Raw genomic sequence first — 57,671 nt, 5'->3', positions numbered from 1 at the left:
GCTGATGTCTACCGCCGCGCTGACGGCCCTGTGCATCTCGCTGGCCCACGAAGGTTTCCACATGGCGTTTCGCGACGAGCTGACCGGCCTGCCGGGCCGGCGCGCGCTGAACGAGCGTCTGCAGCGCATGGGGCGCGTCTATACGCTGGCGATGGCCGACGTCGACAACTTCAAGGCTTTCAACGACACCCACGGGCATGACGTAGGCGACCAGGTCCTGCGCATGGTGGCGGCGCAGTTGCGGCGCGTGCCGGGCGGCGGCCGGGCCTACCGCTACGGCGGCGAGGAATTCACGCTGGTGTTCCCGGGCAAGACCGCGGCGGAAAGCATGCCGCACCTGGAAAGCGTCAGGCGCTCCATCGAGGCCTACCAGATGCGCCTGCGCGACAAGCCGGTGCGCCCCAAGGCCGACCAGATCGGCCTGCGCCGCCGCGGCGGGCGCGACGCGCGTAATGCGCGGCCGCTGCGGGTGACAGTCAGCATAGGCGTAGCCGAACGCAGCGACGCCCTGCGCGCGCCCGACGCGGTGATCAAGGCGGCGGATCAGGCGCTCTACAAAGCCAAGGACGAAGGCCGCAATCTGGTGCGGGCGTTCAGCACGCGGCGCCGGACTGGCGCGGCCTGATGCCGCGCCGCTACTTGCCGGCCAGCGGCAGCGCCATCAGCGCTTCGTCGTAGAGTTCGCCGTTCACGCATAGCGCTTCGCGCTCGCGCCCGTATTCGGCAAAGCCCAGGCTTAGATACAGCGCGGTGGCGGCCTGATTGTTGGCGGTCACGCTCAGCTGCACCTGGCGGATGCCGCGCATGCCCGAGGCATGGGCGATCGCCGCCTGCATCAGTTGCCGGGCCAGGCCCTGACCGCGGTGCGCCGGCGCCACGTACATGCTCCAGATGTGCGCTTTGTGGCGCATCTTCAGTTTGCGCTGGCGGCCCACGCCGACCATGCCGGCCAGGACCCCGCCGCAGAACGCGCCAAACATTGCGCTGTCGTCCGAAGGCTGGATCCAGCCGCGGATATCCTCCAATGTCAGCGTGTGTTCCTCTTCGTAACTCGATCCGAACGATTCAGGGGTTTCCACCAGGGCGTCCAGGCGCAATTGGCGCAGCGGCGCCGCGTCGGCGGGAACAAGGCGTCGGACGGTGATCGGGGACATGGTCGGCAAGTGTTGGGAATAGGGAACGTTCGGCGGTGGATTCGCCAGTATAGGGGGACGCGCTGCCTATAATGGTCCTAACGCCGCTTGCGGTTTTCACAAAGGAGCCAATGATGTTCGGTTTCCTCAAGACAAACCAGGACGCCAAGCGCGACGAAGTCCAGGAAGAGTTCGTGGCGCGCGTGGCGGGTGCTGCGCAGGACTTCGTCCAGGCAGCCGGCTCGGCTGGCGCCGTGCTGGATTACACGCCATCCAGCGTCCATGCGCTGGACGAAGCGCTGGAGGCCGCCCATCTCGGGACCTTGCCTCTCACTCCCATGCAGACCGTCGGCGCCGCCGCCTACCTCTACGAGGTGGGACGCCGCGCGTATGGCGGCCTCTACGAAGTGTGCGATGACGAGGACCCAGTGGTGCTGGTCTGCGGCGAGCCCGATTCCGAGGTCTGCTTCGGCGCCATCGCCAAGGTCGAAAGGCGCATCCGTTACGGCTCCGCCGAGGCCATCCCACCTTATTTCGAACAGTTCCTGATGGCCTTGCAGGCGGGCGAGGCCCGCACCATCCGCTAGCGTCCCGGCGCTTCGGGCGCCCGGTTTGCTTCCCCGTGCGGCCCGGCTCTCTGTGCTGAAAACGTCCGCTTTTGGCGCGATGACAACGGCCGTCCGGGCCATTCCGGGATTTCCCTTAGGGCTGTAAGAAAAACAGCCCTACAATTCGGCCATTCCCGCCGCCCTGGCGGGTGCTCGCGCCGTCTGTCATCAGGCGGATTTTTACTAGAAGTACACTCGCGCCGCGTTACGCGTCCGAACCCGCCTTGCCCCCAGGAGCGCCTGCATGAAATTCCGCTTCCCCATTTTCATCATCGACGAAGACTACCGTTCCGAGAACGCGTCCGGTCTGGGTATCCGCGCCTTGTCCGCGGCGATCGAGGCCGAGGGCGTCGAGGTGATCGGGGTGACCAGTTACGGCGACCTGAGCTCGTTCGCCCAGCAGCAGAGCCGGGCCAGCGCCTTCATCCTGTCGATCGACGACGAAGAGTTCGACGTGGATTCGCCCGAGGACGTGGCCAGCGCCATCAAGAACCTGCGCGCCTTCATCGGCGAGCTGCGTTTCCGCAATGCCGACATCCCCATCTACCTGTACGGCGAGACGCGCACGTCCGAGCACATCCCCAACGACATCCTGCGCGAGCTGCACGGCTTCATCCACATGTTCGAGGACACCCCCGAATTCGTGGCGCGCCACATCATCCGCGAAGCCCGCAGCTACGTCGACAGCCTGCCGCCGCCGTTCTTCCGTGAACTGGTCAAGTACGCGCAGGACGGCTCGTACTCCTGGCACTGCCCCGGCCATTCCGGCGGCGTGGCGTTCCTGAAGAGCCCGGTCGGCCAGATGTTCCACCAGTTCTTCGGCGAGAACATGCTGCGCGCAGACGTCTGCAACGCCGTGGACGAACTGGGCCAGCTGCTGGACCACACCGGTCCCGTGGCCGAATCCGAACTGAACGCCGCGCGCATCTTCCACGCCGACCACTGTTTCTTCGTGACCAACGGCACCTCCACCTCCAACAAGGTGGTGTGGCATGCCAACGTGGCCGCGGGCGACGTGGTGGTGGTGGACCGCAACTGCCACAAGTCGATCCTGCACGCCATCACGATGACGGGCGCGATTCCGGTGTTCCTGCGCCCCACGCGCAACCACCTGGGCATCATCGGTCCGATTCCGCTGGAAGAATTCCACCCGGACAACATCCGCAAGAAGATCGAGGCCAACCCCTTCGCGCGCGAAGCGGTGAACAAGAACCCGCGCATCCTGACGCTGACGCAGAGCACCTACGACGGCGTCATCTACAACGTCGAAATGATCAAGAAGCAGCTGGGGAGCTACGTCGACACGCTGCACTTCGACGAAGCCTGGCTGCCGCATGCGTCGTTCCACGAGTACTACCAGGACATGCACGCCATCGGCCAGGACCGTCCGCGCAGCCAGGACGCGATGGTGTTCGCCACCCACTCCACGCACAAGCTGCTGGCCGGCATTTCGCAGGCCTCGCAGATCATCGTGCAGGAGTCCGAGACCCGCAAGCTGGACCGCAACGTCTTCAACGAAGCCTACCTGATGCACACGTCCACCTCGCCCCAGTACGCGATCATCGCGTCCTGCGACGTGGCCGCCGCCATGATGGAGCCGCCGGGAGGCACCGCGCTGGTCGAGGAAAGCATCCGCGAAGCCCTGGACTTCCGTCGCGCCATGCGCAAGGTGGAATCCGAATTCGGCAAGAACGACTGGTGGTTCAAGGTCTGGGGGCCGAACCGCCTGGTTTCGGAAGGCATCGGCAACCGCGACGAATGGATCCTGGAGTCCAACGACCACTGGCATGGCTTCGGCGAAATGGCCGAAGGCTTCAACATGCTGGACCCGATCAAGGCCACCATCATCACCCCGGGCCTGGATATGTCGGGCAGCTTCGGCGAAACCGGCATTCCCGCCGCGCTGGTCTCCAAGTACCTGACCGAGCACGGCGTGGTGGTCGAGAAGACCGGCCTGTATTCGTTCTTCATCCTGTTCACCATCGGCATCACCAAGGGCCGCTGGAACACACTGCTGACCGCCTTGCAGCAATTCAAGGACGACTACGACCGCAACCAGCCGCTGTGGCGCATCCTGCCGGAATTCTGCCGCGACCATCGCCGCTACGAGCGCATGGGCCTGCGCGACTTGTGCCAGGAGATCCACGAAGCCTATCGCGCGCGTGACGTGGCCCGCCTGACCACCGAGATGTACCTGAGCGACATGGTGCCGGCCCTTAAGCCGTCGGATGCCTTCGCCCGCATGGCGCACCGCGAGGTCGAGCGCGTCGACATCGACAAGCTCGAAGGCCGCGTCACCGGCGTGTTGCTGACCCCGTATCCTCCGGGCATCCCGCTCTTGATCCCGGGCGAACGCTTCAACCGCACCATCGTCCAGTACCTGCAGTTCGCGCGCGAGTTCAACCAGCGCTTCCCGGGCTTCGAAACCTACATCCACGGCCTGGCCGACGAAGTGGGTCCGGATGGCGAAAAGCGCTACTACGTCGACTGCCTGATCGAAGACTGATGTTCGATGTAGCAGTACTCGGCGCCGGCGCCGCGGGCATGATGTGTGCCGCGGTCGCCGGCCAGCGCGGCTTGCGCGTGGTGCTGGTCGACCACGCCGAGCGCCTGGCGGAGAAGATCCGCATTTCCGGCGGCGGCCGCTGCAACTTCACCAATATCGGCGCCGGCCCCGCCAACTTCCTCTCCGACAATCCGCATTTCTGCCGTTCGGCCTTGGCCGGTTACACGCCGCAGGATTTCCTGGCGCTGATGAAGCGCCACCACATCGCCTGGCATGAGAAGCATCGCGGCCAGCTGTTCTGCGACGATTCCAGCGAATCCATCATCGAAATGCTGCGCGCGGAGTGCGACGCGGGCAGGGTGCAGTGGCGCATGGGATGCTCGGTGGCCGAGATCGGCCATGGCGAGCAGGGTTACGAGCTGCACACCAGCCAGGGCACGATCCGCGCCGCGAAACTGGTGATCGCGACCGGCGGCATGGCCATTCCCCAACTGGGCGCCACCGATTTTGGCCTGAAGATCGCGCGGCAGTTCGGCCTGAAGGTCGTGGAACCGCGTCCCGCCCTGGTGCCGCTGACCTTCGATGCCGAGCAGTGGCAGTCCCTTTCCGAATTGTCCGGCGTGGCGCTGGAGGTCAATCTGCACACGGGGCAGGGCAAGGCGCGCGGCGAGTTCCTCGAGGACCTGCTCTTTACCCATCGCGGCCTGTCCGGACCTGCCATTCTGCAGATCTCCAGCTACTGGAAACCTGGCGAGCCCATCGTGATCGATCTGGCGCCTGGCCGCGACCTGGCGGAAGAACTGCTGGCGTCGAAGTCGGGCAACCGGCAGCAGCTGCATACCGTCCTGGCGGGCCTCTGGCCCAAGCGCCTGGCCGACCGCTGGCTGCACCTGGCGGAGCAGGGCGGCAAGCCGGGCCTGGCGGCGCTGCGCCTGGCCGACGCGCCGGACAAGACCTTGCGCACGCTGGCCCAGGACATCCATCAATGGAGCCTGGTGCCCAGCGGCACGGCCGGCTACAAGAAGGCCGAAGTCATGCGCGGCGGCGTGGACACGCGCGGGCTGGACCAGAAGTCCATGCAGGCCAAGACCGTCGCCGGCCTCTATTTCATCGGCGAAGCCGTGGACGTCACGGGCTGGCTGGGCGGCTACAACTTCCAGTGGGCCTGGGCTTCGGGCGTGGCCTGCGGCAAGGCGCTGTAGCGTCCTCTGGCGGGACAGGGCGCCGATAGGCCGGCGCTATGGCAGGTATTGGAAGCCTGCCATTGTTATATCAAATAAAAATACTTATCATTTATGTTTTCGATATTGATCCAAGCCCTGAATCGGGGGGCGGATCCAACGGAGACATGCATGGCCTACACTCTTCCGCCCCTGCCGTATGCCTACGACGCCCTGGAACCTCACATCGACGCGATGACGATGGAGATCCACTACAGCAAGCACCATCAGACCTACGTCAACAGCCTGAACGCCGCGCTGGAAGGCGCGGGCATCGTCACCAACGAGCCGGTCGAGTCCCTGGTGGCGCGGCTGGAGCAGTTGCCCGAAGCCATCCGCGGCGCCGTGCGCAACCATGGCGGCGGCCACGCGAACCACAGCCTGTTCTGGTCGGTCATGTCGCCCGAGGGCGGGGGTGAGCCGGACGGCGTATTGGCAGCGGCCATCGAGTCCGAACTGGGCGGGCAGGCCGCCTTCCGCGACGCGTTCACCAAGGCTGCGCTGACCCGCTTCGGCAGCGGTTGGGCCTGGCTCTCGGTCACGCCGGCCGGCAAGCTTGCGGTGGAAAGCAGCGCCAACCAGGACAGCCCGCTGATGCACGGCAACACGCCCATTCTGGGGCTGGACGTGTGGGAGCACGCCTATTACCTGAAGTACCAGAACCGCAGGCCCGAGTACATCGGCGCCTTTTACAATGTCGTGAATTGGCCTGAAGTGGCGCGCCGCTACGCGGCAGCCCAGCGCTGAGCGCATCTCTCGCAAGGAGGGCAGCGGCACATGAATACCTTCAGCCGTCATCGCGTGCGGCCGGCGGCCACCAGCATCAGCGTGTGGACCCTGGCCGTATTGGTGGCATGCCTGGGCCTGCACCAGTTGTGGGCCTATCTGGACGTGCGCGCGCCGCACGTGGCCGATGCCCTCCTGGGCGGGCTGGTGGCCGCGGGCGCTACTGCCCTGGGTACTTTGCCCATCCTGTTTGCTCGGACCATCCCCCAGAAAATGCAGGACAGCATGTTCGGCTTCGGCGCCGGCGTGATGCTGGCCGCCAGCGCCTTCTCGCTGGTGGCGCCGGGCATCGCCGCGGGCCGCGACCTGGGCTATGGCCCCTGGGGCGCCGGCTTGACGGTGGGCGCGGCCGTACTGCTGGGGGCGGCGGTGCTGCTGCTCATGGACCGTACCCTGCCGCACGAACATTTCATCAAGGGCCGGGAAGGCATCGAGGCGCACCGCCTGCGCCGCACTTGGCTGTTCGTCTTCGCCATCACCCTGCATAACCTGCCGGAAGGCCTGGCCATAGGCCTGGCCATAGGCGTGGGCTACGCGGGCAACGACGCCATGCGCGGCACCGCGCTGGCCACCGGCATTGCGATCCAGGACATTCCCGAGGGGCTGGTGGTGGCGGTGGCGCTGCTGGCGGCGGGCTATCAGCGCGCCTTCGCCGTGGCGCTGGGCATGCTGTCCGGGCTGGTCGAGCCGCTGGGCGCGGTGCTCGGCGCCGCAGTGGTCGGCTGGTCCGAGCCGCTTCTGCCCTGGGGCCTGGGTTTTGCCGCAGGCGCCATGCTGTTCGTGATCAGCCACGAGATCATCCCCGAATCGCACCGCAAGGGGCATGAGGTCTACGCGACCTGCGGCCTGATGCTGGGTTTCGTGCTGATGATGCTGCTGGATACGGCGCTGGGCTGAGCCGCCGCGGGCATTCCCTGGCCGCGGCTTTCGTTGTATGCTTGCGCCGCTGTCACGCATGTTGCGGGAGAGAGCGGCCTGTACGTCCGGCCGCCGCCGAAGGCGCAATTCGCCCGGAATCGCTCAGGTAACCCATACCGCCCATGCTTGCCCTGTCCCGGTTTTCTCACCGTGCGGACGCGGCAAAACAGTACTCTGGAGAGACCTGGCGCCGGCCCTGAACTAGGGACATAGCGAGCAGCCCAGGCGCCGAAGGTGCAAACCCGCCATGCGGGGCAACTCTCAGGCAAAAGGACAGAGGGGCGGAAGATTCAGCCGTTGTACAAGCGCACCCCGCTTGGCACCACTGGCATTCCGTAACCCTGGCAACACTGCCGCCCCGGAGTTTCCGCGCATGTCCGCAACCCTCAAACGCACCCCGCTGGCCGAAGAACACATCGCCTCTGGCGCCCGCATGGTCGACTTCGGCGGCTGGGACATGCCGCTGGCCTACGGTTCGCAGCTGGAAGAGCACCACGCCGTGCGCCAGGACGCCGGCATGTTCGACGTGTCGCACATGCTGAACGTCGACGTGGCCGGTCCCGACGCGTTCGCCTTCCTGCAGCGCCTGGTCGCCAACGACGTGTCCAAGCTGACCGTGCCCGGCAAGGCGTTGTACAGCTGCATGCTGAACCCGCAAGGCGGCGTGATCGACGACCTGATCATCTATTTCTTCGCCGCCGACGAATGGCGCGTCGTGGTCAACGCAGGCACGGCCGACAAGGACGTCGCCTGGATGCAGCGCGTCAAGCAGGCTGGCCAGTTCGACGTTGCCATCACGCCGCGCCGCGATCTGGCCATGGTGGCCGTGCAAGGCCCCAACGCCCGCGCCAAGGTCTGGGCCGCGCGCCCGGCCTGGCAGGCCGCCAGCGAGCCGCTGACCCCCTTCGTGGCCGCCCGCGTGGGCGACGACACCCTGGTGGCCCGTACCGGCTACACCGGCGAGGACGGCTTTGAAATCGTGCTGCCGGCCGCCGAAGTCGTGCAGCTGTGGCGCGACCTGGTTGCCCAGGGCGTGCGGCCCTGCGGCCTGGGCGCGCGCGACACGCTGCGCCTGGAAGCCGGCATGAATCTGTACGGCCAGGACATGGACGAGCTGACCCAGCCCGACCAGGCCGGCCTGACCTGGACCGTGTCCCTGAAGAACGCCGAGCGCCGCTTCATCGGCCGCGACGCGCTGGAACAATTCGCTACCCCCGCCACCTTCATCGGCCTGAAGCTGCAAGAACGCGGCGTGATGCGCGCGCACATGGCCGTGCGCACCAAGGAAGGCACGGGCGAGCTCACCAGCGGCACCATGTCGCCCACGCTGGGCGTATCGATCGGCTTTGCCCGTCTGCCTCAAGGCGTCAAGCCGGGCGACACGGTCGAAGTCGACATCCGCGGTAAGTGGGTGCCCGCCCTGGCCTGCAAATTGCCGTTCGTGCGTAACGGCAAAGCGGTCGAACACTCGTAAACTCGAAGCTTCGCGCGAGCCGCCGGCCCCTGGGGCGACGGCCGCCCGCGCGAGGCGCGCAACACCATTCATCTACCCGCATTCCCTCAGGAGTTCCCATGAGTCTGCCCACCGATCGCAAGTACACCGAGTCCCATGAATGGGTCAAAGCCGAAGGCGATGTGTTCGTCGTCGGCATCACCGATACCGCCCAGGATCAATTGGGCGACCTGGTCTTCGTTGGCGACGTGAAGGTCGGCGCCAAGCTGAACGCCGGTGAAACCGCTGGCGTGGTCGAATCGGTCAAGGCCGCTTCGGACATCTACGCTCCCGTGGCTGGCGAGATCGTCGCGTTCAACGAAGAGCTGGAAAACAATCCCAACCTGATCAACGAATCGGCCTTCACCGCCTGGATCTTCAAGATCAAGCCGGTCAACGCCGCCGACGCCGACAAGCTGCTCGACGCCGCCGGCTACGAAGCCGTCGCCAACGGCTAAGCCGCCTGGCTGGAACGGGCGCAGGGCACCCGCCACGCGCCCGTTCCGCAAGATGCAATACCGTCCGTCCTCCGACGACACCCGCTATCCCGAGACCTCTCCATGTCGCGCGCCCTAGACACCCACACCGACTTCATTCCCCGCCACATCGGCCCTTCCGACGCCGACCAGGCCGCCATGCTTGCCGTCATCGGCAGCGCCAGCCTGGACGCCCTGATCGAAGAAGTCGTGCCGCCCAAGATCCGCAGCCAGGCCCCGCTGGCGCTGCCCGCCTCGCGCAGCGAAACCGACGTGCTGGCCGAACTGAAGCAGATCGCCGGCCGCAACAAGGTCTACCGCAGCTACATCGGCCAGGGGTACTACGGCACGCAGACGCCCAACGTGGTGTTGCGCAACATTCTTGAGAATCCCGCCTGGTACACGGCCTACACGCCTTACCAGCCCGAGATCTCGCAGGGCCGCCTCGAAGCCCTGCTGAACTACCAGACCATGGTCGCGGACCTGACCGGGCTGGACATCTCCAACGCCTCGCTGCTGGACGAAAGCACCGCCGCCGCCGAAGCCATGACGCTGGCGCGCCGCAGCGCCAAGTCGAAGAGCCCGGTGTTCTTCATTTCGCGCCACGTGCATCCCCAGACCATCGAAGTCGTGCGCACGCGCGCCGAAGGCCTGGACATCGAAATCACCATCGGCGACGAGGCCGAAGGCCTGCCCGAGTGCTTCGGCGTGCTGCTGCAGTACCCGCACAGCACCGGCTCCGTCGCCGACTACCGCAAGCTGGCCGAAGCCGCGCATGCGCAAGGCGCCATCGTGGCCGTCGCGACTGACCTGCTGGCGCTGGCCCTGCTGGCCGCGCCCGGCGAATGGGGCGCGGATATCGCCATCGGTTCGGCCCAGCGCTTCGGCGTGCCGTTCGGTTTCGGCGGCCCGCATGCCGGATTCATGGCCTGCAAGGACGCCTTCAAGCGCAACATGGCTGGCCGCCTGGTCGGCGTGTCCAAGGACGCGCAGGGCAACCCGGCCATGCGCCTGGCGCTGCAGACGCGCGAACAGCACATCCGCCGCGAAAAGGCCACTTCCAACATCTGCACCGCGCAAGTGCTGCTGGCCGTGATGGCTGGCATGTATGCCGTTTGGCACGGCCCGGCCGGCATCCGCCGCATCGCCGAACGCGTGCAGCGCAGCACCGCCATCCTGCGCGCCGAACTGGTCAAATTGGGCGTGAAGGTCGTCAACGACACCTTCTTCGACACGCTGTTGCTGGAGACCGGCGCGGCCACGCCGGCCATCCTGACCGCCGCCGATTGCGCGCACATCAACCTGCGCCGCGTCGATGGCGCCCGCCTGGCGGTGTCGCTGGACGAGACCGTGACCGCGGCTGACCTGCAGGCGCTGGTCAACGTCTTCGCCGCCGGCCTGGAACGCGATGACGTCGAACTCGACATCGACGCGCTGGACGCGGCCGCCGCCAGCGGCATTCCCGCCGGCGTGGCGCGCGAAAGCGCGATCCTGACGCACCCGGTGTTCTCCAGCGTGCAGTCGGAAACCGACATGCTGCGCTACCTGCGCAAGCTGGCCGACAAGGATCTGGCGCTGGACCGCAGCATGATTCCGCTGGGCTCGTGCACCATGAAGCTCAACGCGACCGCCGAGATGATCCCCATCACCTGGCCCGAGTTCGCGCTGATCCACCCATTTGCGCCGGCTTCGCAAAGCCTGGGCTACAACGAACTGATCGACCGCCTGTCGGCCGCGCTGTGCGAGATCACCGGCTACGACAACATCAGCCTGCAGCCCAACTCGGGCGCGCAGGGCGAGTACGCAGGCCTCCTGGCCATCCGCGGCTACCATCAGGCCAACGGCCAGCATCAGCGCAACATCTGCCTGATCCCGTCGTCGGCGCACGGCACCAACCCGGCCTCGGCGCAACTGGCCGGCATGGACGTGGTGGTGGTGGCGTCGGATGCCAACGGCAACGTCGATCTGGCCGACCTGCGCGCCAAGATCGAACAGGTCGGCGACAAGCTGGCCGCTTTGATGATCACGTATCCGTCGACCCACGGCGTGTTCGAGGAAGCCGTCACCGAGATCTGCGATCTGGTGCACCAGGCCGGCGGCCAGGTCTACCTGGACGGCGCCAACATGAACGCGATGGTGGGCGTGGCCCAGCCGGGCAAGTTCGGTTCGGACGTGTCCCACCTGAACCTGCACAAGACCTTCTGCATTCCGCACGGCGGCGGCGGCCCCGGCGTGGGCCCCGTGGCGGTGCGCGCGCACCTGGCTCCGTACCTGCCGGGCGTGGTGAACGAGCAGGGCAAGCTGCCTGGCGACGCCAAGGTCGGTCCGGTGTCGGCCGCGCCGTTCGGTTCCGCGGGCATCCTGCCGATTCCGTTCGTGTACATCTCGCTGATGGGCGCCGACGGCCTGCGCCGAGCCACTGAAGTCGCCATCCTGAACGCCAATTACATCGCCACCCGCCTGCGTGACCACTATCCGGTCCTGTACGCGGGCCGCAACGGCCGCGTGGCGCACGAGTGCATCCTCGATGTGCGTCCGCTCAAGGAAACCAGCGGCATCAGCGCCGAAGACATCGCCAAGCGCCTGATGGACTACGGCTTCCATGCGCCCACCATGAGCTTCCCGGTGGCCGGCACGCTGATGGTCGAGCCGACCGAATCGGAAGGCGTTGCCGAACTGGACCGCTTCATCGACGCGATGATCTCGATCCGCGAAGAAATTGCCCAGGTCGAGCGCGGCGAGCGCGATGCCGAGGACAACGTCCTGAAGAACGCGCCGCACACCGCGCAGATGCTGCTGGCCGAGGAATGGCTGCACGCGTACCCGCGCCAGCAGGCCGCCTACCCGGTGGCCTCGCTGCGCGACGCCAAGTACTGGCCGCCGGTTGCCCGCGTGGACAACGCCTACGGCGACCGCAACCTGGTGTGCGCCTGCTTGCCGATCGAGGCCTACGCATAAGTGTGGGCCGCGAGGCCCGGCGCGAGCCGGGCCCAAGGCAAAAAAAATCCCCCATCCGAAAGATGGGGGATTTTTTTGTCTTGCGTCAGCCGAGGTTTACTTCGCCGGCGCGGCCTTGCTGGCCGCCGAGAAGTCTTCCGCGATGCTGAAGAACGTGTTGAGCATGATCTGCAGGTTTTCCTTGCCGATGCCGCCTTCCGAGTTCATGTCCATCTGCAGCACGGCCCGGTTCTTGTCGTCCAGGTAGGCGCGGGTCCAGCGGTATTCCTGGTTCCAGGCGTTGATGGCCTTGAGCGAGACCGGCTTCTTGCTGCTGTAGGTCGCGGTCACGACGAGATCATGGCACTTCTCGGTGAAGTCGTTGCACAGGAAGTCGACGCGCAGCTCGCTGGCGCCGGTGTCGCGGGGATCCAGGATCAGGACGGGACCTTCGTCGCCGTCTTGCTTGCGGGGGTTGTAGACCATGTCGTCCAGCATGGTCGTCACGGTGTCCAGGTCGAAGTCCTGCATGTAGCCGGCCACGGACGCGGTGTCGGAGGGCGCGGCAAGTTCCGCGCCTTCGGCCGGTTCGCCTTCCTCTTCCATGCCGTCCATGTCATCCATGTCGTCGTCCATTCCGGTCGCGCCCAGCAGGCCCGAGAACAGTTCGTCGGCGGGGATCTTCTGGCCGTTCAGGTCGCCCATGCCATCGGCGTAGTGGAACTTGCCGATGATGTTGTCGCCGTCGTTCTTGCCGACGTTGAGCATTTCAGCCATGCCGGACATCGAGCGCATCTGGTCGTCGGCTTCCTCGGCCGCCTTTTCCGCGGTCAAGCCCTGCTTCTTGACGGCGTACTGGACGATCAGTTCGCGCACCATGGGCTTGGAGATGACCAGCGTCGCGTCGATCTGCTTGATGGCCTTGACCATGATCTCCTGCGGCGTCAGGTCCTTGACGTTGGGCGGATTGGTCAGGTCCAGCGCGAAGGTCAGCTTGCTTTCGCCCTTGTCGGTCTTCCAGCTGATCGGGTCGATGCTGAACGTGGGGTTGCCGTTGAGCAGCTTGCCGGCGTTTTCCAGCACGGCGTCGAACTGCTCGTCCTTCAGGCCTTCGTCGCTGGCGCCCAGCATGTACTGGCGCACGATCTGGTTGTAGGTGTCCGACAGCTGCTTGATGGCGGCGCCGTCCAGCTTGGCGAGCTTGATCACGGCCTGGCCGTTGCCCAGCGCCACGTCGTTGAGCGTGATGGTGCCGGTCTGGTAGGTGGCTTCGACGTTGACGTTCTTGTCGTCTTCGGCCAGCTTGACGCCGTAGCCCAGATTGTCCACCGAGACCTTGATGTCGTCGCCGGCGCGGGTCACGTCGAGGCGCTTGAGCTTGACGCTGGAATCTCCGATGGAGAGGCCGAACTTGCCCATGCGGCTGTCTACGTCCATGGTCAGGCCGGACATCAGCATCTTGACGGGATCATCCGACTTTTCGCCGTCCACCGACAGCGTTTCGACCAGGGCGTGCGCCGTGACGGCCTGCAGCGCGCGGTCGAAGGTGCCGTTGATCGCCATGCCGCTGAAATTGACGGCGTTGCCTTCGTGCGTGATCTGCACGGGGGCAATATTGGCGGTGGAGGTGGCGAAGCCGCCGAAACTGATGACCGTGTCGGCGCTCAGGGGCGCGACGCCCTTGGTCAGCTCGAACAGTTCCTTGATGTTGTCGGTCTTGGCGAGCTCGGCGTGCGTGAACGCCAGCTTGGGCGCGATGGCGCCGCGCGCCAGGGCGCTCTTGGGGAAGGGGCCGTGTTCGATGGACGCATCGAACTCGATCATGCCCTTGGGCATGTCTTCGGCGACCTTGTCGCCCTTGACCAGCGACACGCCGTAGCGCGCCTGCGTCGAGAACAGGCCACGCTCGTACTTCAGCTGATCGATGCGCAGACCGAACAGGGGCGTGATCTTGGCCAGCCTTTCATTGGCTTCCGCCAGGTGGCGCTGCGAGCTTTCCTCGATGCGCTTGCCGGTGTACCACGTGGCCCCGACCCAGCTTCCCGCTCCCACTATGACCACGCCCAGGGTGATCGCTACGCTCTTTTTCATCGTTCTGCTTGTATCGTTGATTATCGAGTCATATCCGGTGAACGGCGGCTGCTTCTGGCCGCCGGACGCCGTTACTGACGCCCGCCATCGGAATACGCGTATTCATCGGCCTGTAAGGCCCGCGGCGAGTATACCGAGGCCGATGGTCATCTGAGGGCGCTCGCCGTTACAGAAGATTTCAAAATGAAAGCCGGCGCAGTTGCGCCGGCTTTCCGGGGTACAGCGACGGCGGTCCGGTTTACATCGGATCGAGGGGATAGATGGGGCGGCGCACGTGCTTGAAATCAAGCTGGCCGTAGTCCGAGGTGGTCACCCCCACGCCGGTGCATTCGATGACCTGCGTTGCCATGTCGGAAAAGCCCGCGCGCCAATGCACGCGGCTCTTGAGCACGACATAGCGTTTTTGCAGCGGATCGATGCCGGCCGACAGCAGGCAGTTGATGTCGAACGGCTCCTGGTGACGGGACACCACCACGATTTCCACGCGGCCTGTGTCGATCACGACCGTCAGGCCGGTGTCGTTGCGCACGCCGCGGTACATGGGGCCGCGGTTCAGGTAGACGCCGTCGAACACCAGCTTGACGCGGCCGGTAACCTCCAGCGGCTCGCTGGGCTCCTTGATGGCGGGCATGGCGAGCTTGCCGCCGAGCTGGATCGTGATTGTCTGGCCCACGCCTGCCGCGGCCGCGTCGAGTGCGGCCTGCGGGTCGCAAATGGCATAGAAGACCACGTTCTCCAGTTCCTGGCGCAGCACCTCGGCCAGCACGGCGGTGGTGTCCATGGTGCCGCCGGAACCGGTATTGTCGTAATGGTCCAGCAGCACGACCGGGCCTTGTTCGATGGCCTTGGCGCGGGCTATGGTGGGCGCCAGCGGCTCCGGGTGGAATACCCAGTCGGCGCGGCCGTTCCAGGCCTGGTCCAGCAGTTCGTCGCGGTGGCGCTGCGCCTGGGCCAGGTTGCCGTCGGTACAGACCACGGCGCTCAGGCCGGCTTCGCGGATGTCGGCGTGGGGGAATCCCACGAAGACGGAGGCGGCCAGGACGCCGCCGGCTTCCAGTTCCTTGCAGCGTTCCTGCAGCGGCTTGTTGGGCGCCGCGTGGGTGCCTTGGCACATGATGTGCGGCAGCATGGGCTTGTTGGCCCAGGACATGACAGGCTTGATCTCGCCCTTCAGGGTGCGCGCGATCACGTTCGCGGCGCGCAGGCCGGCCGCGCGGATGTCCACGTGCGGATAGGTATGGAAGCCGGTGATGACCGTGGCATGCTTGACGATGTCGTCGTAGATATTGGCGTGCATGTCCAGCGTCACCGCCACGGGCGTGTGCGGATCGATCTCGCGCAGGCGGCGCAGCAGGTCGCCCTCGGCGTCCTCCACGCCTTCGGCGACCATGGCGCCGTGCAGGTCGAGCAGGATGGCGTCGTAGCCGCCGCGCTGGACCTCGTCCAGGACCAGCTTGCATAGCCGTTCATGGGTTTCGGCGCTGGCGGGGCCGCTGGGCCAGGATTCGGCCGCCACGGGCACGACCATCTCGGCGCCTTCGCGGCGCGCCACTTCGATATAGCCGCCCAGCCCGCTGTCGGTGTTCTCGTAGGCCTTGATGGCGCGGTCGCCGGCCAGGACCTCCGGGTTGCCGCGAAAGAAGCGCTCAAGCGGGGTAGGCACGGGCGAAAACGTATTCGTCTCGTGCTTGATCATTGCCAAAAGCCAACGCATGGGAATTCCTGTGGGTTTGCTGTTGAGGATCGGTCAGGCCGCCCGGGGCGGCTGGGGCCAGGGGTGTTGTTCGGGTCGCATGGCTTCCCAGGCGCGCGCCATGCGCAGCACCCCCAGGTCGTCAAAGCGCGCGCCGGCGATCTGCAGGCCGATGGGCAGGCCGGCCTTGGTGTAGCCGCAATTGACGGACGCCGCGGGCTGCTCGCTCATGTTGTACGGAAGCGTGAATCCGATGTGGTGCATGGTGGTCGCGACCTCGTTGGTGGGCGACGGCCATTCGGCGTTGTAGGCGACCACCGGGGCCACGGGCGAGAGCACGTAGTCGTAGGGCGCGCAGGCCGCGACCGTCTTGGCGCGCACGTTCATGGTCTCGTAGTAGCTGCGGAATACGGCTTCGCCGGACTGGCCGCCGCCGCTTTCCGCCCAGGTGCGGATGAAGGGCAGGATCTTGTCGCGGCGGGCCTGCGGCAAGGCCGACAGATCGATGGCCGAGCGCGTGCGCCAGAAGCGGTCCACGCCCTCCAGCATGTCGGGCGTCATCCAGGGCTGCATCGGCGTCACGATGGCGCCGGCGGCCTCGAAGGCGCGGGCAGCGGCCTCGACCGCGGCGCGGATTTCCGGGTCCAGGGGCAGGCCGCAGCCCGCATCCATGAGCAAGCCGATGCGCAGGCCGCGCAGGTCGAGTTCCAGGTCCAGCCAGTCGAAGTCCTGGTAGGGCAGGCTCATGTGGTCGCGCGCGTCGGGCTGCGACAGCACGCCCATCATGAGCGCCGAGTCGGCGACGGTGCGCGTCATGGGGCCGGCGCAGCGGCCCATGAACGGCGGGTCGATGGGAATGCGGCCCAGGCTGGGCTTGAGCGTGGCAATGCCGCACCAGGCCGCCGGCAGACGCACGGAACCGCCGATGTCGGTGCCGATATGCAGCGGGCCGTAGCCTGCGGCTGCCGCGGCGCCCGCGCCGGCGCTGGAGCCTCCGGGGTTCTTGGAAAGGTCCCAGGGATTGCGGGTCAGTTCATGGAAGCTGGACAGTCCCGAGGACAGCATGCCGAAGTCGGGCATGGTGGTCTTGCCCAGCAGCACGGCGCCCGCCTCGCGCATGCGGGCGGCCGGCGGTGCATCGGCGGCGGCAGGCTTCAATTCCGTTGCTGCCGTGCCCAGCGGCACCGGCACGCCGCGCGTGGCGATGTTTTCCTTGATGGTGGCGGGCACGCCGTCCAGCGTGTGCCCGCCGGTCGCCAGCGGTTCGCCCTTCATCCAGCGAGCCTCGGAGGCGCGGGCCTGCGCCAGCGCGCCGTCCGCATCCAGCGCGTAGGTGGCCTTCAGCTGGGGTTCCCAGCGGGCGATATGCTCCAGCACCGAGCGGGTGACTTCGACGGGCGAGAGCGTCTTGTCGCGGTAGGCCTGGAGCAGCTCCACGGCGGACAGTTCATGCGGTTGCGGCATTTCGGTTCCAGTGTGTGTACAGGCTGCGAGTTTCAGGGCGCGGCCGCGTGGCCCAGGCCGGCGGCGACCGGCCGGAAGTTGCGGAAGTCCCAGTCGCGTCCGGGGGCGGCGTCGATCAGGGCCCGCGTGTATTCGTGGCGCGGTTCGGTCAGCACGGTTTCGGCGGAGCCGGTTTCGACGACCTTCCCTCGCTGCATGACCATGATGGTGTCGCAGATCTGTGCCGCCACGCGCAGGTCGTGGGTGATGAACAGCACGCCCACGCCGGTGCGCTGGCGCACCTGTTCCAGCAGTTCCAGCACCTGCGCCTGCACCGACACGTCCAATGCGGACACGGCTTCGTCGGCCACCAGGACCTCGGGGTCCATGACCAGGGCGCGCGCGATGCAGATGCGTTGGCGCTGGCCGCCGGAGAACTGGTGCGGGTAGCGGTTCATTGCGTCCGGACTCAGGCCCACCACGCTCAGCGTTTCGCCGGCGCGCTTCAATGCCTGCTCGCGGGCCACGCCGAAGTTCAAGAGGCCCTCGATGATGGACTCACCGACGGTGCGGCGCGGATTCAGCGAACGGTACGGATCCTGGAACACGATCTGGATGCGGCGGCGCACAGGACGCAGCGCCGAGCCGGACAGGGTGCTGAGGTCTTCGCCGCCCATCATCATGTGGCCGGCGGTGGGTTCGATCAGGCGCACGATGCAGCGCGCCACGGTCGACTTGCCTGAACCGGACTCGCCCACGATGCCCAGGATCTCGCCCTTGCGCAGCGTCAGGTTGACGTCGGCGGCCGCGATCACGTTGCGCGCGGCCTGGCGCGAGAACAGCGAACTCTTGGTGCCGTAGGTGCGGCCCAGGCCCTTGACGTGCAGCACCGGCATGCCGGCCGGCGCCTCGCGGCGCGAGGGCACCAGGCTGGGTACGGACGACACCAGGCGACGGGTATAGGACTGCTTGGGCTCGGCCAGGATCTCGTTGCGCGTGCCGCTTTCTATCAGGTCGCCGCGGTTCATCACCACGATGCGGTCGGAGATCTCGGCCACCACGCCGAAGTCGTGGGTGATGAACAGCACCGCGGTCTGGTGCTTGACCTGCAGTTCCTTGATGAGCGCCAGAATCTGCTTCTGCGTGGTGACGTCCAGCGCCGTGGTCGGCTCGTCCGCGATCAGCAGCTTGGGCTCCAGGATCAGCGCCATGGCGATCACGATGCGCTGGCGCTGGCCGCCCGACAACTGGTGCGGATAGGCTTCGAAGATGCGTTCGACGTCTGGCAGGTGCACCGACCGGAACATGTCCAGCACCTTGGCGCGGCGCTCCGCGGCCGACATCTGCTTGCGGTGCAGGCGCAGCACTTCGTCGACCTGCTTGCCCACCGTGTGCACGGGGTTCAGCGCGGTCATGGGTTCCTGGAACACCATGGCCATGCGCGTGGCGCGCATCTCGCGCAGGCGGCGCTGCGTGGCCGTGACCACGTCTTCGCCTTCCACGCGGATGGAACCCGCGCTGACGCCCAGCACGCCGGGAGGCAGCAGGCCCATGACGGCCAGCGAGGTGACGGATTTGCCGGAGCCGGACTCGCCGACCACGCACACGGTTTCGCCGGCATGCACGTCCAGGCTCAGGTTGCGCACGACGCGGTTGCCGGCGCCGGCGACTTCCACCGAGAGGTTGCGGATGGCCAGGATGGCGGTCGAAGTATCGCCCGCGGGAGGAGTGGGGGAATAGGTCATCGGCATCAGATCCTGCGCACCATTTTCGGGTCCAGCGCGTCGCGCAAGGCGTCGCCCAGGATGTTCACGCTGAGCACGGTCAGTGACAGGAACAGGCCGGGGAACAGGATCAGGCCGGGCAGCATGCGGAAGTACATGCGTCCTTCGGACATGATGTTGCCCCAGGAGGCGATCTCGGGCGGGATGCCCGCGCCCAGGAAGCTCAGGATGGCTTCGGTGAGCATGGCGGACGCGAACACATAGGTGCCCTGTACCGTCAGCGGCGCGATGGTGCTGGGCACCATGTGACGCCACAGCAGCAGCGGCAGCGGCGTGCCCAGGGCCAGCGCGGCTTCGACATAGGGTTCGCCGCGCACGGTCAGGATCTGGCCGCGCACCAGCCGCACCACGCGCGGAATTTCGGGGATGGTGATGGCGACCAGAACGGTCGTGATGCTGGCGCCAGTGACCGATACCAGGGCGATCGCCAGCAGGATGCCGGGGATGGCCATGATGGCGTCCATGGTGCGCATGATCAGCCCGTCCAGTGAACGGAACCAGCCCGCGATCACGCCGATGACCAAGCCGATGGCGACGCTGACCAGCGCCGCGCCCAGGCCCGCGATCAGCGAGACGCGCGCGCCGTAGGCCACGCGCGACCAGACGTCGCGGCCGAAGGCGTCGGTGCCCAGCAGGTAATCGGAGAAGGGCGGCTTCAGGCGCGCGCCGGGGTTGATCGAGGTGGGGTTGACGGTACCCAGCAGCGGTGCGAACAGCGCGATGGCGACGACGGCCACCAGCACGATCAGCGCCAGCATCACGGGCCAGCTTTTGAGGCCCTGGCGGATCTGGCGCCAGGCGGTGGCTTGGGGCGTGCCGCCGCCGGGGAGATCTGCGGCCGCTTGCGCGGCGGCATCGGTTGGCGTTTGCATGGTGTTAGTACCTGATCCGAGGGTCGAACACCGTGTAGGCGCAATCGACAACAAGATTGATGAACACGTAGACGAACGCGAAGAAGAGCGTCAGGCCCTGGATGACGGGGTAATCGCGCGCGAGCACGGCTTCCACCACCAGCCGGCCCAGGCCGGGGATGTTGAACACCGATTCGGTCACGACCACGCCGCTGATCAGCAGCGCGATGCCCAGGCCCACCACCGTGGCGATGGGCACGGCGGCGTTGCGCAGGGCGTGGCCCAGCAGCACGCCGGTTTCGCCCAGGCCCTTGGAGCGCGCCGTGCGGATGAAGTCCTCGCCCATGACCTCGATGACGCTGGTGCGCGTGATGCGCGCGATCAGCGCCACGTAGACCGTGGACAGGGCCAACGACGGCAGGATGAGGCGGTGCAGGTACGGCCAGAAGCCCTTGGCCAGCGGCGCGTAGCCCTGCACGTTGAACCAGCCCAGCTTGATGGCGAAGAGCCAGATCAGCAGGTAGCCCGTGACGAAGACCGGCACCGAGAATCCCAGCACCGAGAAGCCCATCACGGCGCGGTCCAGCAGCTTGCCTTGGCGCCATGCAGCCAGCACGCCCAGCGGAATGGCGACGAGCAGGGTGAACACCAGGGTCAGCACCGCCAGGCTGAGCGACGGTTCCAGGCGCTGGCCGATCAGCTTGGTGACCGGCACGCCCGACATGAGCGAAGTGCCCAGGTCGCCTTGCAGGAGCTTGCCGCCCCAGATGAAGAACTGCTTGATGACCGGCTGGTCCAGGCCCATCGTCTGGCGTATCTGGACGATGCGCTCGGGCGTGGCGCCGTCGCCCGCCATGATGATGGCCGGATCTCCCGGGCTGAAACGCAATATCGCGAAGACCACCACCGCGACCATCACCAGAACGGGGATGGTCGCGAGGAGCCGGCGTGAGACAAATGCCAGCATGTATTTCCCCCTGAACTACTTGCCCATCAAGGGGCTTTCTTGACGTTCCAGAACGCGAACACCGGCGCGTGCACCAGGCCCGAGAGCTTGGTCGAGTAGACGGTGGGCACGGACATCTGGCCCAGCGGCACGTACAGGCCTTCATCGATGCCGATGCGCTGCACTTCCTCGGCGATCTTCTTCTGTTCCGCGGGGTCGGAGGTCAGCGCCATCTTGGTGCGCAGCTCTTCGATCTGCGGGAAGTCGGGCCAGCCGAACCAGGCGTTGTCGCCGTTGGCCGCGGCCGGGGCGGAACGGACCGGGTCCATCACGTCGGTGGCGTACCAGTTGGTGTTGTGGATGTTCCAGCCGCCTTCCGCGGGCGCAGCCTTCGAGGCGCGGCGCGTTGCGACGCTTTGCCAGTCCATCGCGGCCAGGTTGACGTTGAAGCCGGCCTTGCGCAGCGCCTGCGCCATCACCACCGGCTGCGCCGACAGCGTACCGACGTCGGTCGCGTGCATGACCAGGATGGGCGTGTTGTCGTAGCCCGCTTCCTTCAGCAGCGCCTTGGCCTTCTCGATGTTGGACGGCACCACCATGTCCTTGCCGATGTCGCTTTCCAGCGGCGTGCCGCAACCCCACAGCGAGGCGCAGGTCTTCCAGTACTTCGGATTGCCGACCAGCGCCTTCATCACGTCTTCCTGGCCGATGGCGTACATCGCGGCCTGGCGCACCTTCTTGTTGTTGAAGGGCGGGTACTTGAAGTTGAAGCGGTACATCGTGAAGTAGCCGACCGGGCTGAGCGACTCTTCCTTCAGATCCTTGTTGCCTTCGATCATCGGCAGCAGGTCATAGGGGAACTGTTCGACGAAGTCGATCTCGCCGCCCAGCAGCGCGTTGGCGGTGGTCAGCGCATCCGGCATGACGTCCCATTCGACCTTGTCGACGTTGACGACCTTGCCGCCGGCCAGGCCGCTTGCGGGTTCCTTGCGCGGCACGTAGTCGGCGTTCTTGGCGTAGACGGTCTTCACGCCCGGCTTGAATTCGATGACCTTGAACGGACCCGAGCCGGTCATGTCCGTGATGGGCTGGCCGATGGCCTGTTCGGCGATGCGCTTGGGCATCATGAACGGCGCGGTGCCGGTGGGCTTGGACAGGGCGCGCAGCGCCAGGTCCGTGGGTTCCTTCATGACGATGCGGAAATTCTTGTCGTCGATGACTTCGATCTTGTCGGTGAACTTCAGCAGCGTGCGGCCCATGCCGTCGCCGGCGGCCCAGCGCTTGATCGAAGCGACGCAATCCTCGGACGTCACCGGCTTGCCGTCATGCCATTTCTGGCCGTCGCGCAAGGTCATGGTGTAGGTCTTGCCGTCGGGGGAGACTTCCCACTTTTCCAGCATCTGCGGCTGGATCTTGTTGTCGGCGTCGGTGGCCAGCAGGGTGTCGTAAATCATGTAGCCGTGCCACGTCGTGATGTACGCGGTGGTGGCATGCGGGTCGGTCAGGCGCAGAGGCGAGTGCATCACCGACTTGATGACGGTCTCGGCGTAGGCGCCGTGAGCCATCATCATGGTGGCGCCGGCCAGCGCGGCCGCTCGGACGTACTTCAGCATGAATGTTCCCCTTGATGCGTGGTGAGCGGCGCCATCGCGCCGCTGCGTCGTTGGTCCGCCGCGCGGTGGCGGCGTGCGAGCTTCAGGCGGTAGCGGGCCCGCCCGAAAAGACAGGTCCGCAAGGCGCCATTCTGATGCCGGGACGCAACCGTGTCCATGGTTGTTTTGCCGCATCCATCAGCATGGAACCCGGGGCCGCGCATACCAGGATCTTTTCCGCGATGCCGGTGAAATCCGCGCGGAAGTGGGCGGAGCTCTTGACCACCAGGATCGCTGCGCGTTGCGGTTCCACGCCGGCGAAGCGGAACATCTCCTGGTCGGCCATCTGCACCTTGTTGGAGGCGACGATGATGCGTACGCCGCCCACGCGCAGGCAGGCGCTGGGGCCCAGGTCCATATGGAAGCCGCGATAGAAGGCGCCGTGCGTATCGAAGCGTCCATCTGAAGTTTTCTCGACGATGAACTCGGTGTCCAGCGGTTCATCGTCGGGAATACCCGAGTGTCCACCCAATGCAATACGTACCTTGTTTCCAGCGCCCGCGCGATGGGCCGCCAGCGCGGCCGCGGGGTCGACGATGAGGCCGATGGCGGTGTCGCGCGCATCGTGCCGGATCAGGGCGCGCAAGACGCCGGTGGTGTCCGAGCTGCCGCCCGCGCCCGGGTTGTCCTGCGCGTCGGCGATGACCACGGGTTTGTGCGCGTCGCGCGCCAGGCGCATGGCTTCCTGCACGGCTTCGTCGGGCGTGTAGAGCCTGCCGCCGAAGTCGCGTTCGGCGTTGAGCACGGCGCGCGCCATTTCGTCGGCAGCGGCGTCGGCGTCGGCTTGGGTGGCGCCATAAGCCCAAACGGTGGGCGCGCACTCGGGGAAGTCGGCTGCGGGAAAACCCGTGGCGAACGACAGGCTAAGGGCGCCGCGCGCTTCGATGTCGCCCACCATCTGGTACAGGCTGCGCGAGGGTTCGATGTCGGTGGACTGCCAGCACAGCGAAATCAGGTAGGGCAGCGCACGCAGGGCCACGCAGGGCCGCGGCGCGCCCGCCAGCCGCGCGGCCAGCAGTTCGGCTGCGCGCTGCCCGGTTTCGGCCATGTCGATGTGAGGATAGGTGCGATAGCAGACCAGCGCGTCCGCGTGGCGCACCATGGCGCGGGTGACGTTGGCATGCAGGTCCAGGCTGGCCACGACCGGCACGTCCGGACCCACCAACTCGCGCACGCGCTTGAGCAGTTCGCCTTCGCCGTCGTCCAGGTGTTCCGTGACCATGGCGCCGTGCAGGTCCAGATAGACGCCATCCAGCGGCAGCGCCTGCGACAGCCCCTGCAGGATCATCGCGCTGATGCGTTCGAACGCATCCTTGGTGACCGGACCCGAGGGGCTGGCCGCCGCCCAGGTGGTAGGTAGCAAGGTGTGCCGTCCCATGGCTTCGATGAAGCCCGCCACCGGTATGTTGGCGCCCGCCACCGCCTGGAACATCGCGGGCCCGCTGACCAGCTTGGGCCAGCCGCCGCCTTTCTCGGCAAAGTCTTCCCACGCCGCGCGCGAAGGCGCGAACGTATTGGTCTCATGCTGAAAGCCGCCTATCCCGATGCGCATCAGGATTCCCCTTGTCGTTTTTGATATGAGGAAGGCGCGGCTACGCCGCGCCCGTTTCAGTTCCCGCTGCAAACGGGCACAACGCAACTAACTGGCAAGATCGTCCCAAGCGGGGTCGCGCGGATCCGGCTTTGCCGGTCCGCAGCGACGCCCCCTTGAGGGGGCCCGCCTGAGGGGGAAGCGCGCAGCGCTTCGGGGGTGGGCTCACTTCGCTACAGGCATGGTGAACTCGGCGCCCTTGGCGATGCTGTCGGGCCAGCGCTGCATCACGCTCTTGTAGCGCGAATAGAAGCGGATGCCTTCTTCGCCGTAGGCGTGATGGTCGCCGAACAGCGAGCGCTTCCAGCCGCCGAACGAATGCCAGGCCATGGGTACCGGGATCGGCACGTTGATGCCGACCATGCCGACCTTGATCTGGCGCGCGAAGGCGCGCGCCACGCCGCCGTCGGACGTGAAGCAGGCCACGCCATTGCCGAATTCATGGGCGTTGATCAGTTCGACTGCCGAGGCGAAGTCCGGCACGCGCACCACGCACAGCACAGGCCCGAAGATTTCTTCGCGGTAGATGTTCATGGCAGGCTTGACGTTGTCGAACAGCGTGCCGCCGAGGAAGAAGCCCTTTTCGTTGCCAGGTACCTTCAAACCGCGGCCGTCGACCACCAGCGTGGCGCCGGCGGCGATGCCGTCTTCGATATAGCCCACGACCTTGCCGCGATGCTGCGAGGTGACGAGCGGGCCCATCTCCGCATCGCCTTGCATGCCGTCCTTGACCACCAGCGCCTTGACGCGCGGCGTCAGGCGTTCGACCACCTTGTCGGCCACGTCGCCCACCGCCACCGCCACCGAGATGGCCATGCAGCGTTCGCCGGCCGAGCCATAGGCCGCGCCCATCAGCGCGTCGGTGACCTGGTCCAGGTCGGCATCGGGCATGACCACCATGTGGTTCTTCGCGCCGCCCAGCGCCTGCACGCGCTTGCCGCGGCGGGTGCCTTCGGCGTAGATGTATTCGGCAATCGGCGTCGAGCCGACGAAGGACAGGGCCTCGACGTCGGGATGCGCGATCAGCGCGTCCACCGCCTGCTTGTCGCCGTGCACGACGTTGAACACGCCTTCGGGCAGGCCGGCTTCGGCCAGCAGTTCGGCCAGGCGCACGGACGCCGACGGGTCGCGCTCGGAAGGCTTGAGCACGAAGGTGTTGCCGCAGGCGATGGCCACCGGGAACATCCAGCACGGCACCATCATGGGGAAGTTGAACGGCGTGATGCCGGCCACTACGCCCAGGGCCTGGCGCATGCTCCAGTTGTCGATGCCGCCGCCGATCTGGTCGGAGTATTGGCCCTTCATCAACTGCGGAATGCCGCAGGCGAATTCGACGATTTCGATGCCGCGCGTGACCTCGCCCTTGGCGTCGGAGAAGACCTTGCCATGTTCGCGGGTGATCAGTTCTGCCAGTTCGTCCTGATGCTTGTCCAGCAGCGCCTTGAAATTGAACAGGATGCGTGCGCGCTTGAGCGCGGGCGTTTCGGACCAGGCCGGAAACGCGGCCTTGGCAGCGGCCACGGCCAGCGCGACTTCGTCATTCGACGCCAGCGGAATGGACGCGGTGACTTCGCCGGTGGCGGGGTTGAAGCCGTCGGCGTAGCGGTTGCTGCGGCCGTCGTAGTGCTGGCCATTGATGAAATGCGGGATCTTCTTCATGGGAACGCTCGAATCTGGGGCTTTGAAAAATGCCACAGGGCGGCCGTCGGCCGCCCAGGCGAAAAACCGCCCCTCGCGGGGCGGCGGACGATCAGGCGACTTCTTTCAGGATGCGGCCGATCTGTTCGAAGATCTGGCCGATCTGCGCCTCTTCGATGATGAGCGGGGGCGAGATCGCGATGATGTCGCCGGTGTACCGCACCATCAGGCCGCTGTCGAAGCACTTCTGGAAGACTTCGGCGGCGCGCGCGCCGGGAGCGCCCGCGCGCGGCGCGAGCTCAATGCCGCAGACCAGACCCAGGTTGCGCACGTCGATGACGTGCGGCGCGCCCTTCAGGCTGTGGGCGGCTTCCTGGAAGGCGCCGGACAGCTTGCGGGCGCGGCCGAACAGGTCTTCGCGGCGGTAGATGTCCAGCGTGGCCAGGATGGCGGCGGCGGCCAGCGGGTGCGCCGAATAGGTGTAGCCGTGGAAGAACTCGATGCCGCCGGCCGGGCCGTTGACGATGGCGTCATGCACTTCGCGCTTGACCGCGACCGCGCCAGCCGGCACGGCGGCGTTGCTCACGCCCTTGGCCATGGCGATGATGTCCGGCGTGACGCCGAAGAACTCGGAGGCCGTGGCGGCGCCCAGGCGGCCGTACGCGGTGATGACTTCGTCGAATATCAGCAGGATGCCGTGCTTGGAGGTGATCTCGCGCAACTTTTCCAGATAGCCCTTGGGCGGGATCAGCACGCCGGTCGAACCCGCCATGGGTTCGACGATGACCGCGGCGATGGTGGACGGGTCGTGCAGGGCGACGATGCGCTCCAGTTCGTCGGCAAGGTGCGCGCCCCAGGCCGGCTGGCCCTTGGAATAGGCGTTTTGCTCGATGTTGTGGGTGTGCGGCAGATGATCCACGGCGGGCAGCAGCGCGCCGGAGAAGGTCTTGCGGTTGGTCGAGATGCCGCCGACCGAGATGCCGCCGAAGCCTACGCCGTGGTAGCCGCGCTCGCGGCCGATCAGGCGGGTGCGCTGGCCTTCGCCGCGGGCGCGGTGATAGGCCAGGGCGATCTTCAGGCAGGTGTCGACGGATTCGGAGCCCGAGTTCGTGAAGAAAACCCGGTCCAGGCCCTGCGGCATCATGCTGGCGACGGCGGTCGCGGCCTCGAAGGCCAGCGGGTGGCCCAGCTGGAAGCCCGGCGCGTAGTCCATCACGCCTGCCTGCTTGGAGATCGCGGCGACGATTTCCTCGCGGCCGTGGCCGGCGTTGACGCACCACAGACCTGCCGTGCCGTCCAGAATCTGGCGGCCGTCGGTCGAGGTGTAATACATGCCCTTGGCGGTCGCCAGCATGCGCGGGTGGGCCTTGAACTGCTTGTTGGCAGTGAAGGGCATCCAGAGGTGGGACAGGTCGGGCAGTTTGTCGGGGGCGTTCATGGCGGCTCCAGGGGACGGACAAGCGCTGGACTTGGGCGACGGTTGTGCAGCCAGCGGGATTGAAACGATTCTGGTGCGTCCGGATAGGAATGAAAATATACGATCCGCGCAAATGCGGCTAACTGTATAGTTATGAACGACACAACTGTACAGTTATCTCCGTGATCGATTTCCAGCCCAACCGCGCTCGTGGCCAGGCGCCGACCCTGGTCGAGCAGCTGGTCGCCGCCATCCTGCGCGCCATCGAAGAACAGACACTGCGTCCGGGTATGTCCCTACCCTCGGTGCGGGAGTTTGCTCGCCTGTATGACGTCAGCACCTTCACGGTGGCCAGCGCCTACAGCCGGCTGGTATCGCTGGGCTGGCTGGCGGCGCGGCCGGGCGCGGGCTATCGGGTCGCGACGCCGGACGCGCCGGCGCGCCCCGCCCAGCCGCCATCCTGGGAGCCGCCGCGCCTGAACGCCGGCTGGCTGCTGTCGGATATCTTCGCGGACCATTCCATCCCCATCAAATCGGGCTGCGGCTGGCTGCCGGGCGAATGGTTGAACGAAGAGGGGCTGCACATGGCCCTGCGCCATATGGGGCGGGTGCCGGCCATGCGTATCGCGAACTACGGCCATCCCTACGGCTACGCGCCGCTGCGCGAGACCATCGCGGCCAGCCTGAGCGCGCAGGGCATGGAGGTCGAGGCCTCGCAGGTCGTGCTGACCCAGGGCGTGACGCACGGGCTGGACATGGTGATACGCACCCTGCTGCGGCCGGGCGACACGGTGGTGGTGGAACAGCCCGCCTACGCCAACCTGCTGCAGATGCTGCGTCTGGCTGGCTTGCGGGCGGTGTCCGTGCCCCGCACGCCGGACGGGCTGGACTGCGAGGCGCTGGAAGCGGTGGTGGCTCGCCACCGGCCGAGAGCGCTGGTCGTCAACACCGCCTTGCAGAACCCGTCGGGCGCCAGCATCAGCATGGCCAATGCCTTCCGCATCCTGCAGGCGGCCGAGCGGCATGGCCTGTGGGTGGTGGAAGACGATATCTCGCGCGAACTTGCGCCCGGCGTAACGCCTATGCTGGCCGCCCTGGATGGGGCGCGGCGCGTGGTCTACCTGGGCGGCTACTCCAAGGTCATCAGTCCATCGGTGCGGGTGGGCTACGTGGTGGCGCATCGCGATCTGGCGCGCGACATCGCGCGCACCAAGATGGCGGTGGGCCTGACCTCGCCGGAGATCATGGAGCGCATCGTCCACCAGGTCATCCGCGAAGGCCGCTACCGTGCCCACATCGCCCGCACCCGCGAACGGCTGGCAGAGGCCCATGCCGGCGTGGGCGAGCTGATGGCGCAGCATGGCTTCGAGATATATGGGAGGCCGCAAGGCGGCCTCTTTCTGTGGGCCAAGGTGGCCGGGCAGTGGCGCGAACGCGGCGCCAACGGACTCGCGGAACTGGCGCTGAAGGACGGGATCTGGCTGGCGCCCGGTTCCTATTTCGAGGCGGACGAGGCCGATACGCCCTGGGTGCGTTTCAACGTCGCTTACTCGGAGGCGCCAGCGCTCTGGCGCTTCATGCGAAATGCCGGGGCGGCGGCCTGAGTCACTGGCGCTCGTAAGTCACGAAATCGTATTCGTAGCCGTTTTCGGCCGGCTGCGCTTCGCGCGCCGTTTCCTTCCATTGGAAGGCGGGCAGCAGGGGGAAGAAGGCGTCGCCTTCAACCTCGGCGCGGACTTCAGTGGCCAGCACGCGCTGGGCCAGCGGCAGGGCTTGCGCGTAGATCTGCGCGCCGCCGATCACATAGGCCGCATCGATGTCGCCGCAGGCCTGGATCGCTGCTTCGAGCGACGGCACCACGATGGCGCCCGCAGCGCTGAAATCGGGGTTGCGGCTGATCACGATGTTGCTGCGGCCGGGCAACGGCCGACCCAGCGAGTCCCAGGTCTTGCGGCCCATGATGATGGGGTGGCCCAGGGTGCTGCGCTTGAAATGCGCCAGATCGCCCGGCAGTTTCCAGGGCAGGGCATTGTCGCGTCCGATGGCGCGATTGGTGGAGTAGGCGACGATGAGGGTAAGGCTGGCGGGCATGCGGGGTCGGGACGGTAGGAGTTCGGCCGGTTGGCTACGGCAAGCGTAGCAAATTTGCGCGGCGGCTCGCGCCGCGCGGGCCGCTCAGTCGACCGCGTGTTCCAGGAATTCGGTGGCGGGCATGGGTTTGCCCAGCAGGAAGCCCTGCAGCGAATCGCAGCCCAGGCCCGTCAGGAACTTCTGTTGCGCCGGCGTTTCCACGCCCTCGGCGACGATGCGCAGGTTGAGTTGCTGCGCCAGCGCGACGATGGCCGAGACGATGGCGGCGTCCTCGTTGTCGTTCTCCAACTGGTTGACGAAGCCGCGGTCGATCTTCAGCTCGGTGGCCGGGAGCCGCTTCAGATAGAGCAGGCTGGAATAGCCGGTGCCGAAGTCGTCGATCGAAATCGTCACGCCCAGGTTCGACAGGCGCTTGAGCACCGCCAGGCTGGCCTCGGCGTCGCGCATGGCGGTGGACTCGGTCACTTCCAGGGTCAGGCAGGCCGGCGGCACGCCATGGCGGTCCAGGGCCGAGCGTACCGTTTCCACCAGGCTGGCGTGGGCGAACTGCAGGGCCGAGATATTGACGGCGACGGTCCAGTGGCCCTGGCCGGCGTTGATCCATTCCCGCATCTGGCGGCAGGCCTCGTTGATCACCCATTCGCCGATGGACAGGATCAGGCCGGTCTTTTCCGCCGTGGGGATGAACTGGTCCGGGCCCACCAGGCCGCGGGTCGGGTGGTTCCAGCGCAGCAGCGCCTCGGCGCCGATGATGGGGCCGGCGGGCGCTTCGTACTTGGGTTGGTAGTGCAGGACGAGCTGGTTGCGCTCCTGCGCCAGGCGCAGGTCGTGCAGCAGTTCGATCTGCTCGTGCGCGTCCGCATTCATGGATGGTTCGAAGAAGCTGTAGCCAGTGCCGCCCAGGCGCTTGGCGTGGTACATCGCCGCATCGGCGTTGGTCAGCAGGGCGTGGGTGTCCTGGCCGTCGCTGGGATAGATGGCGATGCCCACGCTCGAGGTCACCATCACCTCATGCCCGTAGACAGTGACGGGTCGTGCGATGGCGTCGATGAGGCGGTCGGCGACGTTGGCTGCGTCGGTGGGTTCGATCACTTCGCTCAGCACGATGAACTCGTCGCCGCCCAGGCGCGCCACGGTGTCCTGCGTGCGCAGGGCCTGGCGGATGCGCTGCGCCAGGTCGATCAGCAAAGCGTCGCCGGTGTGGTGTCCGTAGGCGTCATTGACCGCCTTGAAGCCGTCCAGGTCGAAGAACAGGACCGCGAAGTAGCCCTTGCGGCGGCTGGCGCTTTCGATCGCCTGCTCCAGCCGGTCTTCCAGCAGGATGCGGTTGGGCAGCTTGGTCAGCGTGTCGTGCAGCGCCAGTTGCACCAGTTCTTCGTTGGCCTCGGCCAACGAAGAAGCCAGGGCCGAGGTGCGCGCCTCCAGCCGGTTGTCCAGCACCGCGACCAGCAGGGCGATGGCCAGCACGCTCAGGGTCACCGCGGTCACGGCGATGGCCAGCCAGCCGGCCGAAATGCCGCTGTTGGCCGCCATGCAGATGCTGCCCGCGGGGAATCCGGCGGCGGCCATGCCGGTGTAGTGCATGCCGACGATGGCGATGCCCATGATCACTGCCGCCAGCGGCCGCGACCAGACCACGCGGGGGCCGCCGTGGCGCAGCCGGTAGGTGATCCACAGCGCCGCGCCGGAGGCGGCCACGGCAATCACGATGGACAGCGCGAACCATTTGGCGTCGTAGACGATGCCGGGTTCCATGAGCATGGCGGCCATGCCGAGGTAGTGCATCGCCGCGATGCCGGCTCCCATGAGCAGGGCGCCGATCATCAGCCGTCGCCGCGGCAGCTCATCCTTGCTTACGGTCCATAGCGCGAAGGCGGAGCAGCCGATGGCAATGACCAGCGACAGGACGGTCAGGGGCAGGTCGTAACCCATGGCAATGGGCAGGCTGAAGGCCAGCATGCCCACGAAGTGCATGGACCAGATGCCCACGCCCATCGCGAACGCGCCGCCCGCCAACCAGTAGCGCGCGCTGGGCAACCCGTGCGAGGCCCTGACGCGGTTGGCCATGCCCAACGCCGTGTACGACGCCAGGATGGCGACTCCTAGAGATACGAGGACGAGCGAAGGGTTATAAGTTCCGACGAGCATTTGTAGGGTCCTGTCCTTGGCGCATGCTGCCGCCGCGCGGGCTTCATATCAATTCAATTGGTAGTCTATGGTTGCAAGTCGGTCGCAAGACAGAATTCGGCGGTCGACGCTGGTGATACACGTGCTCTCTTTTTGGGAAGGGGAGTGCGGCTGAGCAACGCCTGCGGACGGCGCTGCCGGGCGGACTGCCCGGGTCGCGGCGAGCGACAGGCACGGCGCGGCAGGTGCCGGTCGGAAGCAATGGCGCGCGGGCATTTCTGGACGCGCGTCCATGGCTAAGGGATGGGTTATACCGAAAACACGCTTCCAGATGCTCACCAATCTTCACCTGCGGCCATGAGCACGCAGGCTGCCACGGTCTATACGGCCATGGCGGCGGTGAGGGGGGCGTGGTGGGTGTAGCCCGACAATGAAAAGTCGCTGGGTTCCACCTTCTCCAGCCATTCGGGCTCATAGCGTCCGGTCACCGCGAAATCGGGAATGCGGTCCGACAGCACCAGCGTGGGTGCTTCGTAGGGCTCGCGCGTGAGTTGCTCACGCAGCATCGGCAGGTGGTTTTCGTAAATGTGCGCGTCGCCGATGAAATAGGTGAACCAGCGCGGCGTGTAGCCAGTCAGTCGGCCGACCAGATGCAGCAGGGCCGCACCTTCGGTGAGATTGAATGGCGTGCCCAAACCGACGTCGTTGGAACGGATGTACAGGCACAGCGATATCTCGCGGGTCGTCGCGTTCGGCAGGAATTGGTAGAGCAGGTGACACGGCGGCAGCGCCATTTCCTCGATCTGCGCCCAGTTCCAGCCGTGGAACAGGATGCGGCGGTCGCCGGGCCGCTCATGGATGGTGTCCAGGCATTGCCGCAGCTGGTCCACCGCCTTGTAGAGCAGCACCTTGGGCACGCCGCCTTCCTCCAGATCGGAGACCTTGGCGTAGCCGCGCGACAGGGCGTCGGCGATCTGCGCCGAGCGGCTGGCGTCCAGCATCTTGTAGGCCGGCCACTGGCGCCATTGCACGCCGTAGACCGGGCCCAGGTCGTCGGGTCCTTCACGGTACGGGTTGGCCAGCCACTGGCTGTTCTCGTTGGCATTCTGGTCCCAGACCTTGCAGCCAAGCTCGCGGAATTCCGCTGCGCTGCGCGAGGCGCGCAGAAAACCCACCATTTCGCCGATGGCGGACTTGAAGGCCAGCTTCTTCGTGGTCACTGCGGGGAACCCTTTTTGCAGGTCGAAGCGCAGCGATGCGCCCGGCATGCTCAGGGTGCGTATGCCCGTGCGGTTCTCCTGCCACGCGCCGGTGTCCAGGATGGATTGAACGAGGTCCAGGTATTGTTTCATGGCGGTCCTTGCGCACGCTCGCCCGGCGGGTGACGCAGACAGCCGCCGCGAACGGATCGCGGCGGCTCTTATAAGTTAGGAATAGATGAATTACACCACGCGGGCGCGGTTCAGGCGGCGGCCGGCGTTTCCTGCGTGTCGACGATCTCGACCGAGAAGGTCAGCGCCGCAGTCTTCTCCAGCATGGCCGAGGCCGAGCAGTATTTTTCGTGCGACAGCTGCACCGCGCGCTCGACCGCGGCGCGCGGCAGGTTGTGGCCGGTAACGGTGAAGGCGAAATGGATGCGGGTGAAGACCTTGGGGTCGGTATCGGCGCGGTCGGCCTGGAGCTTGACGCTGCAGCCGCTGACGGCATGGCGCCCGCGCTTGAGGATCAGTACCACGTCATAGGCGGTGCAGCCGCCGGTGCCGGCCAGCAGCATTTCCATGGGACGGGGGGCCAGATTGTGCCCGCCGCCGTCCACGGCGCCGTCCATCACGGCCACGTGGCCGCTGCCGGTGCTGGCGGTGAAGAGCATGCCGTTCGGGCCGCCCCAGTCGATCGTGCATTCCATATTGTCGTGTCCTTGAGCTTGAGCGCTGTCAATGGCTGATGATACCTGTTGCGTACAATTCCGGGCATGAGAGCCCCGCCCCGCATCAGGGGTGTGTGCGCCAGCCTTGCCGAGGAGTTGCCCTATGTCCACCGCTCTGTCACGCCCCAGCCCCGTTTCCTTCCTGCGCCGCATCAACCCCGTGGATGCCCTGCTGGCCGAGGCCGACCGCGCGTTGCGGGTGCTGTCCGGCAGCGCCACGGCCGGCCGTCCGTATCCGGCCACCGCCGATGAGGCGCCGCAAGCCCTGTCGGCCCAGGAAAAGCGCCACGCGGCCGGCTTGATGCGGGTGAATCATGTCGGCGAGGTCTGCGCCCAGGCGCTGTACCGGGGCCAGGCTTCGGTATGCCGCGAACCCGCGCCGCGGGCATTGCTGCTGAACGCGGCTTCCGAGGAAGTGGATCATCTGGCCTGGTGCAATCAAAGGCTGACGGAACTGGGCAGCCGCCCCAGCCTGCTGAATCCGGTTTGGTACGCGGGTTCGTTTGCGCTCGGCGTGCTGGCCAGCTACGCCGGCGTGCCGCGCAATCTGGGTTTCATGGCGGAAACCGAAAAACAGGTGGAAGCGCATCTGGAAGAACATCTGCGCACCTTGCCGGTGCAAGACGAGCGGTCGCGCCAGATCGTGCAGAAGATGAAAGAGGACGAGGCGCAGCATCGCGCCAGCGCGGAAGCGGCGGGTGGAGTGCCCTTGCCGGCGCCAGTGAAGGCCGCGATGCGGGCGATGTCCAAGGTCATGACGACTACCGCTTACTGGGTCTGAAGCAGTTGGAAAGCGAAATGTTGCAATGCGCAAAAATAGCTGCAACTTGGTGCCGCGCGCACCGTTCTGGTGCGAAATCCAGAGCGGGATAACCCGATGATGGCTAGGGTAAGCCCCGGGTGGGTTTACCCATTCGGCAAAAACCCTGTTCTTGGAACAGGCATTGATTGGCGCGGGTTTCCAGAGGGGTGCTTAGGGTTTTGCGGCAAATTTGCAACGCAAAAAATCCCTTGTGCGGCAGACTAAAAAAATTCTTGCATCGCACAAAAAACCTCGGTACTATTCATTCATCGGATGTTGAAACGCAGTCGGCGCGGTGCAAAACCCCGAAAGCGTAGCGAGCAGAAGGCCGGCTCCCAACATGCCACGGTTGTCTCCTCCACCCTCCTCCTTTGGTGGATTTAGCCCGAGATCTCACGATCTCGGGCTTTTTTTTCGATGTTTTAAATGTGTCCCCATTTAACTGGAACAGAGCATCGACCGTAGCCCTTCATGGCACTTATGCCAGGGGGCGGTCTGCGCGTTTTCCCTTGGATATTTCGCGTGCGCCAGGGCGGAAAGTTCTACAATCGTTCCATGAAATCCCTATTTCCGCGCTTGCGCGGTTTCGCCTTGGCGATCGAGCCAAATGGCAGTTCCAAGCTGGTGCTGCCGGTATGGCGCAATGCGTTACGTTCTGTGCCGGTGAATTGCACTTCCTTATTCCTCCCATATATGGGCGTTACACCTGCCTCCGATAATGGCGGGCCTGTCTCGATAGACCAACCAGAGGTGACTCGGTGACCTGGCTGTACATTTGCGTGGTCGCATTCATGGTGGGGGGACTCATCGTGGCGTCGGAGCGCTGGCATGGCGCCTTCACCGGCGACAGCGACCTCAACAAGCCCCAAGCCAACCATTCCCGCGCCACGCCCCGCGTCGGCGGGCTGGCAGTGCTCGCGGGCACGCTGGCGGGCCTGCTGGTTCTTGGACCCAGCAACATGACGCTGACCTGGCTGTGGCCCGCGCTATTCGTCGCGGCGCTGCCCGTGTTCGTGGCCGGCCTGCTGGAAGACATCACCAAGGACATCGGCGCCAGCAAGCGCCTGCTGGCGGCCTTCCTGTCGGCCGCGATCGCCTGGTGGCTGCTGGGCGGCGTCAGCCGCGTGGGCATGGCGCCGGTGGATTACGTGCTTTCCTTCTGGCCGGTGTCGCTGCTGTTCACCATGTTCGCGGTGGGCGGCTGTACGCACGCGCTTAATATCGTTGACGGCATGAACGGCCTGGCCGGCATGGTGGCCACGCTGATGGCCGTCTCGATCAGCCTGGTGGCGCTGCAAGTGGGCGACGTGCCGATTTTCCTGGTGGCGGCGGCGCTGGCCTCGGCCACGCTGGGCTTCCTGGTCTGGAACTTCCCGTTCGGGCGCGTGTTCCTGGGCGATGGCGGCGCGTACTTCCTGGGCTTCATGCTGGCCGAGCTGGCCGTGCTGCTGGTAGTGCGCAATCCTTCGGTGTCGCCGTTCTACGCGCTGGCGGTGTTGTTCTATCCCGTCTTCGAAACCGGTTTTTCGATCTGGCGCCGCCGCTTCAAGCGCGGCGTGCCGGTGGACCAGCCGGATGCGCTGCACCTGCACCAGCTGGTGTTCCGCCGTCTGGTGCGTGTCACGTTCAGCCGCGGCCGGCGGCATGCGGTGCCGGCGCTGTGCAATGCGCTGGCCTCGCCTTACATGTGGGTGCTGGCCCTGATCGGCCTGGTGCCCGCGACCATCTGGTGGGACAACGCCTGGGCGCTGTGCGCCAGCCTGGTGGTGTTCGCCGCCGTCTATATCTGGCTGTATTCGCGGCTTGTGTCCTGGCGTCGTCCAGGCTGGCTGCTGCTGCCATCCGTTTTGCGGACTTCCGATTAGTTTTGGGCGCCCCGGCGACTGCCGCCGGGGGCTCGGTAATCTTTTTCTAATCACCCGACCATATTTGAAATGCCGTAATCGTTCTACGGTGAAGGGAGAGTTATGTTGCGAATTCAGGATGTGAAACTCGCTGTTGTCGGCCTGGGCTATGTCGGCCTGCCGCTGGCTGTGGAGTTCGGCAAGAAGCGTTCGGTCATCGGGTTCGATATCAATACGCGCCGCATCGACGCGCTCAAGGCGGGCCACGACCATACGCTGGAAGTCAGCGATGAAGAGCTGAAGGAAGCAACCCAGTTGAGCTACACGGCGGACCGCGCCGTGCTTGGCCAGGCCAACGTGTTCATCGTGACCGTGCCGACCCCCATCGACGAGTACAAGCAGCCGGACCTGACCCCGCTGGTCAAGGCCAGCGAGACCATCGGCGCCGTGCTCAAGCGTGGCGACATCGTCATCTACGAATCCACCGTCTACCCTGGCGCCACCGAAGAAGACTGCGTGCCGGTGCTGGAGCGCGTGTCGGGCCTGAAGTTCAACGTGGACTTCTTTGCCGGCTACAGCCCCGAGCGCATCAATCCGGGCGACAAGGACCACCGTGTCAGCACGATCAAGAAGGTGACCTCCGGTTCGACGCCCGAAGTGGCCGAACTGGTCGACCAGCTTTACAAGCAGATCATCACCGCTGGCACCCACAAGGCCTCAAGCATCCGCGTGGCCGAGGCCGCCAAGGTCATCGAAAACACGCAGCGCGACGTGAACATCGCGTTGATCAACGAGCTGGCCCTGATCTTCAACAAGATGGGCATCGACACCGAAGCCGTGCTGCAGGCGGCCGGCACCAAGTGGAACTTCCTGCCGTTCCGTCCGGGCCTGGTCGGCGGCCACTGCATCGGCGTTGATCCCTATTACCTGACTCACAAGGCGCAATCCATCGGCTATCACCCCGAGATCATCCTGGCGGGCCGCCGCCTGAACGACTCGATGGGCAGCTACGTGGTGTCGCAACTGGTCAAGGCCATGACCAAGCGCCGCATCCACGTGCAGGGCGCCCGTGTGCTGGTCATGGGCCTGGCCTTCAAGGAAAACTGCCCCGACCTGCGCAACACCCGCATCGTGGACATCGTGAAGGAACTGGGCGACTACAACGTCGATGTCGACGTGTACGACCCGTGGGTCGATTCCGAAGAAGCCATGCACGAATACGGCCTGACCCCGGTGGCCAAGCCCGAGGAAGGCAAGTATGACGCCGTGATCCTGGGCGTGGCGCACAATCAGTTCAAGGCGTTGGGTGCGGAAGGCATCCGCAAGCTCGGCAAGCCGCAGCACATCCTGTATGACCTGAAGTACGTGCTTTCGCCTTCCGAATCCGATCTGCGCCTGTAAGGACTGCCCATGACCACCCGCTTTGAGACCATCAAGAAGGAACTGTCGGCCGCGCCGCGCAAGTGGCTGGTGACCGGCTGCGCCGGCTTCATCGGTTCGAACCTGCTGGAAACCCTGCTGAAGCTGGGCCAGACCGTGACCGGCCTGGACAACTTCGCCACCGGCCATCAGCACAATCTGGATGAAGTGCGCGACTCGGTCACGCCCGAGCAGTGGGCGCGCTTTACCTTCATCGAAGGCGACATCCGTGACCTGGAAGCCTGCCGCCGCGCGGCTCAGGGCGTGGATTTCGTGTTGCACCAGGCCGCGCTGGGCTCGGTACCCCGCTCGCTGAAGGATCCGATCACCACCAACGCGGTGAACATCGGCGGCTTCCTGAACATGCTGGTGGCGGCGCGCGACGCCGAAGTCAAATCCTTCGTCTACGCGGCCTCCAGCTCGACCTACGGCGACCACCCGGCGTTGCCCAAGGTCGAGGAAAACATCGGCAACCCCCTGTCGCCGTATGCGGTCACCAAGTACGTCAATGAGCTTTACGCGGACGTCTTCGCGCGTTCCTACGGCTTCGAGTCGGTCGGCCTGCGCTACTTCAACGTGTTCGGCAAGCGGCAGGATCCCAACGGCGCCTATGCGGCCGTGATCCCCAAGTGGACGGCCGCGATGATCCAGAACGAGGACGTCACCATCAACGGCGACGGCGAGACCAGCCGCGATTTCTGCTTCGTGGAAAATGCCGTGCAGGCCAACATCCTCGCGGCCATGGCCGCGCCGGAAGGCCGCAACCAGGTCTACAACGTGGCGGTCAGCGGCCGCAGCACCTTGAACCAGCTGTTCGGCTTCCTGGTGCAAGCCCTGGGCAACCAAAACGTGGTTTATGGCAAGAAGCCGGTCTACGCCGACTTCCGCGCGGGCGACGTGCGCCATTCGCAGGCGGACGTCAGCAAGGCGGGCCGGTTGCTGGGCTACGAGCCTACGCACACCGTGCTGCAAGGCCTGGAAGTGGCCATGCCCTGGTACACGCAATTCCTGCGTTGATTTGAAAGCACTCGTCAGAAAACTCGGCAGCATCCACCCGGACCACCAGCGCATCTTCAAGGGCGCCTTCCGGGTGGCGGTGTTCCTGCTGCTGGGCAAGGCCGCTGGCGCCATCAAGGAGATGGCGGTGGCGTACCGCTACGGCGTCAGCGACGCCGTGGACGCCTACCAGTTCACGATGACCATGGCCACCTGGCTGCCGGTCACCATCGTGGGCGTGCTGTCGGTGGTCCTGATCCCGGTGCTGGTGCGGCTGCGCCGCGCCGATGTCGCCGAAAGAAATCTGTTCATCCGCGAGCTGCAGGGCTGGGTGGGCGCCGCGGGCATTGCGCTGGCGCTGCTGACCTGGTTCGCCTGGCCGCAGGTCGTCGGCGTGCTGGGCCAGGGTTTGTCGGCCCGCGTGGGCGACATGACGGGCCAGCTGCTTGTCGCCTTCGCGCCGGTGTCGGCGCTGCTGCTGGTTGCCGGCATCAGCGCCGCGCGGCTGCGGGCGCAGGAAAGACACGTCAATACCCTGCTGGACAGCGTGCCGGCCGTGGCGACGCTGGCCTGGGTGATGCTGGCCGCCAGCGCCGACGGCGTCGGGCCGCTGCTGTGGGGCACGCTGGTGGGTTACGCGATCCAGACCGTCTGGCTCGCGTGGCTGGCTGCGCGCGCCGATGGCGGCTTCTGGGGCGCGCCCTGGCTGACGCTGCAATCGCCGCACTGGCCCGAACTGCTGGGCGCCGCGGGCGTGATGTTGATCGGCCAGGTGGCCATGAGTTTCGTCGGTCCGCTGGACCAGTACGCCGCCGCCAATCTGGGCGCGAACGCCAACGCCACGCTGGGCTATGCCAGCCGGCTGCTGTCGCTGGTGCTGGGGATTGGCGCCGTGTCGGTGGGGCGCGCGGCCTTGCCGGTGCTGGCCGATGTGCAGGCGCGCGGCGACACCGCTCGTGCGCGAGGCATGGCGCTTAAATGGTCGGTGCTGATGGTGGCCGCAGGCGCCGTCGCCGTCGCCGTGGGTTGGATACTGGCGCCGTGGGGCGTTTCCGTGCTTTTCCAGCGTGGCGCCTTCACCGCCGAGAATACCCAGGCCGTGGCGCATGTGTTTCGCTGGGGGCTGCTGCAACTGCCGTTCTACTTCGGCGTGCTGATCCTGGTGCAATTGCTGGCCAGCCAGAACCGCTACCGCGTGATGGCGGCCATTGCCGTCGCCAATTTCGCCCTGAAGGCGGTGTTGAATACCGTGCTGGCGCCCAGGATGGGAGCGGCCGGCATCATGCTGGCGACCAGCCTCATGTATCTGTTGTCCTTCGCGTGCTACCTGCTGGTGGCAATGCGCAAGCCTGAACCCAAAGAGGCCGATTGAATGCCCGTGACCGATACCGGCCCGGCGCCGCGCGTCCTGCTGTTCATCCACTCCCTGCATGGCGGCGGCGCGGAGCGCGTGGCCGCGGACCTGAGCGCGCACTGGGCGGGCATGGGCCGCGAGGTCATGGTCGTGACGCAGGCCAGCGCCGAGGGCGACGTCTACACGCTGCACCCCAAGGTGCGCCGCGAGGTCCTGCATACGGCGGGCGAGGGCGGTGGCCTGCGCGGCATCTGGAGCAATGTGCAACGGGTGCGCGCCTTGCGCCGCGTGGTCAAGTCGTTCCGCCCGGACATCGTGCTGGGCATGATGACGACGGCGTCGGTACTGTCGGTACTGGCCTGCGCGGGCCTGTCCTGCCGGGTGATCGCCACCGAGCATACCCATCCGCCTTCGCAGACCCTGTCGGGCTTCTGGCAGCGCCTGCGCCGCCTCACATATCCGCGCGCAGCCAGCGTGGTGGCGCTGACCCGCGGCACGGCCGACTGGCTGGCGCAGCACGTGCCGGGCAGCAAGCTGGCCGTCATTCCCAACCCTGTACACTTTCCCCTGCCTCGCGCTGAACCGGTCTTGACGCCGGTGTCGGGCGACGGCCGCAAGCGCCTGCTGGCGGTGGGGCGCCTGCACGCCGACAAGGGTTTCGACCTGCTGATCCAGGCCTACGCGAAATTGGCGGCGTCGCATCCTGGCTGGGATCTGGTTATCCTGGGCGAGGGCGACGAGCGCCGCGCCTTGGAGGCGCAGGCCCTAGAGGCCGGCCTGGCGTCGCGGATTTTCATGCCGGGGCGCGCAGGCAACGTCGGCGACTGGTATGACAGCGCCGATCTGTACGTGCTGACGTCGCGCTTCGAAGGGCTGTCCAATACCCTGCTCGAATCCATGGCAAGCGGGCTGGCCGCCGTGTCGTTCGATTGCGACACGGGGCCGCGCGAGATCATCCGCGAGGGCGTGGACGGCGTGCTGGTGCGCCCCAATGGCGACGTGCCCGCGCTATGCAAGGCGCTGGACGCCGTCATGCGCAATGACGCGGACCGTGTACGCATGGCGCAGGCCGCGACCGACGTGCGCGACCGTTTTTCGGCCGCGCGCGTGCTGCAGAAATGGCAAGAACTTTTTGACGGTGTGCGCGGAACCGGCCGTTGAGGCCGCGCGTCGCGCCGTTGCTACAGTGACAACGAGAACTTCATCATGTGCGGAATAGTCGGGATTTGGGGCCCTGTCGGGAACAAGGAGCGGGTGTTGGCGGAAAGCTGCCGCCGCATCCGCCACCGCGGGCCGGACAGCAATGGTTTCTGGGAGGATCCCGAGGCCGAGCTGGCGCTGGCGCATGTGCGCCTGGCGATTCTCGACCTGACCGAGGCCGGCCATCAACCCATGACGTCGGCCTGCGGCCGCTATGTCATGGTGTTCAACGGCGAAATCTACAACCACCTCGACATCCGCAAGCAGCTCGAACAATCTGCGCTGGCGCCGTCGTGGCGCGGCCATTCCGATACGGAAACGCTGCTGGCGGGCTTTACCGCCCTGGGCATCGAGGCCACCTTGCAGGCCGCGGTGGGCATGTTCGCCATCGCGTTGTGGGACCGCGCCTCGCGCAAGCTGATGCTGGCGCGCGACCGCATGGGTGAAAAGCCGCTGTACTACGGCTATTCAGGCGCCGAGCTGGTGTTCGCGTCCGAACTCAAGGGCCTGATGCCGATTCCGGGCTTCGGCCGCGAGCTCAACCGCAACGCGCTGGCGTCGTTCATGCGGCACAACTACATCCCAGCGCCGCAGTCGATTTACCAGGGTATCGCCAAGTTGCCCCCGGGCGCCTGGGTCGAATTCACGGCCGATGACACCCGCAGCCGCCGCATGCCCGAGCCGCGCGTGTACTGGTCGGCCCGCGAAGCCGCGGACACTTCCGCGCAATCGCTACTGTCTTTCGAATCCGACGCGCAGGCCACTGACGCGCTGGAAGGCGTGCTGTCCAAGGCGGTCGGCGGCCAGATGCTGTCGGACGTGAGCCTGGGCGCCTTCCTGTCCGGCGGCATCGACTCGTCCACCATCGTGGCTCTGATGCAGGCGCAAAGCTCGCAGCCCGTGCGCACTTTTGCCATCGGCTTTCACGAGAAGGGCTACGACGAGGCGCAGCATGCCAAGGCGGTGGCCACGCATCTTGGCACCGACCACACCGAACTGTACGTGACGGCAGAGGACGCGCTGGCCGTGGTGCCCACGCTGGCCGACATGTACGACGAGCCGTTCGCGGATTCGTCGCAGATCCCGACCTCGCTGGTCACCCGCATGGCGCGCCAGCACGTCACCGTGGCGCTGTCCGGCGATGGCGGCGATGAACTCTTCGGCGGCTATTCGCGCTATTTCCGTGTGAACAACTGGTGGCAGCAATGCGAACGCGTCCCGGCGCTGCTGCGCAAGCCCGCCGGCGCGTTGTTGAGTGCGTCTACCCAACTGCCCGGGCGCGGCGCCTGGCGCGGCAAGGTCGGCAAGCTGGGCGAACTGCTGCGCACCGATACGCGCGGCGAGTTCTACCGCCATTTCGTGTCGTACTGGGCCGATCCTTCCAGCGTGGTGAAGGGCGGGGTGGAGCCGGTGTCCGAATTCGCCCGGGCGATGCAGGGTTCCACTTTCGAAGCCATGATGAAGCTGGACACGGTGACCTACCTGCCGGACGATATCCTGGTCAAGGTGGACCGCGCCGCCATGGCCGTCAGCCTGGAAACGCGCGTGCCGCTGATCGATCACCGGGTGTATGAGTTCGCCTGGAGCCTGCCGCACCAATACAAGGTGCGCGGCAACACGGGCAAGTGGCTGCTGCGCCAGGTGCTGCACCGTCATGTGCCGCAAGCGCTGGTGGACCGTCCCAAGCGCGGCTTCGCCGTGCCGCTGGCCGCGTGGTTGCGCGGCCCGCTGCGTGAATGGGCCGATGCGCTGCTGGACCCGGCGCGCCTGCGCCAGGAGGGCTGGTTCGAGCCCGAGCCCATCCTGCGCAAATGGCGCGAGCACAGCTCGGGCCATCGCAATTGGGACAGCCATCTGTGGGGCGTGTTGATGATGCAGGCCTGGCTTGACCGCTACCGCGGCGGCAAGGAACAGGGAGGATCGGTTGGGAGTCTTTGACGCATGAAAATCTTGATGCTGGTCAGTTCCATGCACGCGGGCGGCGCCGAACGGGTCGCCGCCACGCTGGTCAACGCATGGGCCGAACGCGGGGATTCCGTCATTCTGACGCCCACCTACTCGTCCAAGGGCAGCTGCTTCTATCCGCTGTCGGACAAGGTCGAACTAGTCTGGCTGGCGGATCTGGCAGGCACGCGCGCGTCGGGAGCCATGGCCGCATTCAAGCGTCTGCTCGCGCTGCGCAAGCACATCCGCGATTCGAAGCCGGACGTGGTGGTGTCCTTCCTGACCAATGTCAACGTGGCCGCCATACTGGCTTCCCTGGGATTGAAGGCGCCGCTCATCGTTTGCGAGCGTACCAATCCGGTGGCCGAAACCACGACGGGAACCGTGTGGCGCAAGTTGCGACGCATCCTGTATCCCCGCGCCGACATGGTGACGGTGCAGGCGGAGGACACCGCCGGCCCGTTCGCCCGGCAGGTGCCGGGCATCAAGCGCCTGGCCGTGATTCCCAATCCGCTGCCGGCGCCCTTGCTGGATGCACCGCTGGTGCCGCAGCGTGAAGATGGCGCTCCCCGTGAACTGCTCGCAATGGGACGCCTGGTCACCGATAAGCAGTTCGACCTGCTGATCGATGTATTCGCGCAATTGGCGCCCGACTTCCCGGACTGGAATCTGCGCATCTGGGGCGAAGGCCCCGAGCGCGGCGCGCTGGAGCAGCAGGTCGCGCGCCTGGGCCTGCAGTCGCGCATCAGCCTGCCCGGCCGCACCGAGGCGCCTTGGGATGAACTGGCGCGAGGCCAGGCCTTCGTGCTGAGTTCGTTGGTGGAAGGCTTCCCCAATGTGCTGCTGGAAGCCATGTCGCTGGGCCTGCCCTGCGTGGCGTTCGATTGTCCCAGCGGACCGCGCGAGATGACGCGCAATGGCGAGGATGCCCTGTTGGTGCCCGCCGGCAATCGCGATGCCCTGCGCGAGGCCTTGCGCCGCTTGTTGGGCGATGCCTCCCTGCGTCAGCAACTGGGCATGCGCGGCGCTGCCGCGGTGCGCCAGCGTTATGCGCTGGCCAGCGTCCTGGCGGAATGGGATGAATTATTCGATGCCGTGCGGGAGGGACGATGAGCGCCCGGCGGCTGCGTGTCCTGCACATCATCACCGGCCTGGGGCAGGGCGGGGCCGAATCCGTGCTGTTCCGCCTGGCGACCTATCCCGGGGCTGACGTGGAGCATGTCGTCGTGTCGCTGACGGACGAAGGCATCTATGGCGAGCGTCTGCGCGCGGCAGGCGTCGCCGTGCATACGCTGGCCATGAAGCGCGGACGAGTCAGCCTGGGCGGCTTCCTGGCGCTGCGCTCGCTGATCGCGACGACGCGTCCCGATGCGGTGCAGACCTGGATGTACCACGCCGATTTGATCGGCGGCCTGGCGGCGCGCCTGGCGGGCGTGCGCGCCATCGCCTGGGGCATCCGCAATTCGGGCGAACACCTGGAGCGCAGCAGCCGCTCGGCTCGCCTGGTGCTGCGGGCCTGCGCGCTGCTGTCGGGCCGCATACCGAAGGCCATCGTGTGCGCCGCCCAGAAGTCGGCGCAGCGTCATGCCGACAAAGGCTATGACCGCGAACGCATGGTGGTCATCGCCAATGGCTATGACTTATCGCGCTATGCGCCGAATGATGAAGCCCGGCAGCAGGTGCGCGCGCACTGGGGTTTGCCTCAGGACGTGCCGGCCATCGGTTGCGTGGCCCGCTGGGATCCGCTCAAGGACCACGCCAACCTGCTGCGCGCCGTCGCCGCGCTGGTGCGCGACGGACGCGATGCGGGACTGCGCTGCGTGCTGATCGGCCGCGGCATGGATCCCGCAAACACCGAGCTGGCGTCCTTGATCGACAGGTTGGGCCTGCGGGACCGGCTGGTGCTGGCGGGACCCAGCGATGATGTGCCCGCCGCAATGAACGGGCTGGACCTGCATGTCCTGTCCAGCTGCGCGGAAGGCTTTCCCAACGTGGTGGCCGAAGCCATGGCCTGCGGCGTCTACTGCGTCGTGACGGACGTGGGCGACGCGGCCTTTATCGTGGGCGACGCCGGCGTGGTTGTGCCGCCGGAGCAGCCCGAGGCGCTGGCCCGCGGCATTGAGACGGCCCTGTGCGAAGTGGCCTCGCGCGGCCGCATGCGCGCGGGCGAAGCGGGCCGCGCCCGCGTGCTGGAAAATTTCGACCTGGCTCGCATGGTGCAAAGCTATATCGCGGTGTGGCGCCGCATCTCGGGAGTCAAAGCATGAGCGCAGGGCGCCGCCTGCTGTTTGTCGTCAACAATCCGGCCTTCTTCATGTCGCACCGCGTGCCCGTGGCGCTGGCCGCGCAACAGGCGGGCTACGAGGTGCATGTCGCCACCATGGACGGTCCGGCCGTGGCCGACATCCAGGCGTTGGACATGACGCATCACGCCATACCGATGACGCGCAGCGGCAAGCATCCCTTGCAGGAGTTGGGTACGCTGCTGGCCCTGATACGGCTGTTCCGGCATCTGCGGCCGCAGATCGTGCATCTGGTCACGATCAAGCCCGTGCTCTATGGCGGCATCGCTGCCCGTCTGACGCGCGTGCCGGGCATGGTCGCGGCGATTTCCGGCCTGGGCTTCGTGTTCCTTTCCAATTCGCTGAAGATGAAGCTGGTGCGCGCCGTGGTGGCGCGCCTGTATCGGCTGGCGCTGGGCCATCCCAATAGCCGCGTGATCTTCCAGAACGCCAGCGACCGCGATTTGCTCAAGTCGCTGGGAGCGGTGCGCGACGCCCAGGTCGTCATGATCCGGGGCGCGGGCGTGGACCTGAATGAGTATCGGGCCCAACCCGAACCGCCGGCGCCGCCGGTCGTGGTCACCATGGTGGCCCGATTGCTGCGCGACAAGGGCGTGCAGGAATTCGTGCAGGCGGCAAGGCTGCTGCGCGAGCGCGGCTTGCCTGTCACGATGCAACTGGTCGGCGGCGTGGACGCAGGCAATCCGGCCTCGGCGACGCAGGACGACGTGGACGCCTGGCAGCAGGAAGGCTGCGTGCGCGCATTAGGCGAACGTTCCGACGTGGCCGCGTTGTACGCAGCCTCGCATATCGCCGTGCTGCCTTCCTATCGCGAAGGCCTGCCCAAGTCGCTGATCGAGGCCGCGGCCTGCGCGCGCGCGGTCGTGACCACCGACGTGCCGGGTTGCCGCGATGCGATCGAACCGGGCGAAACCGGACTGCTGGTGCCGGTGCGCGATGCGCAGGCGCTGGCGGACGCCATTGCCCGTCTGGCCGAGGATCCGGCCTTGCGGCAGTCCATGGGCGCCGCCGGCAGGGCGCTGGCCGAGCGCGAGTTCAACATCGATCGCGTGGCGCGCATCCACGTGGAAATCTACGACGCGCTCAGCGCCTGAAATGGAAGCGCCGGCGCCGGCAAGGCGCCGGTTCGCGCTTAAGGACGGCGCGTGATCGCGTCGATCCAGTAGCGGGTGGAGGGATCCTGCTGGCTGGCTTGCTGCGAATTCAACTCGTGCATGATGCCCTTGGCCAAGGCCTTGCCGAATTCAACGCCCCATTGGTCGAAGGGATTGATGCCCCATACCACGCCCTGGGTGAACACCTTGTGTTCGTACAGCGCCAGCAGCGCGCCCAGCGTATAGGCTTCCAGGCGCGGCAGCACGATGAGCGAGGAGGGCCGTCCGCCCGGATGCACACGGTGCTGCGCCAGCAGCCGGGCGCGGTCGGGATCGCTTTCAATCGCCGAGGTTTCGGCCAGCGCTTCCTCGAAGGTCTTGCCACGCAGCAGCGCGGAACGCTGCGCCAGGCAGTTTGCGATCAGCAGCTCGTGGTGGCGCGCGTAGGCGTGGTCGGGTTTTTCGCACAGGATGAAGTCGACGGGAGCGCCCCGGGTGTCCTGGTGCAGCCACTGGAAGAAGGTGTGCTGGCAATCGGTGCCCGACATGCCCCAGACGGCCGGGCCGGTGGGCACGCCGGCCGGGCTGCCGTCGGCGGTGGCGACCTTGCCCAGCGATTCCATTTCCAGCTGCTGGGCCCAGGGCACGATGTGATACAGCCGTGAATCGTAGGGCGTGATTGTCAGGGAGTCATAGCCCAGCACGCTGCGATTTACGACACCGGCCAGGGCCAGTTGGACGGGTGCGTTTTCCTCGATGGGCGCGGTACGGAAATGCTCGTCCATGGCGGCGGCGCCCGCTAGTAGTTGGTCAAAGCAGTCGTTACCCAGCGCCAGCGCGACTGGCAGGCTGATCGCGGACCATAGCGAATAGCGTCCGCCCACCCAATCCCAGATCTGGAAGATGTGATCGGGCAGGATGCCCAGGTTCAATGCCGCCTCGACATTGGCGGTGACCGCCACGACCTGCTTGATCGGGTCCGACACGCCGGCATCGCGCAGCCAGTTCATGGCGACCTCGGCATTGGCCAGCGGTTCAGTGGTGGTGAACGACTTGGAGGCGACGATGACCAGGGTGTCGTGCGGGTCCAGCCGGCTCATCGCGTCCGCGACCGAATGCGAGTCCACGTTGGACGCGAAACGCACTTCACGCCGCGCGCCGCCGTGGCGCAGGGCGCGCGTGACCAGGCGCGGGCCCCAGTCGCTGCCACCTATGCCCAGATGCAACACGCAGCCATAGCGTCCGGCCGCATCGGCCTGACGCACGAATTCGCGCATCCGCTCACGCTCGGTCAGGACGGCCTTGGCCACCCTGGCGGGTGGTTGGGCCGCGCGCAGGGCGGTGTGCCAGGCGGGGCGCCCCTCTGTCCAGTTGGCGTTGCCGCCGTCGAACAGGCAAGCCCGGGCCGCCTCGAAGCCTTGTTGTGTCAGCAGCGCGGCCTCTGCATTTTCCAGCTCCGGCGAATACGCCTGCGCGCTCAAGTCCAGGCGTAGCCCGGGAGCATTGATGATGCGCAATTGGGCGCCGGTCTTGGGCGCGGCGCGCGTGGCCGTGATGAACGCTTGCCAGGCGGGGCTGTTCGACAGAGACATGGAATTCAGAAAGGCAGTTTGGCTTGCGGGGCGAGCTTGCTCAGCTCACGTCGAAAGTCGGCTTGGATGCGCTCCAGCGCCGCAGTCGTTTGCGCTTCGAACCGCAGCACGACGACCGGGGTGGTATTCGAGGGGCGGGCCAAGCCGAACCCGTCGGGATACTCCGCACGTACGCCATCAATGGTGATCACGCGGTTCGCATCTGGGAATTGGCCTTGGTCTTGCAAGGCCTGGACCAGGGTGAAGGGCTGGCCTTCCTCCATTTCCAGCTTCAGTTCGGGGGTGGAAACGTCTTGCGGCAGGGCTTCCAGCACGGCGCAGGGATCGGCGTCGCGCGACACGATCTCGAGGAGGCGCGCGCCAGTATAGAGCCCGTCATCGAAGCCGTACCAGCGCTCCTTGAAGAAGATGTGACCGCTCATCTCGCCGGCCAGCGGGGCGCCGGTCTCGGCCAGCTTCGCCTTCACCAGCGAATGACCGGTCTTCCACATCAGCGGCACGCCGCCGGCGGCTTCGACCGACAGGCCCACGTGGCGGCTGCACTTCACGTCATAGATGATGGTGGCGCCCGGATTGCGGTCCAGCACGTCGCGGGCGAACAGCACCAGTTGGCGGTCCGGCCAGACAATCTGGCCCGATTTCGTCACCACGCCCAGGCGGTCGCCGTCGCCGTCAAAAGCCAGGCCCAGTTCGCAGTCGGTCTCGGCCACGCACTTGATCAGGTCCTGCAGGTTCTTGGGTTCGGCGGGATCGGGATGGTGGTTGGGGAAGGTGCCGTCCACTTCGCAGAACAGCTCGGTGACCTCGCAGCCCAGGGCGCGGAACAGCGCCGGGGCGACCGCGCCGGCCACGCCGTTGCCGCAGTCGATGGCGATTTTCATGGGCCGCGCCAGCTTGATGCCGGACGCGACGCGTGCGATGTAGGACGCCACCAGGTCCAGCTGGCGGCGCACTCCGGGCCGGGCCGCCGGGGCGCTGGCGGGGCCGTTCATGCTGGCGGCCAGGGCCTGCACGTCCTCGCCGTAGAGCGCGCGGCCGCCCATCATCATCTTGAAGCCGTTGTATTTGGGCGGATTGTGGCTGCCAGTGATGGCGACACCCGATCCGGTCTGCATGACGTTGGCGGCGAAATAGACCAGCGGGGTGGGCACCATGCCGATGTCCAGGGTATCCACGCCGCCTTCCAGCATGCCTTCCTGCAACGCTATTGACAGCATTTCGCTGCTCAGGCGGCCATCACGGCCGACGACCAGGGTCTGTACGCCCTGGTCGCGCGCACGGGCGGCCAGTGCTACGCCCAAGGCCCGGGCAAAGCGTGCGTCGATCAGATCGGGCACGGTGCCGCGGATGTCATAGGCTTTGAACACCGAGCCCGGAAATTGCGTGTTGTCGCCCACAGCGATTCCTTGATGAGAGTTGCAGCGCGCATTCTGCCGGGGTCTGCTGGTAAACCCTCGTATCTAAAAGGCGGCTGGCAGGAGATTAAACCGAAATTATCCCCCATTGGCGCTCCCCCTTCATCCGGCAGACGGAGTAGGGCTTTTTTCCCCGTTGCGCCGTGGCAGTACGCCTGCCCTGATCTGGTGCGTACTCGGGCGCTGGCGCCTTGTTCCGGTGCGGCGGGCGGCCGCATTCCAGGTGCTCGCCCTGGTGGCTGGGCATGGCACAAAACTTGCTCGTCCTCCGAAGGTGATACGCTTGCTATGCAAGCAGAAAGACCGGGAGGGGCCATGGGCGCCAAAGTTTCTACTGTCATGTCATCCAGGGGCGCCTCAAACCGGCGGGGCCCGCCCACGGATCACGCCGGACCGGCCGCAGGCCGCGAGCGCCGGCTCGACATTCACGTGTTCGTTTCCGAGGCGGGCGGCCTGGCCACGGGCCGCGCCTGGGAACGCTGCGTATGGCGCGACGCCCGCGTGCTGATCGCCGAGTGTCCGGCGCCTCATCTGCCGGCTTCCGTGGAAAGCGCGTTGCGCGCCGTCGCCGCCGACGTGGCGCGGGATCGCGGCTGGCAGGGCATGGGCACCGTTGCTTTCGCGCTGGACGACCGCAGCGGCGTGTTCCGCGTGATCGACGCCCAGGCGCAGGCACATGCGGGCACGGCCGTGCATGACTGCGAACCGGTCGCCGCCCATGCGCTGGAACTGCGCATCGATGGTTGCGTGGACCGCCGCCTGCCGTGCACGCGGCTGCTGGTGTGCGGCGCGACCCGGGGCGAGGTCCTGCGCCGCGCCTACCGCGCGCTGTCGGAAATGCCCGGCCCCGCGGGCGTCGACCGCGCTTTTCTCATGAACCGCATCGCCTCGCGGGCCTATTGTTCGGGCCTGACGGGTACGCGGCTGGATCAGGCCGTCGGCTGAAAGGCTCTGCCGGCGGGTGCGGCATGCCCGCCGTGCTGTGACCCGGGCGCTCACCCCCTACAATAGACCGCACACTCCCAGCCTGGGCTCGCCCCAGGCGCTACTTGTGCCGCACTATGACCTTGCTGAGCGATCTACAGTCCCTTCTGGGCGCATCCCACGTGCTGACGGGCACGGACGCCGACACGTATGTGCTGGATTGGCGCCGCCGTTATCGAGGCGCCGCGATGGCGGTTATCCGTCCCGGCTCGACCGGGGAAGTGGCGGCGGCCGTGAAACTGTGCGCTACCCATGGGGTGCCGGTGGTGCCGCAAGGCGGCAACACGGGCCTGTGCGGAGGCGCCACGCCTGACCTGTCCGGCAGCGCGGTGATCCTGTCCACCACCCGCCTGACAGCGGTGCGCGCACTGGATACCGACAACGACACGATCACCGTGGAAGCGGGCTGCGTGCTGCAGGCCGTACAGGAGGCCGCAGCCGCGGCGGGCCGGCTGTTTCCGCTGAGCCTGGCCGCCGAAGGCAGCTGCACCATAGGCGGCAATCTGGCGACCAATGCCGGCGGCACCCAGGTGCTGCGCTACGGCAACACGCGTGAACTGACTCTTGGCCTGGAGGTCGTGACCGCCGAAGGCGAGATCTGGCACGGCCTGCGCGGCCTGCGCAAGGACAACACCGGCTACGATTTGCGCGACCTGTACATCGGCAGCGAAGGCACGCTGGGCATCATCACCGCAGCCACGCTGAAACTGTTTCCCAGGCCCGTGGCTTCATGCACGGCATTGCTGACCCTGGACGGCATCGATCAGGCCGTCGAGCTGCTGTCGCGCGCCCGGGCGGGCTTTGGCGCGGCGCTGACCGGCTTTGAACTGATGAGCGGTGCCTGCCTGCAGTCGGTCGTTCGACTATTCCCGCAGCAGCGCCTGCCCTTCGAGGGAGATTCCGCCGCATCGCCATGGTTCGCCCTGCTTGAGCTGTCCGACAGCGAAAGCGAGGCGCACGCGCGCGAACGCTTCGAGACCGTATTAGGCGAGGCCATCGAAAGCGGGCTCGTGAACGATGCAGCCATTGCCGCGAATGTGGCGCAAAGCAAGGCGCTGTGGCACTTGCGTGAAAGTATTCCGCTGGCCGAAGCGGAGCTGGGCAAGTCGGTCAAGCATGACGTGTCGATCCCGATCTCGGCCATCGCCGGCTTCGTGCACAAGACCAACGCCTTGCTGCAGGCGCGATTTCCTGGCGTGCGCCATGTGATCTTCGGGCACCTGGGCGACGGCAATCTGCACTACAACGTGGCCCATGCGCCGGGGCAGACCGAGACCGAACTGCTGGCGCTGCAAGGCGACATCTACGGCGTGGTGCACGACAGCGTGCACGCGCACCATGGTTCGATCAGCGCGGAACATGGCGTCGGGCAGCTCAAGATCGACGAACTGCCGCGCTACAAGAGCGCCATCGAACTGGATCTGATGCGCAGAATAAAGCGAGCGTTGGACCCGCAAGGTCTGATGAATCCGGGCAAGGTACTGCGGGCCTGAGGTGGCGCGCACGAAAGGGAATCGCAACCATGGCAACCAGTCCCGCGGCGGGCGCGAATTACAGGGTATTGATCGTCGAGGATGATCCGGTCATCTCGGGCAATCTGTACACCTTCCTGGAAGCGCGCGGCTTTCTGCCCGATGCCGCCTACTCGGGGCCGGCCGCGCTGGAGCGGCTGAAGGAGCAGCGCTTCGACGCCCTGATCCTGGATATCGGCCTGCCGGGCATGGACGGAAACGCAGTGCTGCACACGCTGCGAAACGACATGCGCGCGGATGTTCCGGTGCTGATGCTGACGGCGCGCGACAGCCTGGAAGACAAGCTGGCCGGGTTCTCGCATGGCGCGGACGACTACCTGACCAAGCCTTTCGCGCTGCTGGAAGTGGAAGCGCGCCTGGTGGCGCTTATCCAGCGCGCCAAGGGCGCGACAGTGGACTCGGTGCGGGCCTTTGGCCCCCTGTCCTACGATACCCGCAACCGTGCGGTGTCGGTCAACGGCAGCCCCGTGCACCTCACACGCAAGGCCAGCCTCATCATCGAGGCGCTGCTGCGCGATCCCGGCAGGGTGGTGTCGCGCGAGGAGCTGGAGTCCACGCTGTGGGGCAACGAGCCGCCTTCGTCCGATGCTTTGCGCAGCCAGGTGCACTTGTTGCGGCGTGCGCTGGCCGATGCCGGTTTCGACGGTATCGAAACCATCCACGGCACCGGCTGGCGCCTGACGCTGGAAGCCGGGGCGACAAGATGAGCGGCATTTCGTCGGCGTCCGCGGGGGGTACGCTGACCCAGCGCGTGGTCTGGGCGTTGACCGGAACCGTGGCGTTGTTCGTGACGGCGCTGGCCCTGCTGGCCTACCTGACCTTCGATCAGATGGAAGATGATCTGGTCAACGACATCCTCAACACCGAAATGGACCGGCTGGTGCAGCACGCCCGGGTCAGCGACGGTTTCCTGCCGCGCGAAGGTGTGCGCGAACTGGGCGGTTCGATGCGCGCCTGGGTCAGCTTGGACGGCAATCGGCCCGCCGACATGCCGCCGGAAATCGAGTCTCTGGATAGCGGCCTGCATCTGGTGGAGCCAGGCGCCTACACCTGGCACGTGATGGTGGCCGAAACAGGACGGGCCAAGGTGTACCTGCTGTACGACGCCACCGAGAACGAAGGGCGGGTGCATGACTTCGGCCTGATCGTGCTGGGCGTGGGCGCCATTTGCGTGGTGGGCGCCTATGCGTTGTCACGGCGCGTGGCGGCCATCGCGGTCAGTCCGTTGCTGGACCTGACCGACCGGCTGGCCACCTGGGCGCCGGGGTCGCCCGATATGGCAGTGACGCGCGACGACGAGGCGGGCCGGCTGATAGAGGCCTTCAACCGGGTGCAGAACCAGGTGGACAGGTCGATTGCGCGCGAGCGCGAATTCGCGGGCAATCTCAGCCACGAGGTGCGCACGCCCTTGGCCGCGATCCGCTCGGACAGCGAGTTGATGCTGCTGACCCAGGTATTGACTCCGGACCAACGCCAGCGGCTGACTCGCGTGGTGGACAACGTGGACGATGTGATCGTGTCGCTGGAGAGCGCACGCTCCATGGCGCGGGACGAACTGCGCCCGGCGGAGTCCGTCGATCTCGGAGAATGCATGGACAACGCCTGGCGCGGGTACGAAACCCAGGCGGGGTTGACCGGGCTCGGTTTCGAAAACCGGATCGCCGCCGGTCAGGTTCGCATGCTGGATCGCTATGCCTTGTTGACCGTGTTGCGCAACCTGATCCGCAACGCGGTGGAACACGCCGCGCCCGCGACGCTGACCGCCAGCATGGCGGCCGACGGCGCGCTGGAGCTGCGCGACGATGGCAAAGGCATTGCCGCCGACGATCTGCCCTTCCTGTTCCGCCGCTATTACAGCGGCCGCATGCGGGATTCGGGCGCGGGCGGCCCCGACGAGACGGCGCGCGGTCTGGGACTGGCGATCGCCAAGCGCGTCTGCGATATGCAGGGCTGGTCGCTGACGGTCGATTCTTCGCGCCAGGGCGAGCAGCGCGGCACCTGCTTCACGCTGCGTTTTGAGGCCGCTGAGGGGCATGCGATGGCGGCGGCCGGCGGGGCGCAAGGTCAAATTTGACGAAAGTTTGACTGTCGGCGGCCTAAGCTGCCCGTTTGCCTGACGGACATTCTGTCGCCACCATGCCGCCTTTATCGCCGCCCGCGTTGCGCAAGCCGACGCCGGCATCGTATCTGTCGATCCATGTTTTTGCGATCACGCTTGCGCTGGCCTGCCTGGCTTGGTGGGCCAATGTCTCAGGATTGGATATGCGCATCGCCCGAGCGCTGTTCGATCCGGCGCTGGACGATTTTCCGCTGCGTCTGAACCGTTGGCTGGATCTGATCGGGCATCGCATGGTGTTGGCCCTGCCTATCGGGATAGGACTGGCCGCGGTGGGCGTGGCGGCGGCAAGCTATCGCATTCCGGCCTGGCGGCCGTGGCGCGGACCGGCGCTGGTGCTGGCGGCAACTTGCCTGACCGGGCAGGTGCTGGTGAACCAACTGAAGCACTACACGACGCTGCCCCGTCCCTATGATCTGGACTCCCTGGGCGGCTACACCCCTTATCCGTCGTACTGGTGGACCTGGGTGCGGGCAGGAGGGGGCGGCGCTTTGCCCAGCGGTCATGCGGGCGCGGGCTATTCGATGTTGACCCTGTATTTCCTGGGCTGGGCGCTGGGGCGTCCGGCATGGCGCTGGTGGGGGCTGGCAGCGGGTATCGCGGGAGGAGTGGGTTTTTCCACGGTGCGTATCTTGCAGGGCGCCCATTTTCTCAGTCAGACGCTCTGGTCCGCTACCTTGATGTGGTTCCTGGCGGCCCTGTTTTTCTATCCCCTCATCGTTGCGCGTCCGGCCGTCTCGGGCTTGAACCATTAGCCGTGGGACTCCCGGGACGGTTGCTCCGGGCGAAACGGCGGCATGCTGCGCGTCGCCGGCGCCATTCTGGCGCGCGGACTCGATACCGGCCCAAAGTACAATGAGCGGCGACGCTCGGTCCCCGGCCGCGCTCAACTGTTTTCGGATCCTAGCCAATGAATGTTCCCGCCGATACTCCCGTCACGCCGCGGCGTCGTCCCCGGAACCTGGCTCAGGGGCTGGTCGAGAGCATCACGGAACGCATCCGTGGCGGGGACATCCGGCCCGGCGAAAAATTGCCGACGGAATCCGAGATCATGCGCCAGTTCGGCGTCAGCCGTACGGTGGTGCGCGAAGCCCTGTCGCGACTGCAGGCTTCGGGCCTGGTAGAGACGCATCACGGCGTGGGGACATATGCGCTGGAGCCCAGCGGCGGCGGGGATTTCCGCGTGGATCCTGCCGACATCGCCACGGTGCGCGATGTGCTGGTGCTGTTGGAGCTGCGCATCTGCCTGGAAAGCGAGGCTGCCGGCCTGGCTGCGGCCAGGCGCAGCCCGGAGCAGTTGCATGAGATGCGGCGCGCGCTGGAGGCCTTCAAGAGCGCGCTGGAAAACGACGGGGACACCGTCACGCCGGACTTCCAGTTCCATCTGCTGGTCGCGCAAGCCACGGACAACCGCTATTTCGCGGATCTGATGTCGCATCTGGGTTCGGCCATCATTCCACGCACGCGGATCAATTCGGCGAAGTTCGCACACGAGGACCGCGCCGCCTACCTGGCGCGTGTGAACCTCGAGCACGAAGACATCTACAGTGCGATCCAGCGCCAGGACGCGGAGGCCGCGCGCGCAGCCATGCGCACGCATCTGAGCAACAGCCGCGAGCGGCTGCGGCGCGCCCAGTAAGAGCGGCCGCGGGATCGTCCCAAACCGCGTTAACCTTTGCGCGTTTTCCAATTTCGAACCACGAGGCGGCATGGCTCTGCTCGGCATATACAGCGGCATTCTTTCATCTGAGCAGGCGTTGCGGCGCCAGGGGGAGGTGCTCGCATGCGCCGTCTGACTCTGCGGTTCATCATTGCGGTCCTGGCGCTGCTGACGCTGTCGCGGCTGGGGCTGGCCTTCTGGATGTGGGACCGGGTGGAGGCGGCAGGGGGGCTGGGGCCGCTGCTGCTGGGCGGCCTGCGCATCGACGTCTGCCTGATGTCCATGGTGATCGCGCTGCCGGCGGTGTTTTCGCCCTGGTTCGGGCATCGGCCGCTGGCCGCCCGCATCACCGCCTGGTGGTTCCGCGCCTGGTGGATGCTGTTCGTGCTGCTGGAGGTTTCCACGCCCCAGTTCATCGCGGAATACGATACGCGGCCAAACCGGCTTTATTTCATCTATCTGCTCAATCCGAAGGAAGTCGGTTCGATGCTGTGGCAGGGCTACAAGGGCGTGCTGCTGGCGGCCTTTGTGGTGCTGGTGCTGGCGGCCTGGCTGTCGGTCCGCCTGTTTCCGACCCGCACGCGCGATCCCTTCATGTCGTGGTGGAAACGGCCGGTGGCTTCATTCGTGATCCTGGCGCTGGTGTTCCTGGGCGCGCGCGGCACGCTGGAGCATCGTCCGATCAATCCGGCCAAGGTTGCCTACAGTTCGGACGCCATGGTCAACGCGCTGGCGCTGAATTCGCTGTATAGCGTGTTCGATGCCGCCTACCGCATGCGCGATGAGCGTTCCTCGGCCGCGATGTATCCCAGGATGGCTGTGGACGAAATGAATGCCATTGTGCGTGAGAAGGCGGGACTGACGGGGGCGCCGCTGGATGCGCGCTATCCCAGCCTGCATGAGCAGAAGGCGACGGTGCGCCGGGACAAGCCGCTGAATCTGGTCATCATCCTGCAGGAAAGCCTGGGCGCGCAGTATGTGGGCAGCCTGGGCGGGCGTGACCTGACGCCCAATATCGACCGGCTGGGCAAGGAAGGCTGGATGTTCCACCGTGCCTATGCGACGGGCACGCGTTCGGTGCGGGGCATCGAGGCGGTGACGGCGGGGTTCCTGCCCAGCGTGGCCGACGCGGTGGTGAAGCTGCCGCGTTCGCAGACGGGTTTCTTCACGCTGGCGCAGGTGTTGGGCAAGCATGGCTACCATTCGCGTTTCGTGTACGGGGGCGAGTCGCACTTTGACAATATGCGGGCCTTTTTCCTGGGCAACGGTTTCGATGAAATAGTGGATCGTCCCAAGTTCGTGAATCCGGTGTTCGAGGGGTCGTGGGGAGCGTCGGACGAGGACATGTTCAATCAGGTGGACCGGCTGCTGCGCGCGGATGGCGACAAGCCGGTGTTCACGCTGGCATTCTCGGTGACGAACCATTCGCCGTGGGAGTATCCGGAAGGGCGCATCAAGCCGGTGGGCGATCCGGCGACGGTGGATAACACTGTGCGCTATGCGGACTGGGCGCTTGGGCAGTTCTTCGACAAGGCGCGCAAGGCGCCGTACTGGGACAACACGGTGTTCCTGGTGATTGCTGATCACGATTCGCGTGTTTACGGTTCCATTCCGGTGCCGGTGCGGCATTTCCAGATTCCTGCGCTGATTCTGGGGGCGGGGATTGCGCCTCGGCAGGATGAACGGTTGGTCAGCCAGATCGATATGGCGCCTACCATGCTGTCCTTGATGGGCCTGGACAACGTGAATCCGATGCTGGGCGTGGACCTGACGCAGCGGGATCCTGATCGGGCGATGATGCAGTACGCGGATAATTTCGGGTATTTGCGGGGGGATCAGCTGCTGGTGCTGGAGCCTTCGAAGGCGCCGCGGCAGTTCAGGTATGAGGCTGCGCCTGTGGGGCGGGATGAGGTTTATGCGCCGGTGGAACCTTTGGATCCTCGGCTCTCGGAAGAGGCTTTGGCGCATGCTTTGTGGGCTAGTTGGGCTTATCGGGAAGAGCGGTATCGGTTGCCTTGATGGCGGCGTGGTTTGTGCGGGATGCTGCTGGTTCTTAAGACGCTTGGGGCGTTGTCTCTTATACACATCT

44 protein-coding genes and 2 riboswitches (1 of these 46 running past the window's edge) are annotated in these 57,671 nt (G+C 66.2%); of the genes, 27 read left to right on the top strand and 17 right to left on the bottom strand.

Annotated elements, in window-relative coordinates:
- Positions 1-625 carry the 3' portion of a diguanylate cyclase gene (locus tag DXK93_RS13735; protein WP_054451999.1) on the top strand. It extends 617 nt beyond the left edge of the window, so the window shows 625 of its 1,242 coding nt (coding positions 618-1,242); its start codon lies beyond the left edge, outside the window; it ends in the stop codon at positions 623-625.
- 10 nt (positions 626-635) lie between these two features.
- Here DXK93_RS13735 and DXK93_RS13730 read toward each other — a convergent pair whose 3' ends face one another.
- Positions 636-1,154 (bottom strand): GNAT family N-acetyltransferase, encoded by a 519-nt coding sequence (locus DXK93_RS13730; RefSeq protein WP_119450482.1) that lies wholly within the window; start codon positions 1,152-1,154, stop codon positions 636-638.
- Between the two features lie 113 nt (positions 1,155-1,267).
- Here DXK93_RS13730 and DXK93_RS13725 point away from each other — a divergent pair, with 113 nt between their 5' ends.
- From DXK93_RS13725 to gcvP, 8 genes are all read left to right on the top strand, one after another.
- Positions 1,268-1,720, top strand: a complete 453-nt coding sequence (locus tag DXK93_RS13725; protein WP_054451998.1) for a hypothetical protein — start codon at positions 1,268-1,270, stop codon at positions 1,718-1,720.
- A gap of 265 nt (positions 1,721-1,985) precedes the next feature.
- Positions 1,986-4,247 (top strand): arginine/lysine/ornithine decarboxylase, encoded by a 2,262-nt coding sequence (locus DXK93_RS13720; protein ID WP_054451997.1) that lies wholly within the window; start codon positions 1,986-1,988, stop codon positions 4,245-4,247.
- A complete protein-coding gene (locus tag DXK93_RS13715) occupies positions 4,247-5,449 on the top strand; it encodes an NAD(P)/FAD-dependent oxidoreductase (RefSeq protein ID WP_119450326.1) in 1,203 nt (400 codons plus the stop codon). Before DXK93_RS13720 ends, DXK93_RS13715 begins: the two co-directional genes overlap by 1 nt.
- A 150-nt stretch (positions 5,450-5,599) precedes the next feature.
- On the top strand, positions 5,600-6,214 hold the full coding sequence (locus DXK93_RS13710) for a superoxide dismutase (protein WP_119450325.1): 615 nt from the start codon (positions 5,600-5,602) through the stop codon (positions 6,212-6,214).
- Between the two features lie 30 nt (positions 6,215-6,244).
- Positions 6,245-7,150 carry a ZIP family metal transporter gene (locus DXK93_RS13705; protein ID WP_119450324.1) on the top strand — a complete coding sequence of 302 codons (906 nt, stop codon included), beginning with the start codon at positions 6,245-6,247 and terminating at the stop codon, positions 7,148-7,150.
- A 54-nt stretch (positions 7,151-7,204) separates the two neighbouring features.
- Positions 7,205-7,300, top strand: a riboswitch (glycine riboswitch).
- Between the two features lie 35 nt (positions 7,301-7,335).
- Positions 7,336-7,458: riboswitch (glycine riboswitch) on the top strand.
- An 86-nt stretch (positions 7,459-7,544) separates the two neighbouring features.
- Positions 7,545-8,645, top strand: coding sequence for a glycine cleavage system aminomethyltransferase GcvT (gcvT, locus tag DXK93_RS13700; RefSeq protein ID WP_119450323.1), 1,101 nt, complete (start codon positions 7,545-7,547; stop codon positions 8,643-8,645).
- Between the two features lie 98 nt (positions 8,646-8,743).
- On the top strand, positions 8,744-9,121 hold the full coding sequence (gcvH, locus tag DXK93_RS13695; RefSeq protein WP_042795177.1) for a glycine cleavage system protein GcvH: 378 nt from the start codon (positions 8,744-8,746) through the stop codon (positions 9,119-9,121).
- Between the two features lie 102 nt (positions 9,122-9,223).
- Positions 9,224-12,097 (top strand): aminomethyl-transferring glycine dehydrogenase, encoded by a 2,874-nt coding sequence (gene gcvP, locus DXK93_RS13690; protein WP_119450322.1) that lies wholly within the window; start codon positions 9,224-9,226, stop codon positions 12,095-12,097.
- 96 nt (positions 12,098-12,193) lie between these two features.
- On the opposite strand, the gene DXK93_RS13685 is transcribed toward gcvP, so the two are convergent.
- The 10 genes from DXK93_RS13685 to DXK93_RS13640 form a co-directional block, all read right to left on the bottom strand.
- Entirely contained in the window at positions 12,194-14,167 is a 1,974-nt protein-coding gene (locus DXK93_RS13685; RefSeq protein ID WP_119450321.1) for a DUF945 family protein, read from the bottom strand.
- A 238-nt stretch (positions 14,168-14,405) separates the two neighbouring features.
- Positions 14,406-15,881 carry a M81 family metallopeptidase gene (locus tag DXK93_RS13680; protein ID WP_119450320.1) on the bottom strand — a complete coding sequence of 492 codons (1,476 nt, stop codon included), beginning with the start codon at positions 15,879-15,881 and terminating at the stop codon, positions 14,406-14,408.
- A 33-nt stretch (positions 15,882-15,914) separates the two neighbouring features.
- On the bottom strand, positions 15,915-17,324 hold the full coding sequence (locus DXK93_RS13675) for an amidase (protein ID WP_054451989.1): 1,410 nt from the start codon (positions 17,322-17,324) through the stop codon (positions 15,915-15,917).
- A 32-nt stretch (positions 17,325-17,356) separates the two neighbouring features.
- Positions 17,357-19,048: an ABC transporter ATP-binding protein gene (locus DXK93_RS13670; RefSeq protein WP_054451988.1), complete on the bottom strand. Its 1,692-nt coding sequence runs from the start codon at positions 19,046-19,048 to the stop codon at positions 17,357-17,359.
- 5 nt (positions 19,049-19,053) lie between these two features.
- Positions 19,054-19,959, bottom strand: a complete 906-nt coding sequence (locus DXK93_RS13665) for an ABC transporter permease (RefSeq protein ID WP_119450319.1) — start codon at positions 19,957-19,959, stop codon at positions 19,054-19,056.
- A gap of 4 nt (positions 19,960-19,963) precedes the next feature.
- Positions 19,964-20,905 carry an ABC transporter permease gene (locus DXK93_RS13660; protein ID WP_054451986.1) on the bottom strand — a complete coding sequence of 314 codons (942 nt, stop codon included), beginning with the start codon at positions 20,903-20,905 and terminating at the stop codon, positions 19,964-19,966.
- Positions 20,906-20,931: 26 nt separating this feature from the next.
- Positions 20,932-22,497 carry an ABC transporter substrate-binding protein gene (locus DXK93_RS13655; RefSeq protein WP_054451985.1) on the bottom strand — a complete coding sequence of 522 codons (1,566 nt, stop codon included), beginning with the start codon at positions 22,495-22,497 and terminating at the stop codon, positions 20,932-20,934.
- 82 nt (positions 22,498-22,579) lie between these two features.
- On the bottom strand, positions 22,580-24,088 hold the full coding sequence (locus tag DXK93_RS13650) for a M81 family metallopeptidase (RefSeq protein WP_119450318.1): 1,509 nt from the start codon (positions 24,086-24,088) through the stop codon (positions 22,580-22,582).
- Positions 24,089-24,292: 204 nt separating this feature from the next.
- The gene (locus tag DXK93_RS13645) at positions 24,293-25,786 is read right to left on the bottom strand and encodes a CoA-acylating methylmalonate-semialdehyde dehydrogenase (RefSeq protein ID WP_054451983.1); all 1,494 of its coding nucleotides are present in this window, start codon (positions 25,784-25,786) and stop codon (positions 24,293-24,295) included.
- A gap of 91 nt (positions 25,787-25,877) precedes the next feature.
- Positions 25,878-27,203: an aspartate aminotransferase family protein gene (locus tag DXK93_RS13640; RefSeq protein WP_054451982.1), complete on the bottom strand. Its 1,326-nt coding sequence runs from the start codon at positions 27,201-27,203 to the stop codon at positions 25,878-25,880.
- 161 nt (positions 27,204-27,364) lie between these two features.
- On the opposite strand from DXK93_RS13640, the gene DXK93_RS13635 reads away from it, so the two are divergent.
- Positions 27,365-28,786: a PLP-dependent aminotransferase family protein gene (locus DXK93_RS13635; RefSeq protein ID WP_054451981.1), complete on the top strand. Its 1,422-nt coding sequence runs from the start codon at positions 27,365-27,367 to the stop codon at positions 28,784-28,786.
- A 1-nt stretch (position 28,787) separates the two neighbouring features.
- On the opposite strand, the gene DXK93_RS13630 is transcribed toward DXK93_RS13635, so the two are convergent.
- From DXK93_RS13630 to DXK93_RS13615, 4 genes are all read right to left on the bottom strand, one after another.
- Complete coding sequence (locus DXK93_RS13630; protein ID WP_054451980.1) at positions 28,788-29,273, bottom strand: dihydrofolate reductase; 486 nt, start codon at positions 29,271-29,273, stop codon at positions 28,788-28,790.
- 84 nt (positions 29,274-29,357) lie between these two features.
- The gene (locus DXK93_RS13625) at positions 29,358-31,421 is read right to left on the bottom strand and encodes a bifunctional diguanylate cyclase/phosphodiesterase (protein ID WP_119450317.1); all 2,064 of its coding nucleotides are present in this window, start codon (positions 31,419-31,421) and stop codon (positions 29,358-29,360) included.
- 359 nt (positions 31,422-31,780) lie between these two features.
- On the bottom strand, positions 31,781-32,752 hold the full coding sequence (locus tag DXK93_RS13620) for a thymidylate synthase (protein WP_054451978.1): 972 nt from the start codon (positions 32,750-32,752) through the stop codon (positions 31,781-31,783).
- Positions 32,753-32,862: 110 nt separating this feature from the next.
- A complete protein-coding gene (locus tag DXK93_RS13615) occupies positions 32,863-33,306 on the bottom strand; it encodes an OsmC family protein (protein WP_119450316.1) in 444 nt (147 codons plus the stop codon).
- 124 nt (positions 33,307-33,430) lie between these two features.
- On the opposite strand from DXK93_RS13615, the gene coq7 reads away from it, so the two are divergent.
- The 10 genes from coq7 (at position 33,431) to DXK93_RS13565 (ending at position 46,283) form a co-directional block, all read left to right on the top strand.
- Entirely contained in the window at positions 33,431-34,108 is a 678-nt protein-coding gene (gene coq7, locus DXK93_RS13610) for a 2-polyprenyl-3-methyl-6-methoxy-1,4-benzoquinone monooxygenase (protein ID WP_119450315.1), read from the top strand.
- A gap of 779 nt (positions 34,109-34,887) precedes the next feature.
- Positions 34,888-35,994, top strand: a complete 1,107-nt coding sequence (locus DXK93_RS13605; protein ID WP_013396215.1) for a glycosyltransferase — start codon at positions 34,888-34,890, stop codon at positions 35,992-35,994.
- A 102-nt stretch (positions 35,995-36,096) separates the two neighbouring features.
- A complete protein-coding gene (tviB, locus tag DXK93_RS13600) occupies positions 36,097-37,374 on the top strand; it encodes a Vi polysaccharide biosynthesis UDP-N-acetylglucosamine C-6 dehydrogenase TviB (RefSeq protein WP_054451976.1) in 1,278 nt (425 codons plus the stop codon).
- 9 nt (positions 37,375-37,383) lie between these two features.
- Positions 37,384-38,409, top strand: coding sequence for an SDR family oxidoreductase (locus DXK93_RS13595; RefSeq protein WP_119450314.1), 1,026 nt, complete (start codon positions 37,384-37,386; stop codon positions 38,407-38,409).
- Between the two features lies 1 nt (position 38,410).
- Positions 38,411-39,760, top strand: a complete 1,350-nt coding sequence (gene murJ / locus DXK93_RS13590; protein WP_119450313.1) for a murein biosynthesis integral membrane protein MurJ — start codon at positions 38,411-38,413, stop codon at positions 39,758-39,760.
- The gene (locus DXK93_RS13585; RefSeq protein WP_119450312.1) at positions 39,761-40,903 is read left to right on the top strand and encodes a glycosyltransferase family 4 protein; all 1,143 of its coding nucleotides are present in this window, start codon (positions 39,761-39,763) and stop codon (positions 40,901-40,903) included. It abuts the gene before it with no gap.
- A gap of 45 nt (positions 40,904-40,948) precedes the next feature.
- Positions 40,949-42,880, top strand: coding sequence for an asparagine synthase (glutamine-hydrolyzing) (asnB, locus tag DXK93_RS13580; RefSeq protein WP_119450311.1), 1,932 nt, complete (start codon positions 40,949-40,951; stop codon positions 42,878-42,880).
- Positions 42,881-42,883: 3 nt separating this feature from the next.
- Complete coding sequence (locus DXK93_RS13575; protein WP_054451971.1) at positions 42,884-43,999, top strand: glycosyltransferase family 4 protein; 1,116 nt, start codon at positions 42,884-42,886, stop codon at positions 43,997-43,999.
- Positions 43,996-45,153, top strand: coding sequence for a glycosyltransferase (locus DXK93_RS13570; RefSeq protein WP_175180599.1), 1,158 nt, complete (start codon positions 43,996-43,998; stop codon positions 45,151-45,153). Before DXK93_RS13575 ends, DXK93_RS13570 begins: the two co-directional genes overlap by 4 nt.
- Positions 45,150-46,283: a glycosyltransferase family 4 protein gene (locus DXK93_RS13565; protein WP_119450310.1), complete on the top strand. Its 1,134-nt coding sequence runs from the start codon at positions 45,150-45,152 to the stop codon at positions 46,281-46,283. The genes DXK93_RS13570 and DXK93_RS13565 overlap by 4 nt, the downstream gene beginning before the upstream one ends.
- A gap of 38 nt (positions 46,284-46,321) precedes the next feature.
- Here DXK93_RS13565 and pgi read toward each other — a convergent pair whose 3' ends face one another.
- Complete coding sequence (pgi, locus tag DXK93_RS13560; protein WP_119450309.1) at positions 46,322-47,875, bottom strand: glucose-6-phosphate isomerase; 1,554 nt, start codon at positions 47,873-47,875, stop codon at positions 46,322-46,324.
- Positions 47,876-47,880: 5 nt separating this feature from the next.
- A complete protein-coding gene (locus DXK93_RS13555; RefSeq protein WP_119450308.1) occupies positions 47,881-49,272 on the bottom strand; it encodes a phosphomannomutase/phosphoglucomutase in 1,392 nt (463 codons plus the stop codon).
- Positions 49,273-49,605: 333 nt separating this feature from the next.
- Between DXK93_RS13555 and DXK93_RS13550 the strand changes: the two genes are divergently transcribed.
- From DXK93_RS13550 to DXK93_RS13520, 7 genes are all read left to right on the top strand, one after another.
- A complete protein-coding gene (locus DXK93_RS13550) occupies positions 49,606-50,235 on the top strand; it encodes a BPTD_3102 family carboxylase-like protein (RefSeq protein ID WP_119450307.1) in 630 nt (209 codons plus the stop codon).
- A 116-nt stretch (positions 50,236-50,351) separates the two neighbouring features.
- Positions 50,352-51,767: an FAD-binding oxidoreductase gene (locus DXK93_RS13545; RefSeq protein ID WP_119450306.1), complete on the top strand. Its 1,416-nt coding sequence runs from the start codon at positions 50,352-50,354 to the stop codon at positions 51,765-51,767.
- A 29-nt stretch (positions 51,768-51,796) separates the two neighbouring features.
- Positions 51,797-52,513, top strand: a complete 717-nt coding sequence (locus DXK93_RS13540) for a response regulator transcription factor (RefSeq protein WP_119450305.1) — start codon at positions 51,797-51,799, stop codon at positions 52,511-52,513.
- Positions 52,510-53,880 carry a HAMP domain-containing sensor histidine kinase gene (locus DXK93_RS13535; protein WP_119450304.1) on the top strand — a complete coding sequence of 457 codons (1,371 nt, stop codon included), beginning with the start codon at positions 52,510-52,512 and terminating at the stop codon, positions 53,878-53,880. Before DXK93_RS13540 ends, DXK93_RS13535 begins: the two co-directional genes overlap by 4 nt.
- A gap of 62 nt (positions 53,881-53,942) precedes the next feature.
- The gene (locus DXK93_RS13530) at positions 53,943-54,677 is read left to right on the top strand and encodes a phosphatase PAP2 family protein (protein WP_119450303.1); all 735 of its coding nucleotides are present in this window, start codon (positions 53,943-53,945) and stop codon (positions 54,675-54,677) included.
- 155 nt (positions 54,678-54,832) lie between these two features.
- Complete coding sequence (locus tag DXK93_RS13525; protein ID WP_054451961.1) at positions 54,833-55,561, top strand: FadR/GntR family transcriptional regulator; 729 nt, start codon at positions 54,833-54,835, stop codon at positions 55,559-55,561.
- 144 nt (positions 55,562-55,705) lie between these two features.
- Positions 55,706-57,601: an LTA synthase family protein gene (locus tag DXK93_RS13520; RefSeq protein ID WP_119450302.1), complete on the top strand. Its 1,896-nt coding sequence runs from the start codon at positions 55,706-55,708 to the stop codon at positions 57,599-57,601.
- Positions 57,602-57,671: the final 70 nt, after the last annotated feature.

It is taken from the genome of Achromobacter sp. K91, from assembly GCF_003576205.1.
Taxonomy (GTDB): Bacteria; Pseudomonadota; Gammaproteobacteria; order Burkholderiales; family Burkholderiaceae_B; genus Achromobacter; species Achromobacter aegrifaciens.
This window is presented reverse-complemented; position numbering and strand designations above follow the sequence as displayed.

Coding starts and splice junctions, on each gene's coding strand:
- DXK93_RS13670 (WP_054451988.1), bottom strand. CDS start 19,048: ATGACCTATTCCCCCACTCCTCCCGCGGGCGATACTTCGACCGCCATC.
- DXK93_RS13715 (WP_119450326.1), top strand. CDS start 4,247: ATGTTCGATGTAGCAGTACTCGGCGCCGGCGCCGCGGGCATGATGTGT.
- DXK93_RS13725 (WP_054451998.1), top strand. CDS start 1,268: ATGTTCGGTTTCCTCAAGACAAACCAGGACGCCAAGCGCGACGAAGTC.
- DXK93_RS13565 (WP_119450310.1), top strand. CDS start 45,150: ATGAGCGCAGGGCGCCGCCTGCTGTTTGTCGTCAACAATCCGGCCTTC.
- DXK93_RS13720 (WP_054451997.1), top strand. CDS start 1,986: ATGAAATTCCGCTTCCCCATTTTCATCATCGACGAAGACTACCGTTCC.
- DXK93_RS13665 (WP_119450319.1), bottom strand. CDS start 19,959: ATGCAAACGCCAACCGATGCCGCCGCGCAAGCGGCCGCAGATCTCCCC.
- DXK93_RS13530 (WP_119450303.1), top strand. CDS start 53,943: ATGCCGCCTTTATCGCCGCCCGCGTTGCGCAAGCCGACGCCGGCATCG.
- DXK93_RS13545 (WP_119450306.1), top strand. CDS start 50,352: ATGACCTTGCTGAGCGATCTACAGTCCCTTCTGGGCGCATCCCACGTG.
- DXK93_RS13615 (WP_119450316.1), bottom strand. CDS start 33,306: ATGGAATGCACGATCGACTGGGGCGGCCCGAACGGCATGCTCTTCACC.
- DXK93_RS13705 (WP_119450324.1), top strand. CDS start 6,245: ATGAATACCTTCAGCCGTCATCGCGTGCGGCCGGCGGCCACCAGCATC.
- gcvP (WP_119450322.1), top strand. CDS start 9,224: ATGTCGCGCGCCCTAGACACCCACACCGACTTCATTCCCCGCCACATC.
- DXK93_RS13660 (WP_054451986.1), bottom strand. CDS start 20,905: ATGCTGGCATTTGTCTCACGCCGGCTCCTCGCGACCATCCCCGTTCTG.
- DXK93_RS13540 (WP_119450305.1), top strand. CDS start 51,797: ATGGCAACCAGTCCCGCGGCGGGCGCGAATTACAGGGTATTGATCGTC.
- DXK93_RS13675 (WP_054451989.1), bottom strand. CDS start 17,324: ATGCCGCAACCGCATGAACTGTCCGCCGTGGAGCTGCTCCAGGCCTAC.
- gcvH (WP_042795177.1), top strand. CDS start 8,744: ATGAGTCTGCCCACCGATCGCAAGTACACCGAGTCCCATGAATGGGTC.
- DXK93_RS13550 (WP_119450307.1), top strand. CDS start 49,606: ATGGGCGCCAAAGTTTCTACTGTCATGTCATCCAGGGGCGCCTCAAAC.
- DXK93_RS13685 (WP_119450321.1), bottom strand. CDS start 14,167: ATGAAAAAGAGCGTAGCGATCACCCTGGGCGTGGTCATAGTGGGAGCG.
- DXK93_RS13520 (WP_119450302.1), top strand. CDS start 55,706: ATGCGCCGTCTGACTCTGCGGTTCATCATTGCGGTCCTGGCGCTGCTG.
- DXK93_RS13640 (WP_054451982.1), bottom strand. CDS start 27,203: ATGAACGCCCCCGACAAACTGCCCGACCTGTCCCACCTCTGGATGCCC.
- DXK93_RS13630 (WP_054451980.1), bottom strand. CDS start 29,273: ATGCCCGCCAGCCTTACCCTCATCGTCGCCTACTCCACCAATCGCGCC.
- DXK93_RS13575 (WP_054451971.1), top strand. CDS start 42,884: ATGAAAATCTTGATGCTGGTCAGTTCCATGCACGCGGGCGGCGCCGAA.
- DXK93_RS13730 (WP_119450482.1), bottom strand. CDS start 1,154: ATGTCCCCGATCACCGTCCGACGCCTTGTTCCCGCCGACGCGGCGCCG.
- tviB (WP_054451976.1), top strand. CDS start 36,097: ATGTTGCGAATTCAGGATGTGAAACTCGCTGTTGTCGGCCTGGGCTAT.
- DXK93_RS13595 (WP_119450314.1), top strand. CDS start 37,384: ATGACCACCCGCTTTGAGACCATCAAGAAGGAACTGTCGGCCGCGCCG.
- DXK93_RS13645 (WP_054451983.1), bottom strand. CDS start 25,786: ATGAAGAAGATCCCGCATTTCATCAATGGCCAGCACTACGACGGCCGC.
- DXK93_RS13710 (WP_119450325.1), top strand. CDS start 5,600: ATGGCCTACACTCTTCCGCCCCTGCCGTATGCCTACGACGCCCTGGAA.
- DXK93_RS13655 (WP_054451985.1), bottom strand. CDS start 22,497: ATGCTGAAGTACGTCCGAGCGGCCGCGCTGGCCGGCGCCACCATGATG.
- DXK93_RS13680 (WP_119450320.1), bottom strand. CDS start 15,881: ATGCGTTGGCTTTTGGCAATGATCAAGCACGAGACGAATACGTTTTCG.
- pgi (WP_119450309.1), bottom strand. CDS start 47,875: ATGTCTCTGTCGAACAGCCCCGCCTGGCAAGCGTTCATCACGGCCACG.
- DXK93_RS13570 (WP_175180599.1), top strand. CDS start 43,996: ATGAGCGCCCGGCGGCTGCGTGTCCTGCACATCATCACCGGCCTGGGG.
- gcvT (WP_119450323.1), top strand. CDS start 7,545: ATGTCCGCAACCCTCAAACGCACCCCGCTGGCCGAAGAACACATCGCC.
- DXK93_RS13585 (WP_119450312.1), top strand. CDS start 39,761: ATGCCCGTGACCGATACCGGCCCGGCGCCGCGCGTCCTGCTGTTCATC.
- DXK93_RS13650 (WP_119450318.1), bottom strand. CDS start 24,088: ATGCGCATCGGGATAGGCGGCTTTCAGCATGAGACCAATACGTTCGCG.
- DXK93_RS13625 (WP_119450317.1), bottom strand. CDS start 31,421: ATGCTCGTCGGAACTTATAACCCTTCGCTCGTCCTCGTATCTCTAGGA.
- DXK93_RS13535 (WP_119450304.1), top strand. CDS start 52,510: ATGAGCGGCATTTCGTCGGCGTCCGCGGGGGGTACGCTGACCCAGCGC.
- DXK93_RS13525 (WP_054451961.1), top strand. CDS start 54,833: ATGAATGTTCCCGCCGATACTCCCGTCACGCCGCGGCGTCGTCCCCGG.
- asnB (WP_119450311.1), top strand. CDS start 40,949: ATGTGCGGAATAGTCGGGATTTGGGGCCCTGTCGGGAACAAGGAGCGG.
- DXK93_RS13620 (WP_054451978.1), bottom strand. CDS start 32,752: ATGAAACAATACCTGGACCTCGTTCAATCCATCCTGGACACCGGCGCG.
- coq7 (WP_119450315.1), top strand. CDS start 33,431: ATGTCCACCGCTCTGTCACGCCCCAGCCCCGTTTCCTTCCTGCGCCGC.